Annotated in this window: 45 protein-coding genes and 4 pseudogenes (1 of these 49 running past the window's edge); 31 read left to right on the top strand and 18 right to left on the bottom strand. The window is 61.7% G+C overall.

All coding sequences use genetic code 11. The annotated features are described in order from the left end of the window. The 5 genes from recB to P3T43_RS31865 all read left to right on the top strand — a co-directional run. Nucleotides 1–1,070: the 3' portion of an exodeoxyribonuclease V subunit beta gene (gene recB, locus P3T43_RS31885; protein ID WP_429284977.1), read on the top strand. 2,803 nt of this gene lie to the left of the window's left edge; 1,070 of the gene's 3,873 nt are visible here — the last part of the coding sequence; the start codon falls outside the window, past its left edge; it ends in the stop codon at nt 1,068–1,070. After that, on the top strand, nt 1,067–3,211 hold the full coding sequence (gene recD, locus P3T43_RS31880) for an exodeoxyribonuclease V subunit alpha (RefSeq protein ID WP_429284976.1): 2,145 nt from the start codon (nt 1,067–1,069) through the stop codon (nt 3,209–3,211). Before recB ends, recD begins: the two co-directional genes overlap by 4 nt. Before the next feature lie 193 nt (nt 3,212–3,404). Beyond that, complete coding sequence (locus P3T43_RS31875; protein ID WP_429284975.1) at nt 3,405–4,115, top strand: response regulator transcription factor; 711 nt, start codon at nt 3,405–3,407, stop codon at nt 4,113–4,115. A 161-nt stretch (nt 4,116–4,276) separates the two neighbouring features. Then, nucleotides 4,277–4,666: a transposase gene (locus P3T43_RS31870; protein WP_429284974.1), complete on the top strand. Its 390-nt coding sequence runs from the start codon at nt 4,277–4,279 to the stop codon at nt 4,664–4,666. 151 nt (nt 4,667–4,817) lie between these two features. Further along, the gene (locus tag P3T43_RS31865; RefSeq protein ID WP_429284973.1) at nt 4,818–6,491 is read left to right on the top strand and encodes an acyl-CoA synthetase; all 1,674 of its coding nucleotides are present in this window, start codon (nt 4,818–4,820) and stop codon (nt 6,489–6,491) included. A 72-nt stretch (nt 6,492–6,563) separates the two neighbouring features. On the opposite strand, the gene P3T43_RS31860 is transcribed toward P3T43_RS31865, so the two are convergent. The 3 genes from P3T43_RS31860 to P3T43_RS31850 form a co-directional block, all read right to left on the bottom strand. After that, a complete protein-coding gene (locus P3T43_RS31860) occupies nt 6,564–6,788 on the bottom strand; it encodes a hypothetical protein (RefSeq protein ID WP_429284972.1) in 225 nt (74 codons plus the stop codon). 236 nt (nt 6,789–7,024) lie between these two features. After that, complete coding sequence (locus P3T43_RS31855; protein ID WP_012428559.1) at nt 7,025–7,228, bottom strand: cold-shock protein; 204 nt, start codon at nt 7,226–7,228, stop codon at nt 7,025–7,027. Nucleotides 7,229–7,552: 324 nt separating this feature from the next. Continuing rightward, nucleotides 7,553–8,191, bottom strand: a complete 639-nt coding sequence (locus tag P3T43_RS31850) for a LysE family translocator (RefSeq protein ID WP_429284971.1) — start codon at nt 8,189–8,191, stop codon at nt 7,553–7,555. A 377-nt stretch (nt 8,192–8,568) separates the two neighbouring features. On the opposite strand from P3T43_RS31850, the gene P3T43_RS31845 reads away from it, so the two are divergent. The 3 genes from P3T43_RS31845 (at nt 8,569) to P3T43_RS31835 (ending at nt 11,628) form a co-directional block, all read left to right on the top strand. After that, entirely contained in the window at nt 8,569–8,832 is a 264-nt protein-coding gene (locus P3T43_RS31845) for an H-NS family nucleoid-associated regulatory protein (RefSeq protein WP_429284970.1), read from the top strand. 163 nt (nt 8,833–8,995) lie between these two features. Further along, nucleotides 8,996–10,555 carry a sugar ABC transporter ATP-binding protein gene (locus P3T43_RS31840; protein WP_429284969.1) on the top strand — a complete coding sequence of 520 codons (1,560 nt, stop codon included), beginning with the start codon at nt 8,996–8,998 and terminating at the stop codon, nt 10,553–10,555. Between the two features lie 116 nt (nt 10,556–10,671). Continuing rightward, nucleotides 10,672–11,628 carry an ABC transporter permease gene (locus tag P3T43_RS31835; protein WP_429284995.1) on the top strand — a complete coding sequence of 319 codons (957 nt, stop codon included), beginning with the start codon at nt 10,672–10,674 and terminating at the stop codon, nt 11,626–11,628. Here the strand turns inward: P3T43_RS31835 and P3T43_RS31830 are convergent. The 3 genes and pseudogenes from P3T43_RS31830 to P3T43_RS31820 form a co-directional block, all read right to left on the bottom strand. Beyond that, a pseudogene (locus P3T43_RS31830) lies at nt 11,619–11,729 on the bottom strand (ABC transporter permease); the annotation flags it as partial. The gene P3T43_RS31835 and the pseudogene P3T43_RS31830 overlap by 10 nt on opposite strands. Beyond that, nucleotides 11,728–12,724 (bottom strand): annotated as a pseudogene (locus tag P3T43_RS31825) (ABC transporter permease); the annotation flags it as partial. The pseudogenes P3T43_RS31825 and P3T43_RS31830, both read right to left, overlap by 2 nt. Then, nucleotides 12,721–13,374: an ATP-binding cassette domain-containing protein gene (locus tag P3T43_RS31820; protein ID WP_429284968.1), complete on the bottom strand. Its 654-nt coding sequence runs from the start codon at nt 13,372–13,374 to the stop codon at nt 12,721–12,723. The gene P3T43_RS31820 and the pseudogene P3T43_RS31825, both read right to left, overlap by 4 nt. Nucleotides 13,375–13,910: 536 nt before the next feature. Here P3T43_RS31820 and P3T43_RS31815 point away from each other — a divergent pair. From P3T43_RS31815 to P3T43_RS31795, 5 genes and pseudogenes are all read left to right on the top strand, one after another. Further along, nucleotides 13,911–15,083: pseudogene (locus P3T43_RS31815) on the top strand (SfnB family sulfur acquisition oxidoreductase); the annotation flags it as partial. A 4-nt stretch (nt 15,084–15,087) separates the two neighbouring features. Then, entirely contained in the window at nt 15,088–16,317 is a 1,230-nt protein-coding gene (locus P3T43_RS31810; protein ID WP_429284967.1) for an SfnB family sulfur acquisition oxidoreductase, read from the top strand. Between the two features lie 47 nt (nt 16,318–16,364). After that, nucleotides 16,365–17,747 (top strand): LLM class flavin-dependent oxidoreductase, encoded by a 1,383-nt coding sequence (locus P3T43_RS31805; protein ID WP_429284966.1) that lies wholly within the window; start codon nt 16,365–16,367, stop codon nt 17,745–17,747. Nucleotides 17,748–17,821: 74 nt separating this feature from the next. After that, complete coding sequence (locus P3T43_RS31800; RefSeq protein WP_429284965.1) at nt 17,822–18,892, top strand: substrate-binding domain-containing protein; 1,071 nt, start codon at nt 17,822–17,824, stop codon at nt 18,890–18,892. 92 nt (nt 18,893–18,984) lie between these two features. After that, the gene (locus P3T43_RS31795) at nt 18,985–19,563 is read left to right on the top strand and encodes an NnrU family protein (protein ID WP_429284994.1); all 579 of its coding nucleotides are present in this window, start codon (nt 18,985–18,987) and stop codon (nt 19,561–19,563) included. Between the two features lie 42 nt (nt 19,564–19,605). Here P3T43_RS31795 and P3T43_RS31790 read toward each other — a convergent pair whose 3' ends face one another. Together P3T43_RS31790 and tssE are read right to left on the bottom strand one after the other, a co-directional pair. Beyond that, nucleotides 19,606–19,881, bottom strand: coding sequence for a PAAR domain-containing protein (locus tag P3T43_RS31790; protein ID WP_429284964.1), 276 nt, complete (start codon nt 19,879–19,881; stop codon nt 19,606–19,608). Nucleotides 19,882–19,923: 42 nt separating this feature from the next. Then, nucleotides 19,924–20,307 (bottom strand): type VI secretion system baseplate subunit TssE, encoded by a 384-nt coding sequence (tssE, locus tag P3T43_RS31785; protein WP_429284993.1) that lies wholly within the window; start codon nt 20,305–20,307, stop codon nt 19,924–19,926. Between tssE and P3T43_RS31780 the strand changes: the two are divergent. Both P3T43_RS31780 and tssJ read left to right on the top strand, forming a co-directional pair. Beyond that, nucleotides 20,278–21,171 (top strand): annotated as a pseudogene (locus P3T43_RS31780) (type VI secretion system baseplate subunit TssF); the annotation flags it as partial. The gene tssE and the pseudogene P3T43_RS31780 sit on opposite strands and share 30 nt — an antisense overlap. Before the next feature lie 151 nt (nt 21,172–21,322). Next, nucleotides 21,323–21,847 (top strand): type VI secretion system lipoprotein TssJ, encoded by a 525-nt coding sequence (tssJ, locus tag P3T43_RS31775; protein ID WP_429284963.1) that lies wholly within the window; start codon nt 21,323–21,325, stop codon nt 21,845–21,847. A gap of 119 nt (nt 21,848–21,966) precedes the next feature. Here the strand turns inward: tssJ and pcaG are convergent, their stop codons facing one another. Together pcaG and pcaH are read right to left on the bottom strand one after the other, a co-directional pair. Continuing rightward, nucleotides 21,967–22,557: a protocatechuate 3,4-dioxygenase subunit alpha gene (pcaG, locus tag P3T43_RS31770; RefSeq protein WP_429284962.1), complete on the bottom strand. Its 591-nt coding sequence runs from the start codon at nt 22,555–22,557 to the stop codon at nt 21,967–21,969. A 3-nt stretch (nt 22,558–22,560) separates the two neighbouring features. Beyond that, entirely contained in the window at nt 22,561–23,265 is a 705-nt protein-coding gene (gene pcaH, locus P3T43_RS31765) for a protocatechuate 3,4-dioxygenase subunit beta (protein ID WP_429284961.1), read from the bottom strand. A 109-nt stretch (nt 23,266–23,374) separates the two neighbouring features. Here pcaH and pcaQ point away from each other — a divergent pair, with 109 nt between their 5' ends. Both pcaQ and P3T43_RS31755 read left to right on the top strand, forming a co-directional pair. Continuing rightward, a complete protein-coding gene (pcaQ, locus tag P3T43_RS31760; protein ID WP_429284960.1) occupies nt 23,375–24,367 on the top strand; it encodes a pca operon transcription factor PcaQ in 993 nt (330 codons plus the stop codon). 260 nt (nt 24,368–24,627) lie between these two features. Beyond that, the gene (locus tag P3T43_RS31755) at nt 24,628–25,746 is read left to right on the top strand and encodes a 4-hydroxyphenylpyruvate dioxygenase family protein (protein WP_429284959.1); all 1,119 of its coding nucleotides are present in this window, start codon (nt 24,628–24,630) and stop codon (nt 25,744–25,746) included. A 10-nt stretch (nt 25,747–25,756) separates the two neighbouring features. Here P3T43_RS31755 and P3T43_RS31750 read toward each other — a convergent pair whose 3' ends face one another. Further along, entirely contained in the window at nt 25,757–26,689 is a 933-nt protein-coding gene (locus tag P3T43_RS31750) for a LysR substrate-binding domain-containing protein (RefSeq protein WP_429284958.1), read from the bottom strand. A gap of 176 nt (nt 26,690–26,865) precedes the next feature. Here P3T43_RS31750 and P3T43_RS31745 point away from each other — a divergent pair, with 176 nt between their 5' ends. After that, nucleotides 26,866–27,894, top strand: coding sequence for a DUF1338 domain-containing protein (locus P3T43_RS31745; protein ID WP_429284992.1), 1,029 nt, complete (start codon nt 26,866–26,868; stop codon nt 27,892–27,894). 236 nt (nt 27,895–28,130) lie between these two features. Further along, nucleotides 28,131–31,055, top strand: coding sequence for an FAD-binding and (Fe-S)-binding domain-containing protein (locus tag P3T43_RS31740; RefSeq protein WP_429284991.1), 2,925 nt, complete (start codon nt 28,131–28,133; stop codon nt 31,053–31,055). Between the two features lie 37 nt (nt 31,056–31,092). Here the strand turns inward: P3T43_RS31740 and P3T43_RS31735 are convergent, their stop codons facing one another. Both P3T43_RS31735 and P3T43_RS31730 read right to left on the bottom strand, forming a co-directional pair. Next, complete coding sequence (locus P3T43_RS31735; protein WP_429284957.1) at nt 31,093–31,719, bottom strand: helix-turn-helix domain-containing protein; 627 nt, start codon at nt 31,717–31,719, stop codon at nt 31,093–31,095. 286 nt (nt 31,720–32,005) lie between these two features. Beyond that, nucleotides 32,006–33,001 (bottom strand): helix-turn-helix transcriptional regulator, encoded by a 996-nt coding sequence (locus P3T43_RS31730; RefSeq protein ID WP_429284956.1) that lies wholly within the window; start codon nt 32,999–33,001, stop codon nt 32,006–32,008. 188 nt (nt 33,002–33,189) lie between these two features. On the opposite strand from P3T43_RS31730, the gene P3T43_RS31725 reads away from it, so the two are divergent. Continuing rightward, nucleotides 33,190–33,978 carry a BPSS1780 family membrane protein gene (locus tag P3T43_RS31725; RefSeq protein WP_429284955.1) on the top strand — a complete coding sequence of 263 codons (789 nt, stop codon included), beginning with the start codon at nt 33,190–33,192 and terminating at the stop codon, nt 33,976–33,978. Between the two features lie 128 nt (nt 33,979–34,106). Here P3T43_RS31725 and P3T43_RS31720 read toward each other — a convergent pair whose 3' ends face one another. Continuing rightward, on the bottom strand, nt 34,107–34,994 hold the full coding sequence (locus P3T43_RS31720; RefSeq protein ID WP_429284954.1) for an isocitrate lyase/PEP mutase family protein: 888 nt from the start codon (nt 34,992–34,994) through the stop codon (nt 34,107–34,109). Nucleotides 34,995–35,187: 193 nt separating this feature from the next. Between P3T43_RS31720 and prpR the strand changes: the two genes are divergently transcribed. Next, on the top strand, nt 35,188–37,176 hold the full coding sequence (gene prpR, locus P3T43_RS31715) for a propionate catabolism operon regulatory protein PrpR (protein ID WP_429284953.1): 1,989 nt from the start codon (nt 35,188–35,190) through the stop codon (nt 37,174–37,176). On the opposite strand, the gene P3T43_RS31710 is transcribed toward prpR, so the two are convergent. Then, complete coding sequence (locus tag P3T43_RS31710; protein WP_429284952.1) at nt 37,163–37,960, bottom strand: TetR/AcrR family transcriptional regulator; 798 nt, start codon at nt 37,958–37,960, stop codon at nt 37,163–37,165. The two genes, prpR and P3T43_RS31710, sit on opposite strands and share 14 nt — an antisense overlap. Here P3T43_RS31710 and P3T43_RS31705 point away from each other — a divergent pair. Together P3T43_RS31705 and P3T43_RS31700 are read left to right on the top strand one after the other, a co-directional pair. Further along, a complete protein-coding gene (locus tag P3T43_RS31705) occupies nt 37,907–38,488 on the top strand; it encodes a hydrolase (RefSeq protein ID WP_429284951.1) in 582 nt (193 codons plus the stop codon). The genes P3T43_RS31710 and P3T43_RS31705 overlap by 54 nt on opposite strands. 373 nt (nt 38,489–38,861) lie before the next feature. Next, nucleotides 38,862–40,979 carry an arabinofuranosidase catalytic domain-containing protein gene (locus P3T43_RS31700; RefSeq protein WP_429284950.1) on the top strand — a complete coding sequence of 706 codons (2,118 nt, stop codon included), beginning with the start codon at nt 38,862–38,864 and terminating at the stop codon, nt 40,977–40,979. 92 nt (nt 40,980–41,071) lie between these two features. Here P3T43_RS31700 and P3T43_RS31695 read toward each other — a convergent pair whose 3' ends face one another. Further along, the gene (locus tag P3T43_RS31695; RefSeq protein WP_429284949.1) at nt 41,072–42,625 is read right to left on the bottom strand and encodes a class I adenylate-forming enzyme family protein; all 1,554 of its coding nucleotides are present in this window, start codon (nt 42,623–42,625) and stop codon (nt 41,072–41,074) included. Nucleotides 42,626–43,067: 442 nt separating this feature from the next. Here P3T43_RS31695 and P3T43_RS31690 point away from each other — a divergent pair, with 442 nt between their 5' ends. The 8 genes from P3T43_RS31690 to P3T43_RS31655 all read left to right on the top strand — a co-directional run bounded on the left by P3T43_RS31690 (nt 43,068) and on the right by P3T43_RS31655 (nt 52,955). After that, nucleotides 43,068–44,312, top strand: a complete 1,245-nt coding sequence (locus P3T43_RS31690) for a branched-chain amino acid ABC transporter substrate-binding protein (protein ID WP_429284948.1) — start codon at nt 43,068–43,070, stop codon at nt 44,310–44,312. Nucleotides 44,313–44,437: 125 nt separating this feature from the next. Then, nucleotides 44,438–45,385, top strand: a complete 948-nt coding sequence (locus P3T43_RS31685) for a branched-chain amino acid ABC transporter permease (RefSeq protein WP_429284947.1) — start codon at nt 44,438–44,440, stop codon at nt 45,383–45,385. 39 nt (nt 45,386–45,424) lie between these two features. Continuing rightward, nucleotides 45,425–46,705, top strand: a complete 1,281-nt coding sequence (locus tag P3T43_RS31680) for a branched-chain amino acid ABC transporter permease (protein WP_429284990.1) — start codon at nt 45,425–45,427, stop codon at nt 46,703–46,705. After that, nucleotides 46,702–47,475 carry an ABC transporter ATP-binding protein gene (locus tag P3T43_RS31675; protein ID WP_429284946.1) on the top strand — a complete coding sequence of 258 codons (774 nt, stop codon included), beginning with the start codon at nt 46,702–46,704 and terminating at the stop codon, nt 47,473–47,475. Before P3T43_RS31680 ends, P3T43_RS31675 begins: the two co-directional genes overlap by 4 nt. Further along, nucleotides 47,475–48,188: an ABC transporter ATP-binding protein gene (locus tag P3T43_RS31670; protein ID WP_429284945.1), complete on the top strand. Its 714-nt coding sequence runs from the start codon at nt 47,475–47,477 to the stop codon at nt 48,186–48,188. The genes P3T43_RS31675 and P3T43_RS31670 overlap by 1 nt, the downstream gene beginning before the upstream one ends. Nucleotides 48,189–48,212: 24 nt before the next feature. Continuing rightward, nucleotides 48,213–50,252: an acetoacetate--CoA ligase gene (locus tag P3T43_RS31665; RefSeq protein WP_429284944.1), complete on the top strand. Its 2,040-nt coding sequence runs from the start codon at nt 48,213–48,215 to the stop codon at nt 50,250–50,252. Nucleotides 50,253–50,353: 101 nt separating this feature from the next. Next, complete coding sequence (locus P3T43_RS31660) at nt 50,354–51,523, top strand: fumarylacetoacetate hydrolase family protein (RefSeq protein WP_429284943.1); 1,170 nt, start codon at nt 50,354–50,356, stop codon at nt 51,521–51,523. Nucleotides 51,524–51,566: 43 nt separating this feature from the next. Beyond that, nucleotides 51,567–52,955 (top strand): FAD-binding oxidoreductase, encoded by a 1,389-nt coding sequence (locus P3T43_RS31655; RefSeq protein WP_429284942.1) that lies wholly within the window; start codon nt 51,567–51,569, stop codon nt 52,953–52,955. Nucleotides 52,956–52,990: 35 nt separating this feature from the next. Here P3T43_RS31655 and P3T43_RS31650 read toward each other — a convergent pair whose 3' ends face one another. Both P3T43_RS31650 and rpoD read right to left on the bottom strand, forming a co-directional pair. Next, the gene (locus tag P3T43_RS31650) at nt 52,991–54,682 is read right to left on the bottom strand and encodes a glycoside hydrolase family 13 protein (protein ID WP_429284941.1); all 1,692 of its coding nucleotides are present in this window, start codon (nt 54,680–54,682) and stop codon (nt 52,991–52,993) included. 369 nt (nt 54,683–55,051) lie between these two features. Beyond that, nucleotides 55,052–57,040: an RNA polymerase sigma factor RpoD gene (gene rpoD / locus P3T43_RS31645; RefSeq protein WP_429284940.1), complete on the bottom strand. Its 1,989-nt coding sequence runs from the start codon at nt 57,038–57,040 to the stop codon at nt 55,052–55,054. Between the last annotated feature and the right edge of the window lie 631 nt (nt 57,041–57,671).

Genomic DNA, 57,671 nt, shown 5'->3' with positions numbered 1-57,671 from the left:
GCGAAGCACGCCAGCTGCTGCGGCGCGTGCGCGAACACTGGTGGATTGCCAGCTATTCGAGCCTGCGCAAGGACAATGGCGTGATCGGCGGCACGTTGACGCACGCCGCCTCCACGCCGATGATCGATGTGGACACTGACGCGTCGCGCGTCGCGCCGGAAACCCGCAGCGAGGACGTGTTTCACGAGCTGCTCGAGGCCGAGGCGCTCGACGACGCTGAAACGATGGATTCGACGCAGGCGCCTGGTGCCGCTACGGAGGCGGTGCTCGCCATGCCGGCGGATCAGACCTTGCACGGTTTTCAGCGCGGCGCCGATGCCGGCAGTTTTCTGCACGATCTGATGGAATGGGCTGCCAACGAGGGTTTCAAGGAACTTGCCGAGAATGAGCAACGGGTGCGCGATACGGTGGCGCGCCGCTGCAATCTGCGCGGCTGGGCGCGCTGGATTGAACCGCTGACCCAGTGGCTGCTCTACTTGCTGCGCACGCCGCTCATGCTGCCTTCGATAGAAGGCGAGGCGGTGCCGCCCGCGGTGCTGGCGGACCTGAGTTCGTACATGGCGGAAATGGAATTCTGGCTTGCAGCGCATACCGTGGATACGCAAGTGCTCGACCAACTGGTGTGCGATCTGACGCTCGACGGTGCGCCTCGGCCCGCGCTCGAACCCGCGCGGCTGAATGGCATGCTCAAGGGCTTTATCGATCTGGTCTTCGAGCACGACGGCCGCTATTACGTGGCGGACTACAAGTCGAACTGGCTCGGCCCCGACGATGCGGCGTACACGCCAGCCAGGATGCGTGCGCAGATCCTGCATTCGCGCTATGAACTGCAGTACGTGCTGTATCTCTTCGCGCTACACCGGTTGCTGAAAGTGCGCCTGCCCGATTACGACTACGACCGTCACGTGGGCGGCGCGGTCTATCTGTTTCTGCGCGGTGGCCGTGCGCCCGGCCAGGGCTTGCATATCGAGCGGCCGCCGCGTGAGTTGATCGAAGAACTGGATGCGCTGTTTGCGCATCGTTCGGACAACGAAGATGCCACGGAGTATGCGTTGAAGGAAGCTGAATGACGACCCGCTCCACCGACACTCTTGCTGTGATCGACGCGAAGGGCGACACCCCACGCATGCTCGGCGTGCTTGACCAGTGGGTCGAGCGCGGCTGGTTGCGGGCGCTCGATGCCGGCTTCGCGCGGTTCCTGTGGCTCGAAGAACCGCAGACGCCACCGCTGCTGGTGCTGGCAGCGGCGCTCGCGAGTCATCAGTTGGGACGCGGCCATGTCTGCCTCGACCTGCAGGCGACACTCGCTGACCCCACCTTCGCGCTGTCGTTGCCGCCCGATGGACCGCCAATGGTAGCGGCGACGGAGCCGCCGCAGTCGCCCGCCGAAGTGCTGGCCGGCGTCGATCTCCCGCGCTGGTTAGCGGCGCTCGACCAGCCTGCGCTGGTTGGCACCAGCGCGGGCAATGCGCCGCTGGTGCGCGTGGGCACGCGGCTGTATCTGCGGCGCTATTGGCAATACGAGCAGGACGTGCGGGCCGGCATCGAGCGGCGGCTGGCTGCGTCCGCGCAAATGGAAGCCTCGTTGCAGGCCGGGTCCGCGCGCACCGCGCTCGATGTCCTGTTCCCGCCGCGCCCGGCGAATGCGACCGGTGCCGACTGGCAAAAGCTCGCCTGTGCGCTCGCTGCGCGCAGTGCGTTCAGCATCATCACGGGCGGGCCGGGCACCGGCAAGACCACCACGGTGGTCAGGTTGCTGGCGCTGCTGCAGACCTTGGCGCTGGGCGCTGCGGCGGCGAATCCGCTGCGGCCCGCGCGACCCTTGCGGATCCGTCTTGCCGCGCCGACCGGCAAGGCCGCCGCACGCCTGAACGAATCGATCGCAGGAGCCGTCGCGCAACTGCCGGTTGAGGCGCTGCCGAACGGCGCTGCGGTGCGCGAGGCGATTCCCACCGTTGTCGCCACGCTGCATCGCGTGCTGGGCACGCGTCCGGATAGCCGGCGGTTCCGTCACGATGCAGGCAATCCGTTGCCGGTGGACGTGCTGGTGATCGACGAAGCGTCGATGGTGGATCTGGAAATGATGGCCGCCGTGCTCGACGCGCTACCCGCCTCCGCACGGCTGATTCTGCTGGGCGACAAGGATCAGCTGGCATCCGTGGAAGCTGGGGCCGTGCTGGGCGAACTGTGTCAGCGCGCGGGCGAAGGGCATTACACCCCGGCCACGCGCGACTGGCTGCTGGCCGCAACCGGCGAACGCATCGACGCGGCGATGCTCGATGAAGCAGGCACCGCGCTCGATCAGTCGGTGGCGATGCTGCGGCAAAGCCATCGGTTTTCGGCGGAGAGCGGCATCGGCCAGCTCGCTGCGCTCGTCAATGCAGGCGACGCCGCGGGTGTCGCGCGCATCTGGCCCCATGGGCACGCGGATCTCGCGCTGCTGGTCTGTTCCGCGCATGACGATGCGTCGTTCAGGGCGCTGGTGATCGATGGCGATGGCGGAGCGTCGGCGTCTCCGCAACTGTTCGGCGCCAATGGCGAGCCGGGCCGTCCGCGGCACGGCTACCGGCATTATCTGACGACAATGCGCAATGGCCAGCCTGGGCGTGACGCCGCGCCCGCAGCCTTTGACGAGTGGGCGGGCGAAGTGCTGAAAGCGCACGGCGAGTTTCAGCTGCTGTGCGCGCTGCGTCGCGGTCCGTGGGGCGTCGAAGGGCTGAACAAGCGCGTCGCCCGTCTGCTGCAGGAAGACGGTTTGATTGCGGCGCGCGGCGAATGGTATCCGGGCCGGCCCGTGCTCGTGACCCGCAATGACTACGAACTCGGCCTGATGAACGGGGACATTGGCATCACGCTCGAGCTTCCCGGCCCGACGCAGGACAGCGCGATGCTAAGAGTGGCGTTTCCTGCCGGCGATGGCGCAGGCGGTATCAAGTGGGTCTTGCCGAGCCGTTTGCAGGCAGTGGAAACGGTGCTTGCGCTGACCGTGCACAAATCGCAGGGCTCGGAGTTCATGCACGCGGCGTTGGTGCTTCCCGATATCTTCAGTCCAATCTTGACGCGTGAATTGGTGTACACCGGCATCACCCGGGCGCGCGCCTTTCTCACGCTGGCGATTCCGGAAGGCAAACCCGTGCTCGATCAGGCGGTATGTGCAAAGGTACAGCGGGCGAGCGGATTGATGGCAGGATTTGAGGCGCAAGCGGTATGAAGGGTTTTCAATGAGTGTGACCTGCCGAACCGTCTTCGCCTCACCAGGCTAGAATAATTTTGCTCTGATGTTGTATGGCCTGCCTTGGCCTGGCAGGGTGGGTTGTTATGGCCACCTCACGTTGCTGCTGACTTAGGGCCGTCAGCAGCGCGTTCCACTTCCGTACGATGCCCTGTCACGTCCCGAGGCGGGTATGAGAATCGCGGTACTCGATGACGATCCTGCTCAAACCGCTTTCGTGCATGAAACGATGTCAGCAGCCGGCCATGTTTGCCACACCTTTGCCGCCGGTCGCGCACTGCTTCAGCAACTGCATCGCCAGACTTTCGATCTCCTGATTCTCGATTGGATCGTGCCGGATCTTTCCGGCGAAGACGTCCTGCGATGGGTCCGCTCCAGTCTTTCCGAGCGCGTGCCGGTCATCTTCATGACGTCCCGTGACCGGGAAAGCGACATTGTGTCGATGTTGAACGCAGGCGCGGATGACTACGTCGTCAAGCCGGTCACCGCGAACGTGCTGCTTGCGCGAGTGGGTTCATTACTGCGGCGTACTTATCAACTTAACGCTGCGGCGCTCAAGGCAACGTTTGGCGATTTCGAATTCGATGTGAATGCCAAACAGGTGCACGTGAAGCACCAATTGGTGAACCTCACGCAGAAGGAATTCGAGCTGGCGCTCCTGCTGTTCCAGCATCTGAATCGCCCGTTGTCACGCGCGCATATCGTCGACATGGTCTGGAAGCAGACCGTCGATATTCCCACTCGCACGATGGATACCCACGTTTCGATGCTGCGCTCGAAGCTCGGCTTGCGACCGGAAAATGGCTATCGTCTCACGCCGATCTACGGTTATGGATACCGGCTCGAACAGATTGGCGACGAGGTCGTCGAAACGCGCGAATAGAGAAGCAAGGAGCCGGTCCTGCGCCGGTTCATTCTGCAGATCTAACAAGATTTGACTTTCTTCGCGTGGCGCTTAAGTTAAGCTGAATGCAAGGCCCCGACAGGCGTAGACCCACACCTCTGCGGCGAACCTCAGCAGCGTAGTCCGTGTTCCTCACTTGCATGAATACACTCGAATTGACTCAATCGCATGCGCCGGCGCCGTCTGTGGTTCCTGTCGAGGACCTGAACGACGCGCAGTGGCAACGCATCGTTCCACTGCTGCCCGAACTGAATCAAGGCGTGGTTCGCCGGGGACGTCCCTGCGTCGATCTGCGCGGCGTGGTCGACAGTGTCCTGTGGGTGTTACGCACGGGCAAGGCATGGAACGCCATGCCAGCGCACTATCCTCCCTACCAGACCTCGCACCGGTATTACCTGCGATGGCGCGATGCCGGCGTGCTATCGAACATTGCCTTCGAACTGTTTCACACGGATGCGGTGCTGACCCGCTACGTTTCGCGCAAGCGCGATCACCACGAAAAACACGAAAGCGCGGCCGCTTCAGCGTGAGACCTTCCCGGCCAAATGCGTAGTTGTTCGAGATCGACTGCATCAATCTGCTGGTACACGAGCCACGGCATCCCAGGCATTTCCAGGCTCTGTATGATCATATGATGCAGAAAAACGAATGGGAGCCCAAGGCTCCCAAGGAGACGATCCGATGACGCATATGTTCGACGAAGGCCTTGGCCGACGTGAGGCCAACTACGTTCCGCTCACGCCAATCGATTTCATCGCCCGCGCAGCCGAAGTTTATGGCGACCGTCTGGCGGTGGTTCACGGTTCGATTCGCCGCACGTGGCGCGAGACTTACGAGCGCGCCCGGCGCCTTGCCAGCGCGCTGCAGCGGGCCGGCATTGGGCGCGGCGATACGGTTGCCGTGCTGCTGCCCAACATTCCTCCTATGATTGAGGCCCACTTCGGCGTGCCGATGGCGGGCGCTGTGCTCAACACGCTGAATACGCGGCTCGACATGGCTTCGATCCTGTTCATGTTGCGGCATGGGGAAGCCAAAGCGCTGATCGTCGATACTGAGTTTGCCGAACTGGCACATCGCGCGTCGCTGGAGTTACCCGACCTGCGGATCGTCAGTGTCGACGACGTGATGTCTGCGGACCCGCTCAAGTTTCCGCGTGCCACCGACTATGAAGCGTATCTACAAGGAGGCGATCCGCAATTCGCGTGGCAACCGCCCGCTGACGAATGGGATGCGATTGCATTGAACTATACGTCCGGCACAACCGGCGATCCGAAGGGCGTGGCCTACCATCATCGCGGCGCCTATCTGAACGCCGTGAGCAATATCCTCGAATGGGATATGCCCAGGCATGCGGTCTATTTGTGGACGCTGCCGTTATTCCACTGCAATGGCTGGTGTTTTCCGTGGACGGTGGCAGCGCGCGCAGGCGTCAACGTCTGCTTGCGCAAGTTCGATGCGAAAACGGTCTTCGATCTGATTCGCGTCGAACGCGTGACGCATTACTGCGGCGCGCCGATCGTCCAGAGTGCATTGGCCAATGCGCCAGAGGAATGGCGCGCGGGGATCGGACATCGGGTGGCGACCATGGTGGCGGGTGCGGCACCTGCGCCCGCCGTGATTGCCAGAATGAAGGCAATTGGTTTCGATCTGACGCATGTCTATGGGCTCACTGAGGTGTACGGACCGGCATCCGTCTGTGCCAGACAGGAGCATTGGGAAAGCGTGAGCGACGACGAACTCGCGCAACTCAACGCCCGTCAGGGCGTGCGCTATCACCTGCAGGCGGCTGTCAGCGTGCGGGATCCGGATACGCTAGAACCGGTGCCGAACGATGGCGAGACGCTTGGCGAAATCATGTTTCGCGGCAACATCTGTATGAAGGGCTATCTGAAGAACGAGCGAGCTACCGAAGACGCGTTCAAGGGCGGCTGGTTTCACACGGGTGATCTGGGCGTGCTGATGTCCGATGGCTACATGCGCATTCGCGATCGTAGCAAGGACATCATCATTTCAGGTGGGGAAAACATTTCGAGCATCGAAGTCGAAGACACGTTGTATCGGCACCCGGCCGTTTCGGTGGCCGCCGTCGTGGCGATGCCGGATCCGAAATGGGGCGAAGTGCCGTGTGCGTTCGTCGAACTGAAGGAGGGCGCCTTCGCCACTGCCGATGAGATCATCGCGCATTGCCGTCTGTTTCTGGCGAGTTTCAAGCTGCCCAAGGCAGTTTGCTTCGGAGAGCTACCCAAAACGTCGACGGGGAAAATCCAGAAATTCGAATTGCGTGCGCGTGTGAAATCCAGCAGTGCTATTGATCCAGAGAGCGGTGAAACGTCTGCGCCTCAAGGCAAACCGTGAGGCACAAATCGCGTCGCTGCGAGCGGCTTCTCACGCCGTATGGAGCGTGAATTCCACCGCTATCAGTGTGCGTTAGCCGCGGCTATCGACCCACTTGCGCGCCCAGCGGCACGAGTGCTGCAAGGCCTGTTCTTCGTTGTTGAAGTAATCAAGCGAATAGAACTGGTAGCGCGTTTCCGCAGGCGTATTGCCGGTGCGTTCGAGCAGCAGGTTGGAGGAAAACGAACCGTCGGGCAAACGATGTGCCGAAGGTTGGACGGCATAGCCGTTGTAATGATGAATGTGTTTGCTTTGCATTTTAATTTTAAATATTCGTACGCGTGCAGGGCGAATCAGGACGAGCCAGTTCGAGCCGAAGCGAATGCGTATCGTGAGAGGCGTTAAAGCCGGTCAAGCCAGGGGAGTATGAGGGGGCAAGCGAGGCGATTGGCGCAACGATGCTTTAAGCGAGTGCACCAACTATGGGAGAAAAAACTCCGCGAGGATGTCGCTACAGCCCGGTACCCGTTTTCGGATACCGGACCCGTCAAACTTTACAGCGGCTTGATGTTAGCCGCTTGCAGACCCTTGGGGCCTTGCTTCGTTTCGAAGCTCACCTTCTGGTTTTCAGCCAGCGTCTTGAAGCCGTCGCCGCTGATTTCCGAGAAGTGAGCGAACAGGTCGTCGCCGCCCTTGTCCGGCGTAATGAAGCCAAAGCCCTTGCTGTCGTTGAACCACTTAACGGTACCGGTATCCATGAAGAATCCTTGAGGTAAAAAATTAATAAATTGCTCCTGATGGAGCACGCGAAGCGTCAAGGAGGGAGAGGACAACGAATACCGCTGAGAGAGCGAGCAATTGATGAACAGCAATCGAACTTCTTGAACTTCGACCACCACAATAGCGGTATGACACCTGAGTCGTCAAGGAATATCTTGTAAAGTTTTCGTCAAGTTGCACACGATGTAGTGCACGACGCGGCCTGATCTGGTCAGGCCCCCTTAGGAAAACGAAACACTGCGAATCGCCCGTTTCGCACGCCAGGTGCGGCGTTGGGGGGCTCGTAGCGAACCTTCAGGCGTCTACAGGCCGACGCGGTGTGCCGCGAAGATCAAGCGGAGACCCAAGGCGGTAATCGCACTGGCGGCCACGCGGTCGACCCAGGTCTTGGCTCGCAGATACAGTTCACGTGGACGTTTGCTGGAGAAACACAGCGCGACAACCGTATACCAGCCGGCTTCGATCATGAAGATGGCTGGCGGCAACGCGAAATAACACCACAGTGGCGGATGCTGCGGGAGTAAAGCGGCAAAGATACTGCCATAGTAAATGGCAGTTTTCGGATTGCTGAGTTGCGTGCTCAAACCAATCCAGAAAGATTTACGCAGGTTGGCGTTGGCATTGCCCTCCGCCTGATCGAATGCGAGGGGCGTTTTTGCGCCGCGCCAGATTTTCGACGCCAAATAGATCAGATAGAGACCGCCCGCTACCTTGAGGCTCACATACAGCCAGGTGACGGCGGCAAGCAGGGTGTATAGACCCAGTAGCGCAACACCGCTAAACAGCACGCCACCGATTCCCATGCCGAGAGCGGTGGCCAAACCATCGCGACGCGACAGGCCGATTGAATTGCGAGCGACGATGACGAAACTCGGTCCCGGACTCATTGCGCCGATCAGAAGCGCGGTGAGGATGGTGGCGACGGCGGTGGACGGGGACATACTGCTTTCCTTGGAACGTGCGCGAGAAAGTCCGGAGCCATAAAATAGCACGCCACTCCCTGCTAATCGACCGTTCCAGCCATTTTTTGGCGTGCGCTGCGGAAAAAATGGATGCTAAAATCAGCGCTCAGACGCTACAGCAGTCCTCGCAGTCAGAGGGCCAGACGGGCGACGCATCGAGCCGCTTGCCGAACAGATTTCCTGAGCAACAGATCATTTGTCGGGCATCAATTCCGGGAGCGCATCTGCGCGCACAGCGGTAAGGTGCGGTCGAACGGCGTTTGGCACACTGGAATCAACGCATAGGTTTCGCTCGTATTAGCGAAACCCTCTATTTTTCAAAACGCACGCAATTACCACCGCGACATCGGTACGTTATGAAAGAGCGACAAGAACAACGCACGTTCGACTTCGACGGGAACGCGCGAGAGCGCCTAATCGTGTGGATTCATCGCCGCATGGAGGAATACGGCATTACGCTCGAAGCGTTGGCCGAATCGATTGAAGCGGACGCCTCAGCGAAACGGGCCGTCATGTACCGGGACGCTTACGGTAATACATGGGACGGGCACGGCGAGAAACCGGACTGGCTCGCGCGGGCGATTTACGCTGGCCAGAATATCGATCATTTCCGCTGCTAAATCCGCACGCTATTTCAGGGGCACTCTCGCCCCGCCCTGAAACGCGCCTTGTCATCCCCAGACAAGCTATCGATATGAACAACGCTTCGTTGGCACACCCCTAGCGGGTGGCTACGATGGTTGGTCATCCGCTTCGAGCGCAGCCTGGCATGCGTTCTCTTCGATGACTGATCCCATCCTGACCGTCGCTGACGTTTCCAAACGCTTTGGCCCGACCGTTGCACTCGATCACGTCGATCTGTCGATTAGTGCCGGCGAAGTTGTCGCATTGATGGGCGCGAACGGCGCCGGCAAGTCGACCCTCGTGAAGATTCTCAGCGGCGTCTATCGTCCGGACGGCGGCGAGCTTCGCCTATGCGGACAACCGTTTCGCCCGGCTTCTCCACACGACGCCAAACAACTGGGTATTGCGACTGTTCATCAATCGATTGCGGATGCCGTGGTGCCGACGCTTGCGATTGCCGACAACCTGTTGCTCGATCGCCTGTGCGATCAGGCTTCCCCTTGGCGTGTGCCACCCGCGGCGCGTCGTCGGGCGGCGGCGCCGTTGGCCGCGCGCGTGGGACTCGATGTCGATCTCGCCGCTCCGCTTGCGTCGCTGTCCCTCGCGTCGCAGCAGCTCGTCACACTGGCGCGTGCGCTGGCGACGCGCCCTGCATTGCTGATTCTCGACGAACCCACCGCGAGTTTGTCGGCGCCCGAGGCCGAACGTCTCTTCGCGCTGATCGACCGGCTGCGTGCCGAGGGTGTGGCGATTCTGCTGGTGTCGCATCGGCTCGGTGATTTGCGGCGCGTTGCCGGGCGCGTGACGATTGTCCGCGACGGCTGCGTCGTCGCCAATATGCCTGCGCCGATCGACTTCGATGCTGCCATCGAAACGATGATTGGGCGCCCTTTGCGAAATCAGGCCGCGGCTCATGCGACGGCTCATGCGACGGCTCACACAACCGCTCATGCAACCGCGAACACAGCCCTGCAACCCGTGCCGTGCTTCAGCGTGCGCGATCTGCAACTGAGGCCCGAGAGCATCCCCTTCGATCTCGACATACAGCAGGGCGAAATCGTCGCGATTGCCGGCCCGGTTGGCGGCGGCAAGTCGCGCTTCGCACGGGCCATTTTCGGCGCGAGCCGGATCACGGCTGGAAAGATGACGCTGGACGGCGAGGCCTGGCGCCCGCGTTCGCCTGCCGATGCGATCCGCGCCGGCGTCTTTCTCGCGGGTGAGGACCGGTGGCGAACGTCGTTGTTTCCGGACAGTGTGCCGTTCGCGTCGATCGCCGGCACGCTCAGCTTTCCGTTCTTGTCGCGCTGGTTCAAGTACGGTGCGCTCAGACGTGCGCGCGAGCAGCGCGCCGCGCTTGACGCGATAGAACGTTTCGGAATCCGATGTACCGGACCGGACGATCGTCTCAACCGGCTTTCCGGCGGTAATCAGCAGAAGGTCGTCTTGGCGCGCTGGCATACGCAACCCGCGCGCCTGCTGTTGCTGGACGAACCGTTTCAGGGCGTCGATGCCGGCGCGCGCGCCGATATCGTGGATACGCTGCGGCGCCATGCGCCGGAACGCGCCACGTTGGTGTTCGTCAGCGATCTCGAAGAGGCGTTCGAGATCGCCGACCGTGTCGTCCGTTTCGACCGCGCGACGCTCGACCGGGTCACGACAGACCGGGTCGCGCTAAACCACGTTTCTCACACCGATCTCACTTCCCACGCTCGCTTATGAAAACCAGTACTTCGATTCCATCCGAGGTTGTCCCCGTGGCTGGCACGACCCAACCCGAACACGCTATTCAACGTAGACGACTGCAAGGATTGCGCGGCCATCTCGAACGGACCGGCATGCTGCTCGTGTTGGCATTCCTCATCATCGTATTTGCGGTCAACCAGCCGGCGTTTCTGTATCTCGACAACCTTTTCAGCATCCTGCAAGCGGTGTCGATTGTCGCGCTGCTCGGCATTGGCGTGACGGTGACGCTCGCCGCCGGTGGCTTCGATCTTTCGGTGGGCAGTGTGGCGGCGTCGGCGCAAATGGCGGCGAGCTACGTATTGATCGTCTGGCATGGCAATGCCTTCGAAGCAGTGGCAGCATGTCTCGCTCTGGGTATTGCCGCAGGACTTTTTAACGGATTCCTGATTACCCGCCTGCGTGTTCCGGATCAGCTGGCGACGCTTGGCACGCTGTTTCTTCTCGCGGGTTTGCAACTGATTCCGACCGGTGGCCGCTCGCTCGCCACCGGCACGATCCTGCCCGATGGCACCGAAACAACCGGCGTTTTTCCCGATGCCTTTCTCGCACTCGGGCGCTTGCGCCTGTTCGATGTCGTGCCGTTGCCGGTGGTCGTGCTGGCGGTGCTGACCATCGTAGTGTGCATCGTGATGGAAACCACGCGCTGGGGCCGCGTCATCTATGCGATCGGCGGCAATGAAACCGCAGCCCGCCTTGCCGGCGCACCCACCGCGCGATACAGGATCGCTGCCTATGTCGCTTCGGGCGCAATCGCCTCGCTGGGCGGCGTGCTGATTGCCGCGCGGGTGGGACGTGGCGACGTCAGCGCAGGCCATTCGATGCTGCTCGATGCGGTGGCAGCTGCGCTGGTTGGCTACGCGGTGTGGGGTGCCAAACGGCCCAACGTATTCGGCACGGCAGTCGGTGCGGTGTTCGTGGGCGTGCTGCTCAACGGTTTGACGATGCTGAACGCGCCGTACTACATGCAGGATTTCATCAAGGGCGTATTGCTGGTGGGCGCCTTGGCGTTCACGTTCAGCGTGGGACGTGGCACGGAAAATCACGCATAGCGACCACGCCGCTGCGCAAAACTGACGGCTAGCACCGCGAAAATCAGCGCGCCGGTCGCTACCTGTTGCCAATAGAAGTTCCAGCCGATCAGCAACAGTCCGTACGAGCGCGGTCGAGGCGACGACGAACAGAATCAGTACGCCCTCCACGCCGTTGACCCAATAGCTCGACACGTTATCGAGTTGAAAGCCGTTGCTGATGACGCCGATGAAGAGGACTGCCGGTAATGTGCCCGGAATGGTCGGCACGAGCCGCCGCGAAAATACGACGCCGAGCAGCGCGGCGGCGACGGTGGCGAGCAGGTTGTCTCCCGGGCCGGGCGAACTGCCGCTAAATAGCGCGGTAGAGGCCAGCGCCGCGAACGCAGCCGCCATTCCGCTCAGTATGTAGCTAGCGGCGACATAGCGATTGGTCCGTACGCCAGCGGCCTGCGCCGCCTCCCTATGGGCACCGGTGGCGCGCAGGCGCAGCCCGAACGGTGTGTAGTAAATCAGCGCGGTGAATAGCGCGGCGACGACGAGCAGAGCGTAGGCAAGGTGCGGCACGCCGAATGGACCGTTGTCGAGGAGAAAGCCGAGTAGTGCGCCGTTCGCGGGCACGGACGTGTTTTGCGTCAGCACCATTTCGAATCCAGCGCATAGGTTCATCGTCGTCAGCGTGGCGAGCAAGGGAAAAGATACGCAGGGCGATCACGGCAAACGCATTGAGTGCGCCGACTCCGCCTCCCGCTGCGAGCGTCAATAGCAAGGCAGTGTTGGGCGCCATGCCTACGCGTTGCGCGACGGCAGACACCGCCGCACACAGTCCAAGATTGGCCGCGACGGAAAGATCGAGGCCGCCTCGAAGCGGATCTGCGCCACCGCCGATGAGTACCATCGTCAAGCCGAAACCGAGAATCCCGACGACCACGGATTGCTGCAAGACGTTGGCGAGATTTGCGATCGTGAAAAACAGCGGCGAAGTGAAAGCGAAGCCGACGAACACCGCGGCGAACGCCAGCGCTGCCCCGCTTCTCAACCACCATTGCGCACCGAAGAGCCGTTCGGGCAGCTGGAGTCTGCTGTGACGTGGTACGGCCTTGAGTACCTTGCTCATGCTGCTGCGTTCTCCTGTTGCGCTGGCGCGCCGTGCGCGGTACGCGCGCCGGTCGCCCATGCGAGCACATCCCGGCTATCCGCTTTACGCGAGACGAGTTCGCGTACAACGCGACCTCGCGCCATCACGAGCACACAGTCAGTCATGCTGAGCAGTTCGATCAGGTCGCTGGAGAACAGCTCCACGCTGGCGCCATCGCGAGCGAGACGGTCGAGCAGCCGGTAGATCTCGCTCTTGGCGCCGACATCGACGCCGACGGTGGGTTCGTCGAGCAGATACAGCGAAGACGTGCGGCTCAACCACTTGGCGTGGGCGACCTTCTGCTGATTGCCGCCGGAGAGATGCCGCACGGGTTGTTCCGTGCTGGACGTCCGCACCGCGAGGTCTTCAATGAGGCGTTGCACGGTATGCGTTTCGCGGCGCTGCGCCAGCAAACCGAAGCGGCTGAAGCGGGCCGGGCTCGCAAGGGTGGTGTTTTCGCGTACGGATAGCGCAGGCGCGACTCCGTGTGCACGCCGGTCCTCCGGCACGAACGCAATGTGGTGGCGCACGGCATCCTGCTGCGCGATCAATGTCTGGATCTGCGCGATCTGGCGATTGTCGTTGCGGCCCGCGTCGAGTGCGATTGGTGTGCCGCCAAGACGCTTCACTTCATCGACGGCACCTTGGTAAGCCTTCAGGTCCCAATAGTGGGTCGGTGCCTGCGGCCGTGATGCCGATACGCTTGCCTTTGAGCGACGGCACGCCAGCCGCGTCGTCGCCGGTAGCGCCTGTCTCCGCTGCAGGCGTTGCGCCTTGCGCGTGAGCCTGAGTGGTAATGACGCTGGCCATGCTAAATACGGTCGCGGCCAGTAATGAAGAGAGGGTGGAGTGCAAGGGTGTCATAGTGTCCGAATCAAGGAGGCAAGGTTGTCCAGCTTGCGACAACTCTAATCAACAACCGCGGGCGCATGAAACATCAAATCGGACTATGGTTATGAGTCGAAAGACGAAGTGCTTATGCGTGGCCGATCGAGAATTTGTTTGCCATCCGAAGGAATATCCATTTCTTAATCGTTCAGTTTGCGCGCGTCGCACCCGCTGATAGATTGTGTGAACAGTCACTCAAGCGGAGAGTTGTATGGCCGAGCTTTACGAAGCGACCTCATCGCATACGGGCGACGTAGGCCAGCATGCGTTACGCGTCATTCAGGACGACGCCCAGGCCATCGCCGTAGCGCACGAACTGGCGGCTCGTCTGGGACCTGGTGCGCCGGAACGCGACCGTGAGCGCCGCCTGCCACATGAGGAGATCGAATGGTTCTCGCAGTCCGGTTTGTGGGCGATAACGGTGCCCAAGGCTTATGGCGGCGCGGGTGTTTCCTTCGTCACGCTGACGGAGGTGATCAAGATCGTCGCAGCAGCTGATCCGTCGTTAGGACAGTTGCCGCAAAACCACTTTGGTCTCGTCGACGTGATTTCGTTGACCGGCACGGAGGAACAGAAGCGCTATTTCTTTGCGCAGATATTGAACGGCAAGCGCTTTGGCAATGGCTTCTCCGAGAAAGGCACGAAGCACGTCCTCGATCTGAAAACTCGCGTGCGGCGTGAGGGCGACGACTATGTGGTCGACGGCACCAAGTTCTATTCGACCGGTGCGTTGTTCGCGCACTTTGTGCCCGTTCTAGGCCTCGACGATGAACGCAAGGGCTGGCTCGCCTACATACCGAAGGGCACGCCGGGTCTGAGCGTGATCGACGACTGGTCGGGTTTTGGACAACGCACTACGGCAAGCGGAACCGTGGTACTCGAAGCGGTGCGCGTGCCGGCTTCGCATGTATTTCCAGGGCACCGGGTCTCCGATCTCCCCACGCTGAACGGCCCGATCTCGCAGATCATCCAGGCGGCTATCGACGCCGGAATCGCGCAAGCAGCATTGGCCGACACGTTGACGTTCGTGCGCACGCGTTCGCGGCCGTGGATCGACAGCAGCGTCGAGCGTGCCAGCGACGATCCGTTGACGGTACGCGAGGTCGGTCACTTGCATATCCAGTTGCATGCGGCAGAAGCGCTGCTCGAGCGGGCCGCGCGCACGCTCGATGTGATTGCCGCCAAGGGTGAAACGAGCGAGGACGATGTGGCGTTGGCTTCAGTGGCAGTGGGTGAGGCGAAAGTCTTGACCACCGAAATCGCACTGCTGGCGAGCGAAAAGCTTTTCGAACTGGCGGGCACTCAAGCGACGCTTGGCGAGCATAACCTTGACCGGCACTGGCGCAATGCCCGTACGCATACGCTGCACGATCCGGTGCGCTGGAAGTATCACCTCGTTGGCAACTACTATCTGAACGGCGTCAAACCAGCACGCCATCCGTGGAATTGACGCTATGAACGTTTTGGCAGAAGCCGTGGCGTCGCGCTTAGCGCATGCACCTCAGGCAGCACGGATCACGAACGATCAGCAAGCGCTCGAGGTCGCACACGCGGTGGCGCGCACGCTCGCCGAAGGTGCGTCGCAGCGTGATCGCGAGCGTCGCTTGCCGTATGCGGAGATTGGACTTTATTCGGCGAGCGGTTTGTGGGGCATTGCTGTGCCGCGTGAGTTTGGCGGCGCTGACGTTTCGTACGTTACGGTCGCTGAAGTCACCGCAGTCATCGCAGAGGCCGATCCGGCAATCGGACAGATTCCGCAAAATCACTTTTATATGCTCGACGTGCTGCGTGTCAACGGTACGCAAGAGCAGAAGGCGTTCTATTTTGAGCGGGCACTGGCCGGTGAGCGGTTTGGCAACGCACTCTCCGAGCGCGGCACCAAAACCGTCGCCGACTACCGGACCACGCTCACGCCAGAGGGTGACGGCTTTCGTATCAACGGCACCAAGTTCTATTCGACCGGCGCCCTGTTTGCGCAATGGATTCCGATCGTCGCGAGGGCAGCTGACAACAGCTTGTATGTGGCCTTCGCCAGCGCCCAGAATCCAGGGCTCACGGTAGTGGACGACTGGTCTGGTTTCGGTCAACGAACTTCCGGCAGCGGTACGACCACGCTCGATAACATTTTCGTCGAGGCATCCGCTGTCGTGCCGTACAGCACCGCGTTCGACGCGCGGCCCACGACGGTGGGACCGATCGGTCAACTCATTCATGCCGCCGTCGATCTGGGCATCGCGCGCGCAGCCATTGCCGATGCGCGGCGTTTCGTGCGAGAACGTTCGCGTCCGTGGATCGACAGCGGGGTCGAGCGAGCCAGCGACGATCCGCTCACGCTCGAATTGTTCGGCAAACTCACGTTGCAACTGCACGCCGCAGAGGCGCTCGTCGAACGCGCGGGGAGTCGGGTGGATGCTGCAGTCGGAAAATCGGCCGAGCAGAGCGTCGCGAGCGCTTCGATCGCCGTGGCCGAGGCGCGCGCCGCGACCACCGAGATCGCATTGCAGGCCTCGACGCGCCTGATCGAACTGGCCGGTACCCAGGCCACGCTGGCCGAGCACAACCTCGATCGCCACTGGCGCAATGCACGCACCCATACGCTGCACGATCCGGTGCGCTGGAAATACATCGCGGTTGGCAACTACTACCTGAACGACATGTTGCCGCCCCGTCACGGCGCGCTTTGACGCGTTGGCGTCAGACCTTTATTTGGCTTACCTAACTGGATCCGATTATGGCGCGACAGATCCGTCTCAACGCGTTCGACATGAACTGCGTGGGACACCAGTCGCCGGGGTTGTGGGCGCATCCGCGCGACACCTCCTGGCGCTACAAGCACCTCGATTACTGGACTGATCTCGCCAGGCTTCTCGAGCGCGGCAAATTCGACGGCCTCTTTATCGCCGATGTGCTCGGCATCTATGACGTCTTCAACGGCAACGGTGAGGCCGCGATCCGCCAGGCTGCGCAGGTGCCTGTCAACGATCCGATCCTGCTCGTCTCCGCCATGGCCAACGTGACCGAGCATCTGGGCTTTGGTGTGACGTGCTCGCTTTCGTACGAGCATCCGTATCCGTTCGCGCGACGCATGTCGACGCTCGATCACCTCACCAACGGACGCGTGGGCTGGAACATCGTCACGTCGTATCTGGACAGTGCTGCGCGCAATGTCGGATTGCCGAGTCAGGCGAATCACGACGAACGCTATGCGCTGGCCGAAGAGTATCTGGATGTTTGCTACAAGTTATGGGAGTCGTCGTGGGAAGACGATGCCGTGGTGCGCGATGCGACCCGACAGATCTTCACGGAGCCCTCCAAAGTGCATCCGATTGAACATCACGGTCAGTATTTCGACGTGCCAGGTATCCACCTGTGCGAGCCGTCGCCGCAACGTACGCCGGTGCTTTATCAGGCCGGTGCATCGAACCGCGGCAAGGATTTCGCCGCGCAGCACGCCGAATGCATTTTTATTGCCGCACCGTCCCGCACGATCCTGAAGCAGTTCGTCGCCGATATTCGTGCTCGTGTAAAGGCGTTCGGCCGCGATCCGCACGACGTGCTGATCTTCAACCTGCATACGGTGATTACGGGCAAGACCTCGACTGAGGCGCACGCCAGGCATGCGGACTACCGGCGCTATGCCAGCGACGAAGGCGCGCTGGCGCTGATGTCGGGCTGGACAGGGATCGACCTGTCGAAGTACGACCTCGACGAACCGCTGCGTCACGTGGAGAGCAATGCGGTGCAGTCCGCTGTCGAGGCGCTGTCGAGCGCCGATCCGACGCGGGTGTGGACCGTGCGCGAGATCGCGAAGTGGGGAGGGATAGGCGGCCTTGGACCGTTGTCGGTTGGCGATCCGCACGAGATTGCGGATGAACTGCAGTCATGGGTCGAAGAGACTGACGTCGACGGTTTCAATCTGGCCTACGCATTGACGCACGAAACGTTTAGCGACTTCGTCGAGCTTGTCGTGCCTGAATTGCAGCGGCGCGGCGTGTACAAGACCGAGTATGCGAGCGGTTCGCTGCGCGAAAAGTTACACGGTGGCGGCCCGCGTCTGGCGGAACCGCATCCGGGTGCGCGGTATCGCGCGCGGCACACGGCACATGCCGACTAGCAGACTGACCGACGCTTCCCGTTCGATTCAACACTCCACAAGAAGCCATTCAGATATTTCGCTGAGGAGCCCTAATGAAAACGCTGTTTGATCGTAAATCCGCTGTACGTCGCGCGTTTGGCGCGTTGGCACTCTTTTCTGCAAGCGTGCTGCTGGGGCAGACGACGCAGGCCGAAGCGCTCAAAGGTGCGCCCGCGCCGTTCAATAAAGGTGGCGTAAAGATTGCGCTGATCAACTATCTGTCGACGGGGGATTTTTTCCAGGCCTATGAGGCCGGCGCGCAGAAACAGGCGAAAGCACTCGGTATCGACCTGCGCATCTACGAAGGACGGCAGGATGCCGCCGAGCAGCGCGAGCAGATCCAGCAGGCGATCAGCCTGGGCGTGTCGGCGATCATCGTCAACCACGGCCTGCCGGAATCGCTGCAGGACGTGGTGCAGCGTGCGCTCGACAAGGGCATCAAGGTGGTGGCCTTCGACGTCAGTCTGAACAATCCCAAGGTGCCGCAGATCGAGCAGAGCGATCACGATCTGGCCACGTTGCTCCTGAATCAGGCCGTGAAAGACAACGGCGATGCATTTGCCGCGGGTTATGTGTACGTGGCCGGCTTTGCACCGCTCGACCGGCGCGACGCGGTATGGCGCGACTTCAAGAACGCGCATCCTCAGGTGCAGGAAAGAGCGCGTTGGGGCACGGTGGACAATCCGATTGCGCAATCGGTGGCGAATCAGGCCGCGGCAGCCTACCGTGCGCATCCGGAGATTCGCGTCGTGTTCGCCCCTTACGATGAATTCGCGCGCGGCGCGACGCTGGCGGCGAACGAGGCGAACCTCGGCTCGAAGATCCGCATCTACAGCGCGGATATTTCGACGGCAGACATCGAGGCGATTCGCGCGCCGAACAGCGCGTGGGTTGCCACGGCAGCGACCAATCCGGCGGTGGTGGGCGCAGTGTCGGTGCGAGCGGCGGCGTTGGAGGTGGCCGGCGAGGATCCGGGTCATCAGATCGTGGTGAAGCCAACCTTGATCACACGCGATGATCTCGTGAAGAACGACATCAAGACGGTTGCCGAACTGGGCGCAAAATTCCCGGCGTTCCGCGCGAGCGACGCAGCGAGCGCAGCGTGGATTCCTGCTACGGAGTGAATTCCTGACGCGGTTGAATCCGGCATTGGCAGGACCCGTATCTTGAGCGACAATCGCGGCGGTTGGTCGACACCCGTCGCGAGGAGCTTGCCATGTCGGTGCTAGTACTGGGGTTGGTGATTTTTCTGGGCGCGCATTCGGTGCGAATCTTCGCGGACTCGTGGCGCACGCGACAGATCGGCCGGATAGGTGAGATGGGCTGGAAAGGTGGGTACGCAACGGTCTCCGCGGTGGGATTGGTGCTCACCATCTGGGGCTACGGGATCGCGCGGCGCGATCCGGTCGTGCTCTGGACGCCACCGGTTTGGGCTCCTCATCTTGCCGGGCTGTTGACGCTGATTGCTTTTATTCTTTTTATTGCCGCTTACGTTCCTCGAAATCACTTCAAGGGCTGGGTTCATCATCCGATGGCGCTCAGTGCGGCAGTGTGGGCACTCGCGCATTTGCTGGCGAATGGGACCCTGAACGCGGTCATCCTGTTCGCGGCTTTCCTCGTTTGGGCTGTGCTGGCTTATCGCGCTGCACGGCGGCGGGATTCGGCCTTAGGCTCGGTTTATCCGGCGGGGACGTGGGCTAAGGATGGAGTCGCAGTGCTGGGCGGAGCGGTGGCCTGGATTGTGTTTGGTTTCTGGCTGCACGGATGGTTGATTGGGGTTCGGCCGCTGGGGTGAGGTGGGGCAGAGCCGATTGCGAAACGGGCTCCGCTCGGGACGCTACTCCCGGTAAAACACGGTCGAGCGAGCAATGACCCGGTTAGTGCCCTGCGGACAATCGCACATGACGATGTCTCCATCGAGCACCCCTCGTGCGTTGCCGATGCCGAAGGAATTTGCCGTGCCGAACATCGGCCCCGTTTTTCCGCAGCGTTCGCACGAGGCTAAGCCCATGTGACGGGCCGTCGGTTGCCCGTTGTCCAGGCAGGTCTCGTCGCCGTCGAGTACATAGCCGCCTGTGGTGGTGCGGTTACCTTTCAGTGCCATCATCTTCATCTCTGGATCTCCATGGGTGTTGTGGAGCCATTGCGGCGCACGTCAGTCACGATGCCGTTTGGCGTTCAGCATCTTGAGCCGCGTTTGGCCATCGGGCGTGAAGTGCGTACCGAACCGTACGAGCCCGGCTTGACGCAGCTGGCAGCTCATCGTGAAGCTAAGCAGCATGCCGGGCTCGGTGTCTTCGATGACGATATCGAGCGCTTCCAGGCGCGGCTCGTGCTTGAGCAGGGTCGTTTCGATCGCTCTCCTGAGTTTGTGCGCAGACGAGGGCAGATGGCGATAGATTTCCGACAGATCGTCGAGTCCGTAGTCGGGCAGATGCGCGAGCCCGTTGCGACGGGTGTTCAGGATACGCTGGATGTTGTCCTGCACCGACATGAAAGTCTGCGTGGCGAGATCGAAGTCGTTCTGGCGAAACCCTATCCGGACGACATGCGTTTCTCCGCAGAAAACGTGCGCCTGTTCCGTACGCCGATCATCAACCTGTTTCAGCTGGAAGCGGACCCGATCGTCGCTATCCAGTTCGAAACTGACTACCGTGTCCATGCGAGCCAGCAGCACGGGGACCATGTGGACGTGTATTCGGTCGATACCATTCAGGGCCTCGAGGCCGGGTCGGGTCGGCGCTTCGAATACGCACCGTTCGCGTCATTCCGTCATCGCGGCGGCATGCTGCGCCACGAAAGGCCCGAGCGCTACTTCCACACGCGCGTACGACGCGGACCATCGGGACGGTTCGACACGTGGGTGGTCCTGGGTGACCACGCCTGGGAGCATCAGGCAACGCTGCCGAAGGAGACGCTGTCGCTGACGGTGACGGGCACAAACGGGATGTTACCGCGCAAGGCGCTGCGTGAAGCGGGCATCACCCGCATGCGCAGCGGCTTCACGAACATCGGCGCGGTGCGCAATCTCACTGCGCCGACGCCGCCGGTGTATCCGCCAACCGGCGACCTTTTTCAGTGGCGCGTCCTGTCGCATCTCGCGCCGAATTACCTGTCGCATCTCGCGCCGAATTACCTGTCGCTTCTGAACGCGGAAATCCTGCGCGGCTCGTTGGCGCTGTACGACTGGACCGAAGGAGAACTGAACAAACGCCGCATCGACGCGATCACCGATGTGCAGCACCGGCTGCTGCAAAAGCGGGTCAAGGGCGGACTACAGCGCGGTGTCGGGATCGAGGTGACGCTCGACAGCAACCCGTTCGCCGGCGACGGCGACGTCGAACGGTTTGGCGGGATGCTGAACCGCTTCCTTGGGTTGTACGCGACGCTGAACCTGTTCACCACGGCCGCGCAAGCTGACGCGGCCCCGATGATCCGCGTTCAACTAGGCGAATGGACTGGGGGCAGCATGCGGGACACTGCCACACAGCATTTCAAACAGTAATGCTGCGAGCCACGCATGGCAAACAGAGAACAGAAAGAGGATCAAGCGGATGAGGCGAGCACTCGGGATGGGCGCTGCAGCGCTGGCTATTCTGGTGGTTTCAGGATGCGGCGTCGGTCAGGCAGTCAGTGACAGCACCGTGGACGCAGCCCGATGGGCGTTCACTACGCAGGTCAAAAAGATGAACCTCGATCTGATCGGCCGGGCGTCGTTGAATACGACCGGCGCGGGACAATCGTTGTCGACGGTAGTGCGGATCTATCAGTTGAAAACGCCGCAAGCATTCCAGCAACTCGATTACGCGCAGTTGCAGACGAACGACCTTGATGCGCTGAAACCGGATCTGCTGGCGACCCATGACGTTGTGCTACGTCCGGATACGAGCGCCAGTATCAGTGAACCCATGAATCGCGAAGCGGAATTCGTCGGCGTCGTGGCGTTTTTTCGGAGCGCGGGAAAGGACTCGACCTGCAAATTGGTTGTCCCAAAGAAGCAGTGGAAAAAGACCGATCCGGTGAAGATCGAGGTAAAGGGCAACACGCTGCAAGTTGTCGGCGACGTCCGGCCCTATTAAAACGAAAAAAAGCCCGCTAAACGCGGGCCTAATGTACTCGGAAGTACTCGGAGTTCGCAATCAAGCCGCGTTGCGAGCAGGCATGATATCGCGCGAATGTGAAACCGCCGTGAAAACGCTTACAAATCGAAGAACACGGTTTCCTGCTTGCCTTGCATGCGAATATCAAACCGGTAAACCGTCTTGCTGGTTCCAGGCTCACGCCGTGCAATCAAGGTTGCGCGCCGCTCTGCCGGCACCTCAGCCAGCACCGGATCGCTTGCATTTGCCGCCGCCTCGTCGTCGAAGTAAATTCGCGTGAACGTATGCAGCAACATCCCACGCATCGTCACGATCACATTCAGATGCGGCGCTTCGTTCGCGGAAGCGCGGCCCGGCTTCACCGTCTCGACGATAAAGCGCTTCTGCGGATCTGTCCCGGTGCCAACCCGTGCAAAGCCTCGGAATCCGCTGGCTTCCACTTCAGCCCGCGAGGCCGGGTAGCGTCCCTGGCTATCCAGTTGGGATACCTCGATCATCGCGTCGCCGATCACGTTGCCGTCACCGTCGAACACCTGGCCGACAATCGAAATATGCTCGCCAGCCGCTTCGTAATCCGCAACTGCAGCAGTAAAGAGGCTCTTCAGATCGAAGTTGTATTGCTCAGGACACAGGCCATACGCGAAGTACGGTCCAACCGTTTGCGAAGGCGTTTGTTTGAGTGCGGTCATGGCTTAGCGCTCCATCGGAGTTTCGTTCGGGCCGCGCAGCACGATGTCGAAATCGTAGCCGAGCGCGTAGGCTTCCTGCGTCGTATCCAGCGAGAAACGCGAAATGAGACGCTCGCGTGCATGCTCGGGCGTGCCCTGGAAAATCGGATCGAAGGCTAGAAGCGGGTCGCCGGGGAAATACATCTGCGTTACGAGTCGCGAACCGAAGTGGTCGCCGAACAGCGAGAAGTGAATGTGATTCGGACGCCATGCATTCGGATGATTGCCCCACGGATACGCGCCCGGCTTGATCGTCAAAAAGCGATAGCGGCCCTCGTTATCGGTCAGGCAGCGTCCCGCGCCGAGGAAGTTCGGATCGAGCGGCGCATCGTGCTGGTCGGCCTTGTGAACGTAACGGCCCGCCGCATTGGCTTGCCAGACTTCAACCAGCGTATTGCGCACCGGGCGGCCGCCCTCGTCGAGTACACGACCCGTCACGATGATGCGCTCGCCGAGCGGCTCGCCATTGCGTGCGGCGTTGCGCGTCAGGTCGTTATCGAGTGCGCCGAGGTCTTCGCTGCCATACACCGGCACGCGCTGGTCGCGCAGCTTTTCCTTTAGCGGAATCAGCGGGCGGGTCGGCCCGCGCTTCACGGACGAACCGTAGCCGGGATGAACGTACGCGGGATGCGACTCGAAGTCGCGCGGAGTGAGGATGGACTCGTCCATGCGGTGTCTCCTTGGATGAATTTTGAAATAACCGGGGATGGGTGGACTTTAACCAATCCAAGAAGTTATGAAAAATGACGTTTTCGCGCATTTCGTATAACCTGTTGTTATGCAACGAAGCCTCGCGGATAGCCGCGTCAAATTCCGTCATCTCCAGTGCTTTCTGGCCGTCGCGCAGTTCGGCGGGGTCCAGCGGGCGGCGGAGAGCCTGTCCATTACCCAGCCGGCCGTCTCCAAGACGGTGGCCGAGCTGGAGGCCATCCTCGGCGTCAGGTTGTTCGAGCGGGGCCGCCACGGCGCGGTGATCACACGCGAAGGGCAGCTTTTCATGCCGCACGCCAGCGCCTGTGTCAGCGCGCTGCGGCAAGGCGTCGATCTGCTGGCGCGAGCGGAAGGGGCGGCTTCGGCCACGCTGGAGATCGGCATTCTGCCGACTGTCGCGAGCGCGCTGGTGCCGCCGGTGCTCAAGCTGTTCGCCGCTCAGTGGCCGCGCGTGATCGTGCGGCTGGCAACCGGCGCCAATCCGGAGCTGCTGGAACGCCTGAAAGCGGGCAGCATCGAATTTGCCGTGGGGCGTCTGGCCGATCCGGAGCGCATGGTTGGACTCAGCTTCGAGCAACTGTTCAACGAGCCGCTGATCGCCGTGGTGCGCGCCGGGCATCCGCTGGCGGAGAGCGCGGGGCTGCCGGCGGCGTTGCTCGAAGGCTTCACGGTGGTCGTGCCGCCGTTCGGCACCCTGATCCGGCAGTCCGCGGACAGTCTGCTGGCGGCTTGGGGCGTGCCGCCGCTCTCGGCTTTCGTCGAGGTGCTTTCGGTGTCCACCGGGCGGGCGTTGGCGCTCGAGAACGATGCGGTCTGGTTCGTGCCGCAAAGTGCGGTCGAATATGAGTTGGCACACGGCATGCTCGTCCGTTTGCCGCTGCCGTTTGCGGGCACCGGCGAACCGGTCGGCCTGATCCGGCGCTCGGACACGCAGCCGTCGCCGGTGGGGTTGGCGTTGATCGACACGCTGCGTATCGTCGCGCGGCAACGGATGGCGGCTTCCGCGGTGACCGCCGCGCCGGCCAAGGCGCACAAACGCTCACGCAAAGCGCCGGCTTGAGACGGATCGATGCGGCGCCGCCGCAAGTCGCGCTTGAGGCGGATCAATGCGCCGCCGCTGCAGGCCGCTCGTGGGAATGAACCGTTCAGTACAAAATGCAGTTGCGGGCGGCGGCTTCTCCGGTGTACAAACACGGTGCGAAAGCGCTAGCCGGTGTCCGCGTGGCGTCGCCTCCATGAGGCGTTGCGACGTTGCGTAATTGCACTGGCCTGCGTACAACATCAGGAAGAGCGTCGGAACGTATGATCAAGGAGAATGCCATGCCCAGCGACCTGCCCACCCCGAGCGCCGCCATGCGCGCCGTATCGGACCCGGAGCACAATCCGCTCGGCACCGCTGGCCTGGAGTTCGTGGAATTCGCCGCGCGCGATCCGCAGGGGCTCGGGCAAACCCTCGAACAACTCGGCTTCAAGGCCATTGCCCGGCATATCAGCAAGGACGTCACGCTGTATCGTCAGGGCGAGATGAATTTCCTGCTCAACGCCGAGCCGGATTCGTTCGCCGCGCGTTACGCAGAGGAATACGGCGTGGGCATCTGCGCGGTGGGTATCCGCGTGGCCGATGCGCCGCGGGCGTTTGATCGCGCGATCGAACTCGGGGCATGGGCGTTCGAAGGCGAGAAGATCGGCAAGGGCGAACTGGTGATCCCGTCTATCCAGGGCATTGGCGATTCGCACATTTACTTCGTCGATCGCTGGCGCGGCCGCGGTGGCCAGCGCGGAGGCGTAGGCGACATCTCGATCTTCGACATCGATTTCCGGCCCATCAAGATCGACACGGCGCAGGCCGATCTGAGCCACGCGGGCACGGGGCTACTGGCGATCGATCATCTGACGCAAACGGTCGGCGCGGGCCGCATGCAGGAATGGCTCGATTTCTATCGCGACCTGCTGAATTTCCGCGAAATTCACGAATTGCACGCGAACTGGCATGTCTCGGCCGAGTCGCGCGTGATGGTGTCACCCTGTGGTGCGATCCGCGTTCCGCTCTACGAGGAAGGCACGCGCCGCACGAGTCTGATGCACGAATATCTGCCGGATCATCCGGGCGAGGGCGTGCAGCACATCGCGCTAGCCACCGCTGACATCTTTTCCACCGTCGACCAGCTGATGGCTAACGGCATCGAACTCGTCGAGCCGCCGCCGCGCTATTACGACCAGCTCGACGCGCGGCTGCCGGGGCATGGTCTCGATATCGGGCAACTCAAGCGCGGCCGAATCCTGGTGGACGGCGAGATTGGCGCCGACGGCGTGCCGCTGCTGTTTTTTCAGACCTTCGTGCGGCGCCGTGCGGGCGAGATCTTCTTCGAGATCGTGCAGCGCAAGGGGCACCATGGTTTCGGCGAAGGCAACCTGAGCGCGCTCGCCCAGGCGCGTTGAGCGCGCGATCTCAATCGTCGTCCGCCTCGCTGCCCAGCACCGGATTAGCCAGCCCATACGCGGCGGACTGCGCGAGCAGCCATTCTCGGAAGCTGGCGAGCGGCCTGCCATGGCTGAGTTCGGTGGGATACACGAGGTAGTAAGCCGCCTCGGCAAGCGCCGGGGCGTCGAAGGGGATGACCAGCCCGAGCCGTTCCAACTGCGCATCCACGAAGAACCGGGGTACCAGCGCGATGCCCAGACCCGCCGCCGCGCCGCTAATCAGCATCGTATGCAGTTCGTAGCGCACGCCCTGCATCGTGCGGTTATCGTCCACGCCTAGCTTGTCGAACCAGTTTGCCCAACCGTCGGGCCGCGTCGTCGAGTGCAGCAGCGGATAGTCGAGCAGATCGGCCGGCGTCGCGACCGGTGCTGTCAGCAGGCTCGCCGCGCAAACCGGAACGACTTCCTCGCGGAACAGAAAATCGGCGGATGTGCCGGGCCAGGTTGGTTTGCCGTAGTGGATCGCCGCTTCGAAGTGGGTCTCGGCGAAAGTAAAGGTGCCGGTGCGCACGCCCATGTTCACGCGCACGTCCGGATAGCGGGCGTTGAACTCGCCCATGCGCGGAATCAGCCAGTGCGAAGCGAAGGTGGGCAGCGCGGCCAGTTCCAGATAGCCGCCGCCGCTGCCATGCGCAACGATCGACAGCGTGTCGCGGTCGAGCCCCTCCAGCGCACGGCGTACCTGCGCGCTGTAGACCTTGCCGGCCCTGGTCAGCACCACACGCTGTTTGACCCGCACGAACAGGCGCACGCCGAGATTGCTCTCCAGCGTATTGATCTGGCGCGACACCGCGCTTTCGGTGAGGAAGAGTTCGCGTGCCGCGTGAGTGAAGCTTTCATGCCGCGCCGCAGCCTCGAAAGCCAGCAGGGCGCCCATGTTGGGAATCTTGAACTTTCGCACGTTAATTCCGAAAACGCATCAAGTCTGAATTTTATCTCGCTTTACGGGACAGCCGGAAATTTGAATAATCGCGTCCAGACTATGCCTGCCCTTGCGCCCTGACGCAGCGCGGGCGCACCTCCCCAACATTTGCGCGGCCCGCCCTCCTGAGAAAATCCATGCAGAACCTGAGAACCATACGAAATGCCAATGTCGAACAACTGCTGCTGAAACTGCTCGGTGCCGGAAATACCGCGGCGCTGTTCAAGACGCTGAATCATCCGCAAGTGCTCAATGAATGGGAGCCGGGTGTCGTCACGCGTGCCGAACTCGCGCAGGCGCTGAACATGGTGCTGTTCGAAGACCTGCTGGCGCGCTCGGCAAATGGCCGGGCCTACACTCAGGATGCGCTGGCTGCGGGCGGCAGTGTCCACTTCGACCATGGCGCGCTTCGTACCGTGCGCTGGGCGCAGAATGGTGCGCTGCCGCCGGGCGAAGCCGCGTTTGCACGCATCCTGCGACCGCTCGGTTTTCGCATCAACGGCCGCTATCCGCTGGATCGGCTCGGCATGACGGGCCGCGCGTGGGCGCATGACGATGCGCCCGACGAAATCTCCCAGTTTTTCGTGAGCGAATTGCATCCCGAGCGTTTCTCGGCGGAGTTTCAACAGGCGGTGACCCAGGTGGTCGGCACGTCGCGCGATCCGTTGACATCCCTCGCCACCGCTCAGCTGTGGGAGCTCGAGCGCGAAGGCGTGTTGCCGCTCGACGCGGCGCATGAACTGCTGCCGGTGATCGTCAGTGCGTTCGCGCGGCAACATGAGATTCCCCGCGAGGCGGATTACGAAGTATTGTTGAAGGAGTCGGCGGAAATGGCGTGGATCGCCACCGAAGGTAACGCGTTCAATCATGCAACCGACCGCGTCGCCGACGTATTCCAGCTTTCGGACGATGAAAAAGCCAAGGGCCGTCCGATGAAACCGGAAGTCGAACGTTCGCGTTCGGGGCGCGTGTTCCAGACCGCGTATCGTGCGGACATCGTGACACGCGAGTTTCGCGCGGCCGATGGCAGCCTCGTGACGCGTGACGTGCCGGGTTCGTTCTATGAGTTCATCACGCGCAAGCGCACGTTCGATCAGGACACACGCCGTTGGGAAACGGACCTGCGCTTCGACGCCGGCAATGCCCAGGGAATCTTCAAGATGACTGCCGGTCAAGCTGCCTGAGCGTGCCAGGATCATTTGCGGGAGGTGTCGTCGAGGTGGAATCGTCAACCGGTGAAGCGCGGTTCAAGGCCGCTGAGGCAACGTCCGTAGCGGATGCCGACACGCAGGGCACGCACGGCACGCACGGCATTCACGGCACGCAGGGCGCACCCGAAGCCGCGGATGGCTCCGCGTACGGCGCGCTCACGCCGGAGGCTCGCCGTGTCGCCACGCCGTTTCGCGGCACGACGGCGGTGATGCGCTCGCTCGAAGCCGATCTGCGCCAGCATGTGCGCGGCGAAGTGCGCTTCGATCAGGCGTCGAAGGCGCTGTATGCCGCCGATGCCTCGAACTACCGGCAGGTTCCGCTGGCCGTGGTCGTCCCCGTCGATGTCGACGATCTGCTCGCCACCGTGGCCGTGTGCCGGCGCAACGACGTGCCGTTTCTGCCGCGCGGCGGCGGTACGTCGCAGAACGGTCAGTGCGTGAATGTCGCGGTGGTCGCGGATGCCAGCAAGTACGTGAATCGCGTTGTCTCGGTGGACCCGGCGGCGCGCACGGCGATCGTCGAACCGGGCGTGGTGTGCGACACGCTGCGCGACGCGGCGGAGCAGCATGGCCTCACGTTTGCACCGGATCCGGCCACGCACAGCCGCTGCACGCTCGGCGGCATGATCGGCAACAATTCGTGCGGCGCGCATTCGGTGATGGCCGGCAAGACGGTCGAGAATATCGAGGCCCTCGAAGTCGTCACGTATGACGGCGCGCGCTTCTGGGCCGGTCCAACTTCCGATAGTGAACTCGAACGCATCATTGCGGCGGGCGGCCGTCAGGGCGAAATCTATGCCGCGCTAAAAGCGTTGCGTGACACCTATGCCGATCTGATCCGTGCAAAGTTTCCGCAGATCAAGCGGCGTGTGTCGGGCTTCAATCTCGATCAACTGCTGCCGGAAAACGGCTTCAATGTCGCGCGAGCGCTGGTGGGCACGGAAGGCACGTGTGCGATCACCTTGCAGGCGAAAGTGCGGCTCGTGAAGAGCCCTGCGAAACGCGTGCTGCTGGTGCTTGGCTTCACGGATATTTTCACGGCCGCCGATGCGGTGCCGCATTTCATGCAGTGCGGACCGATTGCGATCGAAGGGCTCGACCGCGCGATCATTCGCGGCCTGCAGGCCCGCGGGCTGAAACAGGAGGAGATCGCGCTGTTGCCCGCAGGCGATGCGTGGGTCGTGCTCGAATTCGGCGCAGATACGCACGACGAGGCCGTGAGCGCGGCGCGCGCGGCGGCTCGGCATTTCGCGTCGGGCGCAGCGGGCGCCGATGTCTCGATGGTGGTCGTCGAAGCGCGCGCGTTGCAGGCGAAAGTGTGGTCGATTCGCGAGACGGGCGCGTCGGCGGTGGCGTTGTCGATTGATCCTGCGCGGCCGGATCCGGTAGTGGGTTGGGAAGACGCAGCGGTCGATCCTTTGCGGCTAGGCGACTATCTGCGCGCGTTTCAGGCGATGGTCGACCGTTACGGCTACGAAACGAGCTTGTACGGACATTTCGGCGATGGCTGCGTGCATGCCCGCATCACCTTCGATCTGCGCACGGCGGAAGGCATCGCGACGTGGCGCCGTTTTCTGCGCGAAGCGGCGGAACTGGTGGTCGAGTTCGGCGGATCGCTCTCCGGCGAACATGGCGACGGCCAGGCGAAGGCCGAGTTTTTGCCCATCATGTATGGCCCGGAATTGATGCAGGCCATGGAGCAATTCAAGGCGATCTGGGATCTATCCAACCGTCTCAATCCCGGCAAGGTGGTGCATGCATACCGCGCCGACGAGAACCTGCGCATGGGGCCAGCGTATCAGACGGTGAACCTGCAGACGAGGCTGACGTTCGCGAGCCAGGAAGGCGATGGTTTCCAGCGCGCTGTCGAACGCTGTATCGGCATGGGCAAGTGCCGCTCGCTCGAAGGCGGGACCATGTGCCCCAGCTACCGGGCCACACGCGAGGAAAAATATTCGACCCGAGGCCGCGCGCATCTGTTCTGGGAGATGCTGCAAGGCGAGGTCATCACAGATGGTTGGCAGAGCCGCGAAGTCAAGGAAGCGCTCGACACGTGCCTCGCCTGCAAGGGCTGCAAGTCCGACTGTCCGACGCATACGGACATGGCATCGTACAAGGCGGAGTTTCTTTCGCATTACTACGAAAAAAATCGCAGACCGCGACAGGCGATGTTCATGGGCCGGATTGGCGAATGGGCGCCACTGGCCGCGCGGTTTCCGCGTCTGACCAATTTCATGATGTCTGCGCCGGGTTTTGCGCCATTCGGCAAGTGGCTTGCGGGTGTGGCGCAAACACGTGCATTGCCGAAGTTCGCGCGGCAGACGTATCGGGACATGGCACGGCGCGCGGCGAGAGAGGATGGCACTCAGTCTCGCGCGCCTGATCCAACTCGTCGCAAAGTCATTCTCTGGGTCGATACATTCAGCGATCATTTCTCGCCGGACATCGCAGAGGCGGCCGCCGACGTGTTGAGGCAACTCGGCTGGCAAGTCGTGCTGCCAAAGAAGCGTTTGTGCTGTGGGCGCCCGCTATATGACTTCGGCCTGCTCGAGCGTGCGCGGGAGTTGCTGGTGAATGTGCTCGACGAGCTCGCCGACGATATCGCCGCAGGCGTTCCCTTGGTCGGTCTCGAACCCGGTTGCCTGTCGGTTTTCAAGGACGAACTGCTCAAGCAGTTGCCCGATCACGCCCAGGCGAAACGCCTGTCAGTGCAGACCTTCCTGTTTTCCGATTTCGTGGTGCGCGAACCGTTCGACTGGCCGAAGCTCGATGCCGAAGTCGTCGTGCACGGTCATTGCCATCAGAAGGCATTGTTCGGCATGCAAGGCGACACGGCGCTGCTGGAGCGGCTGGGGGTGAAGTGGAAACTGCTCGACACGGGCTGCTGCGGGATGGCCGGTTCCTTCGGCTTCAACGCGGAACATCATGCGTTGTCCGAAAAGATCGGCGAAGACAAACTGTTCCCGGCCATTCGTGACGCGGCGGCTCAAACCATCGTGCTGACCAACGGCTTTAGTTGCCGTGAGCAGATCGAACAGGGGACGGGACGTCACGCGCTGCATATCGCGCAACTGGCGCAGCGGGCGTTGGTGGCGCGCGGTGTGACGTCCTCGGCGCCGCAGTTTGCAGCGTGACAGAAAACGCATGCGGATCGAGCCGTTTCGCGCCTGCCTACTTCTTCGATGCCTCGGCCGGCACTTGCGGAATATCCGCGCTGGTGGCCATCCATAACACTTCGGCGTCTTCGTCGCTGGTGGAGACCGCGGCGTGTCCGGTACGGCTGTCGAAATAGATGCTGTCCCCCGCATTCAGGTGCGTGGGCGCATACAGTTCGGAGTACAGACACACACTACCGCTGATGACGTAGAGAAACTCTTCGCCTTCGTGGCGTCCCCAGTCGTCGAACGCATCGAGCGTGTGGGCCGAGATGCGAATGCGAAACGGCAGCATGGCCTTGTGGGCCAGGTCGGTGGCAAGCAGTTCCATCTGATAGCCGCGGTATGCATGGCGTTGACCGGCATCCTTGCGAGTCAAGGCACGGCGGCCACCGGCGCTGACTTTTGGTGTGGAACCGAACAACTCGCCAATTTCGATCTTCAGGCCCAGCACGATTTTTTGCAGCACGTCGAAAGTGGGCGACATCAGGCCGTTTTCCACTTTCGATAAGGTCGAACGCGACACACCGCACAGGCGGCTCGCCGTTTCCAGCGTCAGGTCCTGTGCCTGGCGCGCGGCGCGTACGCGCCGGCCCAGATCCGATGTGGAGGGTTCGGCGGATTTGGTGAGATGGGTATCCATGGGGTGTAGGGGCAGATGCGCGCCTCATGGCGTGCAATGTTTCCGATCATAACATTGGGGCGAACCTGCGCACCTTTTGCCGGTATGGACAGGCCAGCACGAGAGTCAGCGCCCGGCCTTGCTATTGCCTGCACAGGCCTGCACAGGCCTGCACAGGCCCGCACAGCCGCTTTGCAAGTCAGCGGACTTCGGCGCCGCACGCAGCGATTTTCTCATCGGAAACTTCAAGCTGAAAACGCTCTGGGATTTTTGGAGCGTGGCGCCGCTTTGAGCGGGGAGAGGCGCCTCACTTCGTCTCAGCGCGCGCACTGCGCGAGTGTTCGGACCGTCCCAAAGCCTGATGGATGCGCGCGTTCATGCCTCGCAGAAATTCCACCAGTTCGGGAGGCTCGACCACCTCGAATTCGATTTCCAGCGTGCACAGCCAGGCTGCAATCGTGTGTACGGAATGCGCGCCGGTGTGAGCGACGCAGCGCTGCGAATCGAGCGCCGCCAACTGGGCATCGAGTGGGCAGATGCTCTGGGCAAGCGCCGGCATCGGCGCGTGAAGGATCACTTTGGCGCGTACCGGGTAGGCCGCCGTCGAAATCGAACGGGAGACATAGGCGGCCAGATCGCCCTTGTCCGGGCCGGGGCGCGGCTCGAAACGGGGCCCCGTTGAAATCGGCGGCACGACCCGATCGACGCGGAACGTGCGCCAGTCCGTCCGGCCACAGTCCCAGGCCACGAGATACCACCGCGATTCCGTATTGACGAGGCCATGGGGCTCGACCGTACGCTGGCTTGGCCTCGCCCGGCCATCCATGTAATGAAATTGCAATGCCTCGCGGTCGGCACATGCGCCCGCAATCGTGGACAGGACGGCTGGATCGACCTTGGGTCCTGCCTGAGCCAGCTTCTGAATCGAGGCGAAGAACGTCCGCGCCTTGCGGTGATGCCTTGGAGGCATCAAATGATCCAGCTTGACCAGGGCGGCGAGCGCCGACTCTTCCATTCCCTGCACGCCGCTGGCGGCTAGCGTCCGGAGCGCCAACGAGACTGCGAGCGCTTCGTCTTCCTCGAACAGCAATGGCGGCAAGGTCGTCCCCGCTTCCAGGCTATAGCCGCCGTCCGGGCCGGGCGTCGCGCTGATCCGGTAGCCCAGACCTCGCAAGTGGTCGACGTCGCGCCGCACAGTCCGCTCGGTGATGCCAAGGCGCTCGGCCAGCACGGCGCCGTGCCACGATGCGGCGCTTCTCAGCATGCCCAGCAGACGCAGCAGCCTCGTCGAGTTTTCCAACATTCGGCGATGGTCTCCGTAGATGCGGACAACCTTTGTCCGCAATGGTCCGTAGATTAGCAGTAACAGCAAGCCAGGACGATCTCGCGCGGGCTGGGAAAGGCAGCAGCGATGTCCGGATCCCAAGGCACCGGAGACGTTATTCGTCGGGGTACGGATAGCGGTTTTTATCTTCTACTAAGGAAACCGTCATGAACATCGATTATCCGCGCGACGTTTCTGAGCCAGAGCGTCTCCATCGTGCATCGCCACTGCCTTTTTCCGGAGCGGGCGACGTTGATCCCCTGCGTATGGTCAGTTGGCTGACGAGCGGCGTACGCGCCTTGCGCATGCAGCCTGTACTGTGGCTCGGCGTGTTGCTGGCCTGTGCGGATTTCGCGACTCTGCTGGGATTTCTGCCGCTGCTGCGTCCACTGGCGGTGCTGCTGGCACCGCTCGTGGTGGGTGGGCTGATGTTCGTGCAAAACGGCGCCAGCGGGGGCCAATCCGTCTCGCTGCGCGACACGTTCGCCGCGCTGGCGCGGCACGGTAACGCGCTGTGCATGATCGCGCTGTACGGCGTGGCGATCGTCGCGATAGGGCACGCGGTCCTGTTCGCAGCCTTCCACGTCGCGCTGAACGTCTCAGTCACCGCGGCCAGCGTTCACAACGTGTCGATCAGTTATGGTGGTGAGCACGGCGCGCTCGAAGGATTGCTGGGCGTCTCGGTCTGCGTGGTCGCGATCGCAGCGACTTGCTTTGCTCCAGCACTCGTCATGCTGCACGACATGAACCCGCACAGGGCGATGGTCGCCAGTTTGAGCGGTGTGATGCGCAACTGGTCGGTGACGATCACGTACTTAGCAGCCCTGACGGTGGTCGTGCTCATGGCACCCATGGTTCCGCTGGTGTTGCGTGCCCTCGTGCTGACGCCACTACTGACGGCCGTGCCGCTGCTGTCCATTTACGGCGCTTACCGGGACATGTTCGTTGGACGTTGAGTCTCCGCGGCTGCAGGCGCGGTCACGAGCCAGCAGTCAACCCGCCAGACTACAGATCTTGACCGCTGGCCTTACAGCGAAGTGCGGTGCGACGAACCCGGCCGCATCGCCGGGACTCGCGTTGGCGCTTATTTTTCCTTTGCTGCGTATTGCCGGTCGAGCTGGTCGTATAAGGGCTTGTTGACGAGCCGTTGCCGCTCGCTAAACGGTGCGACGAGCGTGGCGTCTTCGTCCAGCCGGCCATTCTCGCGGAGCGTACCGAGCGCTCGCTGCATACCGAGCACCGCACCTTGCAGCGCGGCGTTGGCATATAGCACGATCGCGTAGCCGAGCTTGCCGAGCGTTTCGCGCGGCTGCGTCGGCGTCTTCCCGCCGATCACGAGATTGATCAACTGCGGCGCGTCGATCAGCTTGGGCAAACGCTCGATGTCGGCGAGCGATTCGGTTGCTTCGATAAACAGAATGTCTGCGCCCGCTTCAATGAAGCGGTGACCGCGCTCGATCGCGTCGTCGATCCCATGCACGGCGGCTGCATCGGTGCGCGCGATGATCAGCAGATTGTGATCCTCACGTGCGTCGACGGCTGCGTGGATCTTGCCGAGCATCTCGCCCGTCGCGACTACTTCCTTGCCGGAGAAATGACCGCACTTTTTCGGCATCACCTGGTCTTCGAACTGGATCGCGTCAGCGCCGCTGCGCTCGAGCGTGCGCACGGTATGGCGCACATTGAGCGCGTTGCCGAAACCGGTGTCGGCGTCGACGATCAGCGGCAGCTCGACCGCGTCGCGGACCCGTGCGGTGTGTTCGGCGATTTCGTGCAGGCCGACGAAACCGAGATCGGGCAAGCCGAGCGACATGTTGGTCACGCCGGCGCCCGTCAGATACAGCGCTTCGAAGCCGGCATCCTCGATGACGCGTGCGCTCATTGCATTGAATGCGCCGGGCACGAGCAGTCCGTTGCGTTCTTCGACCTTGGCGCGAAACGCTGCGCGGCGAGCAGTGGATGAAGTGGGCATGGCGGTATCTCCGGGATAGGTGTCTGAAAGTGACGACAGATGCACTAAGTATGCCAACCGTGCGCCTTTCCGTTTCACTTTCAAATTCATGAGCTTACGGTCAACCGGCAGAGTGGCAGCGTTCGTGCGACAATGTTTCATATGTTTCGTGGAACGTTTCAATGACGTTCCATTCGTGGCCGGAGATGCCATCGTGTCAACACCCGCAAGCCTCAGTCCGAACCAGAACCGCCCGTGCATCGCGCTTGTGAGCATCAGCCGGCTGACCACGTTGTGCGAAACCGTTGCGCCGCGCTATACGGAGCGCGCGAAGTTCTTCTCCGTGCGCGAGGGATACGGCGCGGCCGTGAGCGCCCTACAGCCTTATGTCGATGCGGGGACCGTGGACGTCGTGCTGGCCGCCGGCTCGAACGGCGCCTATCTGCGCGACAACCTGGGTGTGCCGGTCGTGATGGTCAAGGTGAACGGCTTCGACGTGCTGAGCGCGATCACCCAGGCCATCACGATGTGGCCGGGCGCGTCGATCGGTCTCGTGCTCCATGAAACGGTCTCAAAGGAACTGACCGACCTCAGCGCGTGGCTGAACGTCGCGTTGAAACAGCGCGCGTACCGCTCGATCGACGAAGTTCACGTGGCCGTCGAGACGCTCGCGGCGCAGGGTTGCACGGTCATCATCGGCCCAGGCATGGCGTGCGATCTCGCGCAACGCAGCGGGCTGCATAGCGTGTTTCTCTACTCGCTCGGGGCGGTCGAAGAAGCGTTCGAGCGATCCATCGAACTGGCGCGCGTGAGCCGGCAGAAGGAGTCAAAGCGCGTGCGGCTGAACACGATCGTCGCGCATCTGCGCGACGGCGTCGCGGCTTTCGATGACGCCGGTCAACTCGAAGCGGTCAATCCGGCCATGCTCGATCTGCTCGGACTCGACCGCGCGCACGATCTGCCGTCGCAACTGGCGAAAGCGGTCGGTCCGCTGCTGCGCGAAACGCTCGACACCGGTGCGCCAGTCGACGAACGTATCGAACAGATCGACGGCCGTGCGCTAATCGTCAATTGCATGCCCATCGTCGAACAGGGCTTGCGGTCAGGATCCGTGGTGACGGTGCAGGACGCCTTGGTCGCGCAGCGTATCGATCGCTCGTTGCGCACCATCCAGCGGCCAAAGCATCTGGTGGCACGGCACCGTCTCGACGATCTCACCGGCGCCTCGCCCGCGCTCGAGCGAGTGCGCCGGCTTGCGCGGGCCGGGGCCGCCCACGACGCAACCGTGCTGCTGACCGGCGAAAGCGGCACCGGCAAAGAACTGGTCGCGCAAGGCATACACAACGCGAGCCGCCGGCGCGGCAATCCGTTCGTCGGCTTCAATTGCGCGGCGCTGCCGGAAGGGTTGATCGAAAGCGAACTGTTCGGCCACGAGGAGGGGGCGTTCACCGGCGCCAGGCGCGGCGGCAAACCAGGGCTCTTCGAAATCGCGCATACGGGGACGATCTTTCTCGACGAAATCGGCGAAATGCCAGCGGCGTCGCAAAGCCGTTTGCTGCGCGTGCTGCAGGAGCGCGAAGTGATGAAGCTCGGCTCGGGCCGCGCGACGCCGATCGATGTGCGCGTGATTGCCGCGACACATCGCGATCTGCATGCGCTCGTCGAGCAAGGGCTGTTTCGCGCCGATCTGTATTTCCGGCTGAATCTGTTGCAGATCGAGCTACCGCCTTTGCGTCAGCGGCGCAGCGATATACCGGAACTGGCGAGGCATCTGCTCGCGCGCAGCGCGGCGCAGTACGGGCTGCCTGGCACGGCTGCGAAGCGTGTGCTTGAATTCCTGACGCCGCTGTTCGAACACTACGCGTGGCCGGGCAACGTGCGTGAACTCGAGAATCTCATCGCACGAGCGGCGATTTATCTGAGCGACGCGGCGAGCGGCGCATGGCAGGATCTGCGGGACGTTTTTCCGGAGTTTGACCGCATGCATGCGCCATCTGTCGCGATGGGCGGCAATGAAAATGGTGCTAATGGTGCGAATGCGGTTGTTGCGGTGACCGGGGTGAGTGCCGCCAATGTGCCACCCGTGCCTGTGACTCGCGACGCGGTACAGCGCGCGCTCGAACAACACGGCGGCAATCGCGCCGCGGCGAGTCGCGCGCTCGGGATCGGGCGTACGACGCTCTGGCGACTTATGAAGCAGTGACGGTGTGCGGGGCGCCGTGCTGGATCGCCCCGCGCAGGTAATGCAGCATGAGGCATTCGAGCTCGTCCATCACCGCTTTGCGGCTGCTGATGGCGTTGTCGCTATTCACCGCGACGGCGGCTTTCATGATCTGCTGGATCACGACGGCACGAACGGCGATCTCCGCAGGCAGCAGTTGCGGCGCCACCGCGGCGAGCACGGACGCGATCTCTCCGCGCAGACGTTCGCGGATGGTCATCGCCCCAGGCAGAACGTCGCTGTAGGTTTCAGCCAGAACTGCGAATGCAGGATGGCCAGCGCGGAACTTCACAAAGGTCTTCGTCAACCGGCTCGCAAGCAACGGTAATTCCAGAGACGGAGCGGTCTCGCGTAGCTTGTGGAACGTCTCGGTGAGCAGATTCACGTAGCTTTCTATCAACGCCCCCGCGATCTGATCCTTGGTGGGAAAAAACTGATACAGCGAGCCAATCGATGCTCCTGCGCGAGCGGCAATCGCCGTCATGGTGGCCGCTTCATAGCCTTTCTCCGCGAATTCGACGCCCGCTGCCTCCAGCAGCGCCGCGACGCGCGCGTGTCCACGCGCGCGCCGGGGAGCTTTGACCTGATTCGCTTGCCCGCTTTCGACCCGCAATGTTCCCGTTGACTTTTGTGAGGACATACTCATAAAATTCGAATGTGAGACGAGCCTCACAATACACCTTTGGCTCATCAACTTCAACGGAAGGCAAAAATGCTGCAGAAACTTGACCCCAAAACCACGGCACTCGTTCTGATCGACCTGCAACACGGCATCCTGGGTTTCGGTAAGGCGCCCCGCAGCGCCGAGGCAGTGCTGGCGTCCTCAGCGAAGCTGGCCAGGCGCTTCCGGGAGCTCAACGCACCGGTCGTGCTGGTGCGCGTGGGCTGGAGCGCTGACTTCGGTGATGCCCTGAAGCAGCCCGTCGACCAACCGGCGACATTGCCGGCCGGCGGCCTTCCGTCCACGTGGTGGGACTACCCCGAAGCGCTCGAAGTCGCCGAGCACGATCTCAAGATTACGAAGCGTCAGTGGAACGCGTTCTTTGGCACGGAGCTGGATTTGCAACTGCGTCGCCGTGGTGTCAACACCATTGTGCTGGGCGGAATTTCCACCAACATCGGGGTCGAGTCGACCGCGCGTGCGGCCTATGAACTGGGTTATTCGCTGGTGCTGGCCGAGGATGCGATGAGTTGCGGATCAACCGAGCATCACGACGCGTCGGTGAATTTCATTTTTCCGCGGTTGGGCCTCGTGCGGCAATCCGAGGACGTGATTCAGGCCTTGGCAGACTGACACCCGCTTGCCCTCGGAAGAGGCAACGGTTACGCGTGCCGGACAAGTCGCAGGTAACTAATTCTGTATTGATTATGAAAGATCATATTAGCGATAATATTTTCCGGCGCGTGGCACCTCCCAGCATATGACCATATGGCGTCATCACCAGATCATCTCTTTATTTGCGCATAGGGATTATCCCTAGAAGGTTCGGCGATAATATTGACTAATATTATTACCGAGCGGGGCATCCCACTGCCGCGCGCTCTACCCAAAGATCGAAACCATTTCTAGGCGTAACGCGCCCAGGAGGGCGCGTTACGCCACCCCGTAGTCCATCTTCCAACCCGCCGTGAGTGACTGACAGTTTCGACGAATACTTGCTTGATCAGTGACGATTCTGTGTCGAAAAGTTTGGATAACTAAATGTTTTAAATCTAATCCGATACTTGGTTTACAGGAGGAGGTCATGATGTCCAGAGGAGTGGGATTAATTTCCGTCTTGTTGGCAATGACTGTCGCACTTGCTGCATGCGATGGAGGCAGTAGCGGGACGTCCCAGGCCGCAGGCGTGGCGAACACAAGCGTGGCGCCAGCGGCGGCTGCCGCGCAGTCAACCCCATCGAATGACAGTGCATCTGCAGAAGAGGCGTCAGCGACTCCTCTACCTTGCGACGTCGCTGCAACGGCTAACACGCCGTGCTCCGCAGCGCACAGCGTTACCCGCTTGCTGACCCGAAACTACAAGGGGCCGCTGTTTCAGATTCAACGGGCGTCTGACAATACAACACTGAACGTGTATCCCTATACGTCGGCCAACTTGCCGCACGGCGCCGACCGCACGCTGATTGGCTCGACCAATGTCAACAGCACGGACGCTTTCTGCAACAACACCACTTGCTCCGTCACGTACCTCTACGACCAGATTGACCTCGTTGCGCCGCTCAAGGGCGGTGCGTTCGGCAATGTGGCGGCCACTCTCACGCTCAATGCGGACGGAACGGAGTCTCTGACCGTGCCGGGCACCAGTTCAGCGGCGCACCAGGCGAGGACGGTTCCGGTCCTGAACGGCTTCGCGACGATCACGCTGCCCGGAAGCGCGCCATTGACCGTTCAATTGCTACAGCCTCCGACCGCGCTCACCGCGCAGTCGCCGACCGAGCAGATATCGATTGGTAATGACTTGCCGGCGCTTTCGGGCACGCCAGCAAAACTGGCTTTCGTGCCGCTGCAAGGCGCCCAGATTCCGGCGTTAGGCACACTGGCGGGACAGGCGTATCGCAATCGCTTTGGCACGGTGAACCAGTCGATCGGTGACAGCGAAATCGCCGAATATATGGTCGCAGGCGCGCATTATAGTCAGTCCTCGACCTGCTGCGGGACGTACGGAAATATGGAGAGCAGTGCTAACCCCAGCACCTACGCGCACGGAGAGATCGAAGGCGAAATGTTTGGGCTGGCGTTTTCGAACGGTAACGCCGCGACGTTTGGCTATTGCGACGGCGATTCGAGTCAACCGCTCACCGTAAAGGATCCGGTATGCAATGCACTCGATACCAACTGGCCGGGCGTCGATGCGGAAGCGGGCGTTTATCTCTACGGACCGCAGCAGCCGCCGAAGGACAAGTTCGTCACGGTGCTGTCCAAATACTCGCCAGTGACCGCGTCCAATATCTTCGCTGTCAAAGACGGGTCGTCCTCGCAGAATGTACTGACTGCGACCTATGACGGGGCGCCTCCAGAAGCCTACAACTTTGGCAACGATGCGGGCCATGCGTTCAATGGCCAATGGCAAGGTGGTTTGTCGCTGGGCGAAGGCGGCGATGGCAGCGCGGCTCCCGTGCAGTTCTTCGAAGGCGCCGTGATCACCAAGGCAACCTCCGATACGACCGATAACGCCATCCAAACAAGCATTGCCGGCTTTTATGGGCCGCCGGCCGATAAGGCCACGGCTGCCTGCTATGCCAACAACCTGATCGACTCGCCGTTGAGTCTCGCTACGCCGGACGCATGGGCCCAACAAAATGGCGGTACCGCCGTGCCCGCAACCGATATCTCTGGAGTGAACAGAGGCGCCGCTACGGTTACCAGTACGAACGGCTCATCCGTGTCGAACATTCGCGAGATCATCCGGGTTCAGGGCGGCCAGTCGTATAGCTTCAGTGACTACGTTCTTGCAACCACCAATGCTACGGTGTTCCCGGGCGGATCGATCCAGACCGATGACCCGAGTGGCACGGAATTTGGCTGGGTTCTCAATACGAACACAGGCGCTATCGTGCGAGGCACATGGGGTGCGGGACAGGCGAGTTCGCTCACCGCTGTGAAGTCGGGCAACTGGTGGAAAGTGACGATGACGCTGACCGCGCCCGCTGGATCGAACAATGCACAAGTGTTCATCGATCCGCCGACCTCTAGCGCGGCCGGTGTTCGCTCACAGCAAACGGCCTATTTGAGCGCAACGCATTACTGCCCAAGCCTGGCTATCGCATCTAACCTGGGAATGTAGGCATGAAGCCGCGCCGGGTTTTCAAAACCTGAGCGGCAATGGGAGATGGCGGCGCTTTCTCATTCGAAAGCGTCGCGAGTTATTTTGGCATCTTAACGATCGAAACGAAATTGCTCGCGCAATTCCCGTTTCAACACCTTGCCGATCGGGCTGCGCGGCAATGCATCAATGAACCTGAGCGCAGAGAGGCGCTGCATTTTCCCCAGACGCGCATTGATCCACGCCAATAACGTATTCTCATCGAGCGTCGCTTGTGGCCGGCACACGACGAATGCCACCGGCGTTTCGCCCCATTGCTCGGACGGCGCCCCGACCACGGCGGCATCCGCCACGTCCGGATGCACCCGTAGTTCGGTCTCCAGATCACTTGGGTACACGTTGAAGCCGCCCGAAATGATCATGTCCTTCTTGCGATCGAGAAGCGTCAGAAAACCGTCTTCGTCGAAGCGCCCCATATCGCCGGTGCGGATGAAGCGCTTGCCGCTCGGGTCGTACCATTCCGCCTCGGCGGTCTTTTCCGGTTGCCGGTAATAGCCGGTCATCATGGCCGGCGAATGGCCGACGATTTCACCGATTTCTCCTTGCGCCACTTCGTTGCCCAACTCGTTGATCAGGCGGACATCGTGGCCTTCCACGGGCTTGCCGACCGTGTGCAGTTTGTCGGGGCATGCATGTGCCTCGAGTTGACATGAGCCACCGCCTTCCGTCATGCCGTAGTATTCGGTCAGTTTGCCGGGCCAGCGCCACACCACGTCGGCCTTCACGCTGGCTGCGAACGGCGCGCTGGTACAGAACTTCGCCTCAAAACTGGACAGATCGTAGCGGTCGAAGTCGGGGTGCGCCATCAGGCGCTGATACTGAATCGGGACGAGCATCGTGTGCGTCACACGATGCTGCTGCGCGAGTATCAGGTAGCGTGTCGTGTCGAACTTCGGCATCAGTACGACCGTGCCGCCGACCGTGAGCGTCGGCATGAAACTCACGAGCGTGGTGTTGGAGTACAGCGGAGTCGAGATCAGCGTCGTGGCATCCGGCCCATAGCCGCGTTCGATGCTGCGCTGCGCGTAGGCCCAGCGCATGCCGTGCGACTGCACGATGCCTTTCGGCGTACCGGTCGTGCCGGACGAATAGATGATGTTGAATGGCCACGCCGGCTCGATCGTCACGGACGAGGGTGTTGTGCCCGCGGACGCGAGCCACGTCTGAAGCCCGATGCTGCCAGGATGCCCGTCAAGTGCAACGGCTGTGACGCTGATCTCGCCGGCGACCGGCCCAAGCAGACTCTTGACCTCCGCGTCCAGAAACAGCATCTGCGCACCTGAGTTGACGATCATGCTGACAAGGCTTGACGCGCTCGACGATGGCGCGAGCGGCGCTACCGCTGCGCCTGCCCGCAGGCCGCCGAGAAACGCCACGACGTATTCAACCGATGCCGTCGCGCACAGCGCAATCGCGTCGCCAGGCTTGAGCCCGTCGCGCTGAAGTGCGGCGGCAAAACGGTCGACCCTCGCGTCCAGTTCAGCGTACGTGACGCGCTCGTCGTTGCAGATCAAGGCAGCGTGGTCGCCACGCTCGATCGCGAAGCGGCGGATCATATCTGTAATGCAGACGAAGGGTTCGTTCAGCAATGCGTCAAGCCATGTCATGAGGTGTTGTCTCCGCGAGTCCCGGTGTGCCCGATTCTGATGGCTCGACGATCATACGTACGCGTTTCTGTCGTGTAAATAAAAGCACGCTCATTCATTTTTTCGTCGATAACCGCACTAGGTGTTTTCCCGGCTAAGCCCTGCTGGAAGCACTATTTGCGTGGTTTGCCCGTTGACACGCTCCGAACGGTCGTGCGAAATTGTATGTTGAATCCCGATAGCCACGCCCTGTTAGACGCGCATCACTTCGTCAATTGAAATGCTTTCAATTGGCATGGAGAGACGAAGCATGTCGGTCAGCCGTTCTCGTTCACCCGCCTCAGCAACACCGCCTCCACCGTCTCATCGCGCACGCGCAAATGTCCTCGTGTGATCCGCGTGTTCATATGCTTAGTTATACCTGGGATATAAAATCGGTTTCAAAATCGTAGGAGACAACTGAATGAAGAAGATGCGTTCTGTGTTGGCTGGCGCAACGGTTTTCATGGTGATGGCTTCGGGTGCTGCGTTGGCGGACACCGTCAAGGTTGCGTATATCGACACGCTCTCGGGTTTGATGGGTTCGCTAGGCAACAACGAACTGAAGAGCTGGCAATACGTGACCGAGATCGCTAACCAGCAGGACTGGGCCGGCGGTCAGAAATTCGAAATGGTCCCGTTCGACAACAAGCTTTCGCCGCAACAGAGTCTGACGCTTCTGAACGAGGCAGCCGATCAGGGCATCCGCTATATCGCGCAGGGTAACGGTTCGTCCGTGGGCCTCGCGCTCGAAGATGCGGTGTCCAAGTACAATGCGCGCAATCCCGGCAAGGAGATCATCTACCTGAATTTTGCTGCGGTAGATCCGGCCATGACCAATAGCAAGTGCGACTATTGGCACTTCCGTTTCGATGCCAACGCCGACATGAAGATGGAAGCATTGACCACCTTTCTCGCCAAGGATCCGAACGTCAAGAAGGTCTACCTGATCGATCAGGATTACTCCTTCGGTCATGATGTGTCGCGCACCGCGCAGGAGTATCTCAAACGCAAGCGTCCGGACATCCAGATCGTGGGTGACGATTTTCACCCGTTAGCACAGGTCAAGGATTTCTCGCCGTATGCGAGCAAGATCAAGGCATCGGGCGCCGATACCGTGATTACCGGCAACTGGGGCAGCGATCTGGCGTTGCTCATTAAAGCGGGCAAGGACGCAGGCGTGACGGCGAATTACTATACTTACTATGCATCCACCACCGGCGTGCCGACGGCGATGGGGGCGGCGGGTGCCGGGCACGTCCGCTATGTCGGTTATATGGGGCCGAACAGCAAGGACAATCCGCCGCAAGCCGATCAGGTCATGGACGGCTTCAAGAAAAAATACGATGACGATTTCTTCGAAATGGCGGCCTATACTGCCGTCGCAATGTTGGGCAAGGCGATGAAGGAGACCAGATCCACGGATCCGGTCAAGGTCGCCAAGGCCATGGAGGGGATGAAGGTGCAGAGTCTGAACGGCATCGTCGAAATGCGCGCCTCCGATCATCAGGCGCAACAGCCCCTCGTGATCGCCACGTGGGTGAAGGCGGATGGCAAAGACGTCAAGTACGACCAGGAAAAGACCGGCTATGGATGGCGGACCGATGCCGTGCTCGACGCTTCGTCAGCCACCCAGCCGACCTCGTGCCAGATGAAGCGGCCGAACTAGGCCGGGACGCTCGCTACTTGAACGGGCCCGGTTAAACAATACGTGGTGGCCGGGTTAGCCCGGCCGCTATCCTTCGCGAGGCGCGCGCCTCGCGAAGTCGGCGCCAGAAGTAAGGAACATTGTCCGTGGAATTCTTCGTCATCTCCTTGTTGAACGGCATCAGCTACGGGCTGCTGCTGTTTTTGCTGTCGTCGGGGCTTACGCTGATTTTCAGCATGATGGGCGTGCTCAACTTCGCGCACGCCAGTTTCTACATGCTGGGCGCCTACTTCGCCTACGCGATTTCCAGCAAGCTGGGCTTCTGGCCGGCGCTCGTGCTGGCTCCGTTACTGGTGGTCGTCGTCGGGGCGCTCGTCGAACGTTTCGGACTGCGCACGGTGTATAAGTACGGGCACGTCGCCGAGCTGCTGTTTACGTTCGGTCTGGCGTATCTGATCGAAGAGGCTGTCAAGCTGGTCTGGGGGCAGTCCGCCGTGCCCTACCGGATTCCGCAGGAACTGGATGGGCCGCTGTTTCAGGTGTTCTCCTCGGTGTTTCCCAAGTACCGCGCATTCATGATGCTGGTGTCGGTGGCGATGCTGGTAGCGATGTACCTGGTGCTCACTCGCACGCGCATCGGGCTTGTGATCCAGGCTGCGCTGACGCATCCGCACATGGTCGAAGCGCTCGGCCACAACGTGCAGCGCGTGTTCATGCTGGTGTTCGCCAGCGGCGCCGCGCTCGCGGGTGTGGCGGGTGTCATAGGCGGCAATGCGTTTGTCACTTCACCGTCGATGGCCGCTTCGGTCGGCACGATTGTGTTCGTCGTCGCGGTCGTGGGTGGGATGGGCTCGCTCGCAGGGGCGTTCATCGCCTCGCTGCTGATCGGATTGCTGCAGACGTTTGCCGTCACCATCGACGCCTCGTTTGCCGACCTGTTCGGCCTTATCGGTCTGCATGTGACGAGCGCCACGCCGCTGTCCTCGGTCTGGAAGCTGACTGTGTCGCAGATGGCGCCGGTGCTGCCCTATCTTCTGATGGTGGTCATGATGATCGTGCGCCCACGTGGGCTCATGGGCACGCGCGAGGGCTAGATCATGAAACCTGTCCTGAGACATAGCTACCAGCAGACCATGGCCCACGAAGGCCGTTCTACTGCGCCGCCGCGTCATCTCGCGCGCTATCTGATCTGGGCGCTCACGGCGCTCGTGATGGTGCTGGCGCCGCTGATCTTTTCGAGCGGCTTTGCCATCACGCTGTTGTCGCAGATGGGGATCATGATTATCTTCGCGCTGTCGTACAACATGCTGCTCGGCCAGTCCGGCATGCTGTCCTTCGGACACGCGGTTTATTCGGGCATGGGCGCGTTCATCGCAGTGCATGTGCTCAATCAGATGGGCGCGGCCGAAGTTGGGTTGCCCGTGTCGTTGCTGCCGCTGGTGGGTGGTCTCGGCGGTGCGTTGTTCGGCGTGCTGTTTGGTTACGTGACCACCCGCAAGGCGGGCACCACATTCGCGATGATCACGCTGGGTATCGGGGAGATGGTGTTCGCCAGTTCGCTGATGTTCCCCGATTTCTTCGGCGGCGAAGGCGGTATCTCCACCAACCGGGTGGTCGGCCATGCCGTGCTTGGCATCACCTATGGCCCGGGGCGTCAGGTGTACTACCTGATTGCCGCGTGGTGTCTGCTGTCGATGATCGCCATGTATGCATGGACGCACACCCCGTTGGGCCGCATCGCCAACGCCGTGCGCGACAACGCCGAGCGGGCCGAATTCGTCGGCTACAACACTCAGCGCGTCCGCTACCTGGTGGTGATCCTGTCGGCTTTTTTTGCCGGCATTTCCGGCGGCCTTTCGGTGATCAACTTCGAGATCGTATCGGCGGAAAACGTGGGCGCCGTGCACTCCGGCAGCGTGTTGCTAGCTACTTTCATCGGCGGCGGTGGGTTTTTCTTTGGGCCCGTGATCGGCGCAATCGTGTTTGTGCTGTTCGCCGTTGCGCTGTCCAGCCTGACCCAGGCGTGGCTGCTTTACCTCGGGCTGTTCTTCGTGCTGATGGTGATGTTCGTGCCGGGCGGCGTTTCGAGTCTGCTGATGAAGCAGGTACCGTTGCTGGCCAAACGCAAACTGGGCCGCATGCTGCCCTCGTACTCGGTGGCGTTGGGCGCGGGCCTGATCCTGCTGACGGCGTTGATCCTGACCGTGGAACTGACCTACAAGTTGCAGATCGACAGTGACAATGGCACCGGTATGTCGTTGGCGGGATTCGCTTTCGATGCCGCCTCGCTCAAGCCCTGGATGGTTGGCGTGGCGCTGTGGATCGCCGGCGCACTGAGCTGGCGCGCAGCGGTGGCGCGCGTGCATCAGGCGTGGGACGCTGTTCAGGCGGAAATGGCAGGAGGCGAGGTATGACGGCCGCACTCGAATTGACCGGGCTCACCAAAAACTTCGGCCAGACGGAAATCATCCGCGGGGTCAACCTGAGCATTCCTAAGGGTGAACGGCACGCGCTGATCGGCCCCAATGGCGCAGGCAAATCGACGACCTTCAATCTGATCTCGGGGCGTTGCGCGCCGAGTTCCGGCTCGGTCAGGCTCAACGGTGTCGAGATTGGCGGTCTTAAGCCGTTTGTGATCAACCGCATGGGCCTTTCGCGCAGCTTCCAGATCACGAACATTTTTCATCGGCTCTCGGTATTCGAGAACCTGCGTTGTGCAGTGCTGTGGTCGCTTGGCTACAAATACTCGTTCTGGCATCGGCTGGCCAAGCTGCACGATGCACGTCAGCGTGCCGACGAAGTGCTCGAACTGATCGGGCTGCAACGCCGCCGCGACACCCAGGCGAGTCTGCTGACCTACGCCGAGCAACGCGCGCTGGAGATTGGCATCACTATTGCCGGCGGCGCGGAAGTCATCCTGCTGGACGAACCCACGGCAGGCATGAGCCGCTCGGAGTCGGATCAGGCCGTGGAGTTGATCCGCAATGTGACGGTCGGCAAGACGCTCGTGATGGTCGAGCACGACATGGGTGTGGTGTTTGGCCTCGCGGACCGCATTTCGGTACTGGTTTATGGCGAGGTCATCGCGACGGATACCCCAGAGGCGATCCGCAACAACAGCAAGGTCAAGGAAGCCTACCTTGGCGCCACACTCGACGAAAACTCCATCGAGGGAGCGCGCTGATGGCGCCGCGCATGCTCGACGTACAAGGCCTGCACGCCTATTACGGCAAGAGCCACATTCTGCAAGGAGTCGACGTGCATGTCGACGAAGGCGAAATCGTCACCTTGCTCGGGCGCAACGGAGTGGGGCGCTCCACCATGGCCAAAACCATTCTCGGGATGGTCAAGGCCGCGGGCTCGGTGCGCTTTCGCGATCAGGAGATTCTGGGGCGTCGCACCTTTGAGATCGCGCAATTGGGCATCGGCTATGTGCCTGAGAATCGCGACATCTTCCCCACGCTGACGGTGCGCCAGAATCTGCTGCTGGGCGAAAAACGCGGCCGGCGTCAGCGCAAACCACGCTGGACGCTCGCGGAGATGTATGAAATGTTTCCGCGCTTGAAGGAGCGCGAGAACACCGCAGCGGGCGTGCTATCCGGTGGCGAGCAGCAGATGTTGACGCTGTGCCGCACGTTGATGGGCGACCCGGACCTGATCCTGATCGACGAGCCTACGGAAGGACTCGCCCCGATGCTGGTGCGACTGGTCGCCCAGTATCTGCAGGCGCTCAAGGAGCGCGGCGTGTCAGTGCTCCTGATCGAGCAGAAGCTCGCTATCGCGCTCGACATTTCGCAGCGCGTCTATGTCATGGGTCACGGGAATATCGTATTCGAAGGGACGCCCGCCGAGCTGAAGGCCAATGCGCAGGTGCGCAAGGAATGGCTGGAGGTGTAGCGCTGTTTTTTGCCGACCGAAGCTATGAGCCAAGAAGATTCCGCCGCCGGTTACCAACTCGTCAGTGCTGCCTGCCGTCCACAAATCCGTCTGTATCAGGACTGGTTGAAGCGAACCCGTGGCCTCGCGTTCGAGTCGTACGACGCACTGTGGCGTTGGTCGGTCACGGATCTCGACGCATTCTGGGCAAGCATCTGGGAATACAGCGGCATGCATTCGCCGACACCCTATAGCGCGGTGCTGGCCGAGGAGCGTATGCCCGGCGCGCGCTGGTTTCCTGATGCGCAGGTGAACTACGCATATCAGGTGCTTCGACATGTGGCTGATGCACACCAGGCAGGTGTGCCCGCCATTGTCAGCGAGGACGAGCAGGGTTCTATCAGAGCACTCGGCTGGCCCGAATTGAAGCGACAGGTGGCCGCGCTTGCCTTGACCTTGCGCGAACGCGGCGTGCAACGTGGCGACCGCGTGGTCGCTTATTTGCCCAACGTGCCTGAGACCGTGGTGGCGTTTCTGGCGTGCTGCAGCATCGGCGCGGTGTGGAGTGTGTGCGCGCCCGATATGGGACTGCAGGCCGTCATCGACCGGTTCCGGCAAATCGAACCGCGTGTCGTGATCGCCGCCGATGGCGTCCACTACGCAGGCCGCGCGATGGATCGCAGCCAGGTGGTGTCCTCGCTGCGTGCAGCGTTGCCTCACGTGCACACGCTGATCGTGCTGGAAACGGCGTATGCGGATTCGCGTGTGACTGACGCACTCAGCTTCGCGGATACCGTTGCACGCGACGATGCGGCCACCGCTGCCTTTGTTCCCGAGTGGTTGCCATTCGATCATCCGCTCTGGGTAGTTTATTCAAGCGGTACTACAGGTCTGCCCAAAGCCATCGTGCAAAGCCACGGCGGCGTCCTGATGACCGCTTTGAGCGTCATCTTGCATACGGACTTCGGCGCGAGTTATAGCGCCAACAACTATGGCGAACGGTTCCACTGGTACTCCTCGACGGGCTGGATCATGTGGAATGTGCAGGTTGCCGGGTTGCTGGCGGGCACGACGATCTGTCTCTACGACGGCTGCCCGAGCGGCAGCAAGGAGCATCCGGATTGGGGCGTGCTGTGGCGCTTCGCCGCCCGTCACCACGTCACCATTTTCGGCGCGGGCGCTGCTTTCCACGGCAATTGCATGAAGGCGGGCTTGTCGCTGGCCGATTGCGGCGACCTCTCACGGTTGCGTGCCATTGGCACGACCGGTTCGCCGCTGCCGGAAGACGTGCAGCGTTGGGGCACCGCGCAATTCGCGGCGCTTGGAACGCCGGACATCTGGTGGCTCAATATCTCCGGCGGAACCGATCTGAGCGGCAACTTTCTCACCGGCAACCGTGAATTGCCGCAAGTCCCTGGGCGCATGCAATGTCGTCAATTGGGTGCTGCGGTCGAGGCCTGGAACGAGGCCGGGCAACCGGTGACAGGCGAAGTGGGCGAACTGGTTTGCACGCGGCCCATTCCCGCTATGCCGCTATATTTCTGGGGCGACGCAGCCAATGCCCGCTACCTGTCGAGCTATTTCGATGTCTATCCCGGCGTGTGGCGTCACGGAGACTGGCTCAGGATCGATACGGACGGCGCGTGCACGATCTACGGCCGCAGCGACGCCACGATCAATCGCAGCGGCTTGCGCATGGGTACCAGTGAGATCTATGCCGCAGTTGAGGCATTGCCCGAAGTGCTCGATTCGATGGTGATCGATCTCGAGTTTCTTGGGCGCGAAAGCTATCTGGCGCTGTTTGTCGTCCTGCGCGAGGGCGTCGTGCTGGATGCGGTGCTGGAATCGCATCTGGCGGCGGCCATCAGGACTTCACTGTCGCCGCGCTTTGTGCCGGACGAGATTCTGCAGGCGCCGGAAATTCCGCGCACGCTGTCCGGCAAGAAGCAGGAGGTGCCGATCAAGAAGTTGTTTCTCGGCCATGCACTTGAGAAGGTGGTCAATCGCGAAGCCATGGCGAATCCGCAGTGCCTGGACTGGTATGTGCGGCAAGCCGCCTTGCACGCGGCGCATCGTCAGGTTTAGCGCGGAACGTTCCCAGAAAGTGCGGCGTGCCTCAAAAGGTTGGACACTGCACGAGTGCATGGATAGGATCAGTTTTTGGTCAACGTTCCGGACATGACGACATGCGAACCGATCCCGCCTCCCTGCTTCCCAATGACCTCGACCACGCGCTCCTGATAGGCCGCATCTGGCGCGCGGCGCCGGTTGATGGGCCGTCTGTCGTCGTGGTCCGCGGCGGGCAGGTGTTCGACATCACGCCAACGGTTCCTACGACGGCGGATCTGTTCGACCGCGCCGACGCCGTGCAAATCGCCCGCGATGCACCGGGCGAATCACTCGGTCCGGTGCATGCGCTGATTGAAGCGAGTTTCTTGCCGGCAGGTCAAGCGGGCACACGACTGCTCGCACCATGCGATGTGCAGGCCATCAAGGCATGCGGGGTGACATTCGCCGTGAGCCTGCTTGAACGTGTAATCGAGGAACAGGCTGGGGGCGACGCTGCCAAAGCCGTCGAAGTACGCCGGACCATCGCGGAACTGATCGGCTCCGATCTGGCGAAGATCAAACCCGGGTCGGACGCCGCGCTGAAACTCAAAGCCGAACTGGAGCGGCGCGGTGCATGGTCGCAATACATGGAAGTCGGTATTGGGCCGGATGCCGAAGTGTTTTCGAAATCGCAGCCCATGTCCGCCGTGGGGCTCGGTGCTGATGTCGGTCTGTATCCGACTTCGGTGTGGAACAACCCGGAACCGGAGATCGTGCTCGCGGTGAATAGCGCGGGCCAGATTGTTGGCGCAACGCTGGGTAACGACGTGAACCTGCGCGATATAGAAGGGCGCTCGGCCTTGCTGTTGGGCAAGGCCAAGGACAACAATGGCTCGTGTGCGATCGGTCCGTTCGTGCGCCTGTTCGATGAGCGCTTCACACTCGATACGGTGCGTGCGGCGAGCCTCTCGTTACGCATCGAAGGCAAGGATGGTTTTGTGCTCGACGGCGTGAGCCATATGAAGGAAATCAGCCGCGACCCGGCTGATCTCGTCGCACAGACCCACGGGCCACATCATCAGTACCCCGATGGTTTCATGCTGTTCCTCGGCACGATGTTCTCGCCGATCAAGGATCGCGATGCGCCGGGCGCGGGTTTTACGCATCATCTCGGCGACGTAGTGACGATCGCGACACCGTCGCTCGGAGCGTTGGTGAACACGGTGCAACTGTCCACCGAGATTCCTCCGTGGACCTTCGGCGTGCGCGCCCTGTATCAAAGTCTTGCGAAACGCGGACTGCTCTGAATCGTTCGTAACCCTTATTGCTATTGCGAAGCCGGAGGCGGTCATGCAGCAGGGCGATGTAGTCGAGGCGTTGCTGGCGACGCTTGGCGCGAACGTGGTGACGTTGCGCGAGCAGTTCGGCGCACGCCAGGTGGTGGACTGGAGCGGCTTGCCAGGCGCAACGCCGCGTGCCGTCATCCGGCCACGCAACACGGACGAAGTCGCCGCAGCGTTGAGGATCTGCAATGAGCATCGCCAGCCGGTTGTGACGCAAGGTGGACTGACCGGGCTCGTAGGCGGTGCGAATCTGCGCGCCGGCGAACTGGCGCTCAGCGTGGAGCGGATGAACCGCATCGTCGAAATCGACCGTACCTCAGGCACGATGACGGTCGAAGCCGGTACACCGCTACAGGTCGTGCAGGAAGCTGCACTGGATGCGGGCCTTTATTTCCCACTTGATCTGGGCGCGCGCGGCAGTTGCACGATTGGCGGCAATCTCGCGACCAACGCGGGCGGCAATCGCGTCATCAAATATGGCATGATGCGCGATCAGGTGCTCGGCCTCGAAGCCGTGCTGGCGAGCGGCGCGGTGGTCGGCGCGCTGCACAAGATGATCAAGAACAATAGCGGCTACGATCTGCACAATCTGCTGATTGGCAGCGAGGGTACGCTGGGTGTCATCACGCGCGCGGTGCTGCGTCTCAGGCCGCGGCCTCGGGCGGTTGCAACCGCGTGGTGTGCGCTGGCCTCTTATGGCGCGGTGACGAAACTTCTCGAAGAGGCGCAGAGCGGGCTGGCTGCGGGTGTCTCCGCATTCGAGGTGATGTGGGCCGGCTATTACGACGCGGTGCTGGCGAATCTGCCGGCTTTGCGTGCGCCAGTGAAGGAGCGCTATCCGTTTTACGTGTTGCTCGAGAGCGTGGGCGGCGATTCAGTTCGGCATGGGCAAGCGTTTGAGGAATTTCTCGGCCGCATGCTGGAGGAGGATGTGGTTAGCGATGCCGCGCTGGCCGCGTCCGAGTCCGACGCGCCGGCATTCTGGGCAATCCGCGATGCGCCAGGCGAATATCCGAAGTTCATCCCGAACCATGCGGCGTACGACGTCAGCTTTTCGATCAGCGATGTCGGCGATGTTGCGCAGCATTGCGACATGCGCTTGCGTGAGCGCTGGCCGCAGGCGCTGGTGATGATTTACGGGCACCTCGGGGACGGCAATCTGCATATCGTCGTCGACGTGCCGGATGCGGGGAAGACGCTACATGGCGAGATCGACGATGTGATCTACGCTGTGACGCGCGAATTCCACGGTTCGGTTTCCGCAGAGCATGGGATCGGCACCAAGAAGAAAGCGTATCTTGGCTTCACTCGCAGCGATGCGGATATTGCCGCGATGCGTGCGGTGAAGTCGGCGCTCGACCCAAACGGGATTTTGAATCCCGGCAAGATTTTCTGAAGCGACTGGCGACTGGCGATACGGTTGGCGCTACGTCAGGTCAAGCTCAGCCACGCCGCTGTATTGCCCGGCAACTCGTCGGGCCTGTCCAGCGGCTCGCTCGACACGAGCAAAGCGCCCTGCGGCAACGTAACAGCTTGCGTACCGAGATTGACCGCCACGCGCAACGTGCCGTTGTCGAATATCAGCACATTCGACGATCCGCCGGATTGCCATTGCAAGCGGCCCGTACCGAGCGCATAGTCGCGCCGCAATTGCAGAAGCTCGCGATACAGTTCCAGCGTCGAACCGCTCACACCATCTTGCCGGTCCATGGCGTAACGCGCGAAATGAGCCGGCTGAGGCAGCCAGCTATTTTCGCTGGGACCGAAGCCGAACGAGGGCGCATCCGCCTTCCAGGGAAGCGGTACTCTGCAGCCATCGCGACCGATTTCAGCGCCCTGCGTACGAAAAAATGCAGGGTCCTGACGAAAGCGCGCGTCCAGCGTGGTGTGCTCGGGTAAGCCCAGTTCCTCGCCCTGGTAGATGTAGGTGGATCCCGGCAGCGCGAGCGTCAGCATAGCCGCGGAACGGGCGCGGCGCAGTCCCAGCGCTTCGTCTGGCTGCTCGCCGGCCGCGTCGATGCCTTTGGGGCGCGCGCCCGGCTTGCTCAGACCGTAGCGCGACGTGTGGCGCACGGAATCGTGATTGGACATCACCCAGGTTGTCGGTGCGCCGACCGTGGCCGATGCGGACAACGAACTATCGATCACCGCCCGTATTTCAGCGGTGTCCCAGTGGGCGAGCAGATAGTCGAAATTGAACGCCTGCTGCATTTCATCGCCGCGAATGTAGCGGACAAGCCGCGCTTGCGGTGCGATCCACGCTTCGGCCACCATCATCCGGTCACCCGGGTAGCTATCCAGCAGGCGGCGCCAGCTACGGTAAATGTCATGCACGCCTTCCTGATCCCACATCGGGCCGGGGTTGTGGTCGTCACCTTCGGCAGTCTCCGCGCCTTCCACCATCACGGCGTGACCGGCCCAGTCGGGCAAGCCTGGCGCCTTGATCAGGCCGTGCGCGACGTCGACCCGGAAGCCGTCTACGCCGCGGTCCAGCCAGAACCGCAGCACATCCTCGAATTCCGCGCGGACCTCGGGGTGATCCCAGTTGAGGTCAGGCTGTTTGCGGTCGAACAGGTGCAGATACCACTGCGAATCCCCCGGCGCCTGCGACCAGGCGTTGCCGCCGAATACGCTCTGCCAGTTGTTCGGCGGTAAGTCGCCATGCGGACCCTTGCCGTCGCGAAACAGATAACGCGCACGTTCGGCGCTGCCGGCGGGCGACTGCAGCGCTGCCTGGAACCACGCGTGTTCGTCGGACGTGTGATTGGGTACCAGATCGACGATCACCTTCATGCCCAGCGCGTGGGCGTCGTGCCGCATACGGTCGAAGTCGTCCAGTGTGCCGAACAGCGGATCGACGACCCGGTAGTCGGCCACGTCGTAGCCCGCATCGGCCTGCGGGGAGCGATAGAACGGCGAGAGCCAGATTGCGTCGATACCAAGGCGCGCAAGATACGGCAGCCTGGACGTGATGCCCGGCAGATCGCCGATGCCGTCACCATCCGCGTCGGCGAACGAGCGCGGGTAGATCTGGTAAATCACCGCGTTGCGCCACCACTCTGTGCCGGCAGTGGTACGTGCTTCGGCTTCGGGGAAGGTGACTTCGCTCGTGCGCATATTCATATCGCGTTCCTATTGTTGGTCTGCGTGGACAGAACCTTGTCCCAGCGCGCAACCCCGATTATGCGGGCCGAGGCTGCCGCGAATCTATTGCGGGTCATACGGGATTGTTTTCTATCGATCCCTGGTCAAGCGAGATCGTTCCCGCAGATTGGACCGAAGTCTGTCTGAAAGGAGACGGACGGGTTCGGGGCGGGGCTCTTGGGCGTCGCCAGGTTTTTGGCGCGACGTATGGACGGAGTGGTGGATTGCGCGATTCTGGACGCGAAAGACGCTTGCGGAGGGCACTGACTGCAGCTTTAGCGAGGCCCGTTGCAGGCCGCCGCCATAAACAAAAAGGGCTCTGGTTTTAACCCAGAGCCCTTCTTTAACTTACCGGTCGAGGAACGATTTGAGTCGATCCGCGCGGCTAGGATGCATCAGCTTGCGCATTGCCTTGCTTTCGATCTGGCGAATCCGTTCGCGGGTAACGTCGAACTGCTTGCCGACTTCTTCCAGCGTATGGTCCGACTTCGTGTCGATACCGTAGCGCATGCGCAGAACCTTCGCTTCGCGCGGCGACAGCGAATCGAGCGCGTCGTCGATGGCAATCCGCAGGTCGGCCTGTACCGCAGCTTCCGCCGGCGAAGTGGCCGAAGAGTCTTCGATCATGTCGCCGAGCGTCGCGTCGCCGTCTTCGCCCATCGGGGTTTCCATCGAAACCGGCTGGCGGGCGATCTTCAGGATGCTGCGGACCTTCTCTTCGGACAGGTCCATCCGCGCAGCCAGCACGGACGGATGTGCTTCCTGTCCAGTCTGTTGCAGGATCTCGCGAGAAATGCGGTTCAGCTTGTTGATCGTCTCGATCATGTGCACCGGCACACGAATCGTACGCGCCTGGTCGGCCAGCGAACGCGTGACAGCCTGCCGCACCCACCACGTTGCATACGTGGAGAACTTCCAGCCGCGACGGTATTCGAACTTGTCCACCGCTTTCATCAGACCGATGTTGCCTTCCTGAATCAGATCCAGGAACTGCATGCCACGGTTGACGTATTTCTTCGCGATCGAGATCACGAGACGCAGATTCGCCTCGATCATCTCGCTCTTTGCCTTGCGCATCTTCGCTTCGGCGGCCACCATCTTGCGGTTGATTTCCTTCAACTGCTTCAACGGCAGCGCGACGGTGGCTTCAATGGCGATCAGCTTTTGCTGTTCGGCTTGAATGGCCGGCAGGTTACGTTCCAGTGCGGCACCGAATTCCTTGGACTTGGCGGCCATGCGCATGGTCCAGTCCAGATCGGTTTCGTGGCCGGGGAACGTTTCGATAAACAGATCGCGCGGCATACCGCTCTTTTCCAGCACGATTTGCTGGAGGCGCCGTTCGATCGCACGAACTTGCGTGACCTGGTGATGCACGTCGCCGCACAGGCGGTCGATTGTCCGTGCGGTGAAGCGCAGCGCCGCGAGTTCTTGCTGGATGTCTTCACGGGCGCGCAGGTGCGCCGCCGAAGACGAGCCGTCCTTCGCGTGCAGCGAGCTGACTTCTTCGAAGCGCGTGCGCACACGAGCGAAAATCTCGAGGCAGTCGCTCGTCAGCTTCTTCAGACGCGCTTCGTCGACAGCGCTGGAATCGGCGGCGATGTCGTCGTCGCCGTCGCTGTCGTCGCTGTCGGCGGTGTCCGTGTCGAGGTCTGCGGCTGCGTCGACGCTTTCATCCGCGACTTCTTCAGCGTTGATGTTCTCGTTCAGGCCATCGACCAGTTCGTCGATGCGCAATTCGCCGGCGGCGATCTGATCGGCGCTCGCCAGAATGGCCGACACAGCCGACGGGCAGGCGGCAATCGCCTGCACCATTTCGTGCAAACCGTCTTCAATGCGCTTGGCGATCGCGATTTCGCCGGCACGGGTCAGCAACTCCGTTGCACCCATTTCACGCATGTACATGCGCACGGGGTCGGTAGTGCGGCCGAATTCGGAGTCGACGGTCGATAGCGCGACTTCCGCTTCTTCGTCGGCCTGGTCGTCCGAGACGACCGGCGAGTTAGCGTTCAGCAGCAGCGCTTCGGCATCGGGCGCTGTCTCGTAGACCGCCACGCCCATGTCATTGAAGGTGGCGACGATGGTTTCCATCGCCGCGGTTTGCGCGAAGTTGTCGGGCAGGTGATCGTTGATCTGCGCGTGCGTCAGGTAGCCGCGCTCCTTGCCCAACTGGATCAGCGCGCGCATCTGGCGTTGCTGTTCTTCGACTTGCTGCGATGTTTCGGCAGCAACCGGGATCGCTTTACCCGCGCCCTTGCCTTTGGCGGTTCGCCCGGCAGGGGCCTTGATTGAGTATCCGGCCGTGTTATCTCCGGAATCATCCCGATCGAAAGGGTTCAATGTCTTCTCCTCGAAGGCTTCGCTATGAGGCGCAAGACGCGTCCCTCAGGCGTTTCGGCTAGGCCGCAACATCACCTGAGTGATACATGCGGCTGGTTTGTCTATGCTCGCAAAGAGCGAAAAGATTGGCCCGCTCGAAGCGGGCCCATAGAGACGCGCAAAATTCGCGCGGCCAACGATTATATACGAACTTGAGGGCCAACTCTCGTCAGACGAGAGATAAATGTTGAAGAAAGGTCAAGTGGTGCGCGCCCTGGGGGGCAGATCATCCATGGTGACGACTTCCTCGGTGTGGCTTGGTCCTTCTGCTCGCCACGCTATATAGGGATGCTTTCGCTGCAAGACAAGGTGTTGGCGTGAGATACATGTGGGCCGCGCGATGCGTGTCTATAAGATCGCCCGCTGCCCCTCACGCTTCCTGCTGCGCGTTGCATCCTTGCCTCTCGTCTCTTATAGGTGCGAAGGCGGGGTGCGTGGTCTCTGACTCCATTCAACAACGCAGGGAGCATTGCGAGCGTTGACGTCGACAGGCGCACAAACTTTTTTCGCGAATAGGGTTGACGGGATGGAAAGGGCATCGCATAATTCGCCTCCCGTTTGATGACGGACGCGAAGAAAGCAGAGCTTCTGA

The organism is Paraburkholderia sp. GAS41, assembly GCF_050436545.1.
Taxonomy (GTDB): domain Bacteria; phylum Pseudomonadota; class Gammaproteobacteria; order Burkholderiales; family Burkholderiaceae; genus Paraburkholderia.
The sequence above is the reverse complement of the archived record's forward strand: the minus strand, read 5'-3'. Positions and strand labels throughout refer to the sequence as shown.

Bases quoted from the DNA above. Each gene is read 5' to 3' on its own strand.
- recD (WP_429284976.1), top strand. From the start codon at position 1,067: ATGACGACCCGCTCCACCGACACTCTTGCTGTGATCGACGCGAAGGGC.
- P3T43_RS31875 (WP_429284975.1), top strand. From the start codon at position 3,405: ATGAGAATCGCGGTACTCGATGACGATCCTGCTCAAACCGCTTTCGTG.
- P3T43_RS31870 (WP_429284974.1), top strand. From the start codon at position 4,277: ATGAATACACTCGAATTGACTCAATCGCATGCGCCGGCGCCGTCTGTG.
- P3T43_RS31865 (WP_429284973.1), top strand. From the start codon at position 4,818: ATGACGCATATGTTCGACGAAGGCCTTGGCCGACGTGAGGCCAACTAC.
- P3T43_RS31860 (WP_429284972.1), bottom strand. From the start codon at position 6,788: ATGCAAAGCAAACACATTCATCATTACAACGGCTATGCCGTCCAACCT.
- P3T43_RS31855 (WP_012428559.1), bottom strand. From the start codon at position 7,228: ATGGATACCGGTACCGTTAAGTGGTTCAACGACAGCAAGGGCTTTGGC.
- P3T43_RS31850 (WP_429284971.1), bottom strand. From the start codon at position 8,191: ATGTCCCCGTCCACCGCCGTCGCCACCATCCTCACCGCGCTTCTGATC.
- P3T43_RS31845 (WP_429284970.1), top strand. From the start codon at position 8,569: ATGAAAGAGCGACAAGAACAACGCACGTTCGACTTCGACGGGAACGCG.
- P3T43_RS31840 (WP_429284969.1), top strand. From the start codon at position 8,996: ATGACTGATCCCATCCTGACCGTCGCTGACGTTTCCAAACGCTTTGGC.
- P3T43_RS31835 (WP_429284995.1), top strand. From the start codon at position 10,672: ATGCTGCTCGTGTTGGCATTCCTCATCATCGTATTTGCGGTCAACCAG.
- P3T43_RS31810 (WP_429284967.1), top strand. From the start codon at position 15,088: ATGAACGTTTTGGCAGAAGCCGTGGCGTCGCGCTTAGCGCATGCACCT.
- P3T43_RS31805 (WP_429284966.1), top strand. From the start codon at position 16,365: ATGGCGCGACAGATCCGTCTCAACGCGTTCGACATGAACTGCGTGGGA.
- P3T43_RS31800 (WP_429284965.1), top strand. From the start codon at position 17,822: ATGAAAACGCTGTTTGATCGTAAATCCGCTGTACGTCGCGCGTTTGGC.
- P3T43_RS31795 (WP_429284994.1), top strand. From the start codon at position 18,985: ATGTCGGTGCTAGTACTGGGGTTGGTGATTTTTCTGGGCGCGCATTCG.
- P3T43_RS31790 (WP_429284964.1), bottom strand. From the start codon at position 19,881: ATGAAGATGATGGCACTGAAAGGTAACCGCACCACCACAGGCGGCTAT.
- tssJ (WP_429284963.1), top strand. From the start codon at position 21,323: ATGAGGCGAGCACTCGGGATGGGCGCTGCAGCGCTGGCTATTCTGGTG.
- pcaG (WP_429284962.1), bottom strand. From the start codon at position 22,557: ATGACCGCACTCAAACAAACGCCTTCGCAAACGGTTGGACCGTACTTC.
- pcaH (WP_429284961.1), bottom strand. From the start codon at position 23,265: ATGGACGAGTCCATCCTCACTCCGCGCGACTTCGAGTCGCATCCCGCG.
- pcaQ (WP_429284960.1), top strand. From the start codon at position 23,375: ATGCAACGAAGCCTCGCGGATAGCCGCGTCAAATTCCGTCATCTCCAG.
- P3T43_RS31755 (WP_429284959.1), top strand. From the start codon at position 24,628: ATGCCCAGCGACCTGCCCACCCCGAGCGCCGCCATGCGCGCCGTATCG.
- P3T43_RS31740 (WP_429284991.1), top strand. From the start codon at position 28,131: ATGCGCTCGCTCGAAGCCGATCTGCGCCAGCATGTGCGCGGCGAAGTG.
- P3T43_RS31735 (WP_429284957.1), bottom strand. From the start codon at position 31,719: ATGGATACCCATCTCACCAAATCCGCCGAACCCTCCACATCGGATCTG.
- P3T43_RS31730 (WP_429284956.1), bottom strand. From the start codon at position 33,001: ATGTTGGAAAACTCGACGAGGCTGCTGCGTCTGCTGGGCATGCTGAGA.
- P3T43_RS31725 (WP_429284955.1), top strand. From the start codon at position 33,190: ATGAACATCGATTATCCGCGCGACGTTTCTGAGCCAGAGCGTCTCCAT.
- P3T43_RS31720 (WP_429284954.1), bottom strand. From the start codon at position 34,994: ATGCCCACTTCATCCACTGCTCGCCGCGCAGCGTTTCGCGCCAAGGTC.
- P3T43_RS31705 (WP_429284951.1), top strand. From the start codon at position 37,907: ATGCTGCAGAAACTTGACCCCAAAACCACGGCACTCGTTCTGATCGAC.
- P3T43_RS31695 (WP_429284949.1), bottom strand. From the start codon at position 42,625: ATGACATGGCTTGACGCATTGCTGAACGAACCCTTCGTCTGCATTACA.
- P3T43_RS31690 (WP_429284948.1), top strand. From the start codon at position 43,068: ATGAAGAAGATGCGTTCTGTGTTGGCTGGCGCAACGGTTTTCATGGTG.
- P3T43_RS31680 (WP_429284990.1), top strand. From the start codon at position 45,425: ATGGCCCACGAAGGCCGTTCTACTGCGCCGCCGCGTCATCTCGCGCGC.
- P3T43_RS31675 (WP_429284946.1), top strand. From the start codon at position 46,702: ATGACGGCCGCACTCGAATTGACCGGGCTCACCAAAAACTTCGGCCAG.
- P3T43_RS31670 (WP_429284945.1), top strand. From the start codon at position 47,475: ATGGCGCCGCGCATGCTCGACGTACAAGGCCTGCACGCCTATTACGGC.
- P3T43_RS31665 (WP_429284944.1), top strand. From the start codon at position 48,213: ATGAGCCAAGAAGATTCCGCCGCCGGTTACCAACTCGTCAGTGCTGCC.
- P3T43_RS31660 (WP_429284943.1), top strand. From the start codon at position 50,354: ATGCGAACCGATCCCGCCTCCCTGCTTCCCAATGACCTCGACCACGCG.
- P3T43_RS31655 (WP_429284942.1), top strand. From the start codon at position 51,567: ATGCAGCAGGGCGATGTAGTCGAGGCGTTGCTGGCGACGCTTGGCGCG.
- P3T43_RS31650 (WP_429284941.1), bottom strand. From the start codon at position 54,682: ATGAATATGCGCACGAGCGAAGTCACCTTCCCCGAAGCCGAAGCACGT.